This is a genomic window from Xanthobacter sp. NM-59, from assembly GCF_021401125.1.
In the GTDB taxonomy this organism is placed as follows: domain Bacteria; phylum Pseudomonadota; class Alphaproteobacteria; order Rhizobiales; family Xanthobacteraceae; genus Xanthobacter.
The window spans coordinates 341,922-399,262 of sequence record NZ_JACBFQ010000002.1; the positions used below are offsets into that span (position 1 = coordinate 341,922).

General features: G+C 67.0%; 47 protein-coding genes and 2 pseudogenes (1 of these 49 only partly in view). 31 read left to right on the forward strand and 18 right to left on the reverse strand.

Going from position 1 to position 57,341, the window contains the following annotated elements:
- Positions 1–86: the 3' end of an MmcB family DNA repair protein gene (locus L0966_RS06870; protein ID WP_234051111.1), read on the forward strand. 388 nt of this gene lie to the left of the window's left edge; the window shows 86 of its 474 coding nt (coding positions 389–474); the start codon falls outside the window, past its left edge; the stop codon is at positions 84–86.
- A gap of 813 nt (positions 87–899) precedes the next feature.
- Here L0966_RS06870 and L0966_RS06875 read toward each other — a convergent pair.
- Together L0966_RS06875 and L0966_RS06880 are read right to left on the reverse strand one after the other, a co-directional pair.
- Positions 900–1,454: an ActR/PrrA/RegA family redox response regulator transcription factor gene (locus L0966_RS06875; RefSeq protein ID WP_234051112.1), complete on the reverse strand. Its 555-nt coding sequence runs from the start codon at positions 1,452–1,454 to the stop codon at positions 900–902.
- A gap of 93 nt (positions 1,455–1,547) precedes the next feature.
- Positions 1,548–2,915, reverse strand: a complete 1,368-nt coding sequence (locus L0966_RS06880) for an ActS/PrrB/RegB family redox-sensitive histidine kinase (RefSeq protein WP_234051113.1) — start codon at positions 2,913–2,915, stop codon at positions 1,548–1,550.
- A gap of 210 nt (positions 2,916–3,125) precedes the next feature.
- On the opposite strand from L0966_RS06880, the gene L0966_RS06885 reads away from it, so the two are divergent.
- A complete protein-coding gene (locus tag L0966_RS06885; RefSeq protein WP_255684100.1) occupies positions 3,126–4,574 on the forward strand; it encodes a polyhydroxyalkanoate depolymerase in 1,449 nt (482 codons plus the stop codon).
- 73 nt (positions 4,575–4,647) lie between these two features.
- Positions 4,648–5,403, forward strand: a complete 756-nt coding sequence (locus L0966_RS06890) for a M48 family metallopeptidase (protein WP_234051114.1) — start codon at positions 4,648–4,650, stop codon at positions 5,401–5,403.
- Between the two features lie 29 nt (positions 5,404–5,432).
- On the opposite strand, the gene L0966_RS06895 is transcribed toward L0966_RS06890, so the two are convergent.
- Both L0966_RS06895 and L0966_RS06900 read right to left on the reverse strand, forming a co-directional pair.
- Positions 5,433–6,521 carry an AbrB family transcriptional regulator gene (locus L0966_RS06895; RefSeq protein ID WP_234051115.1) on the reverse strand — a complete coding sequence of 363 codons (1,089 nt, stop codon included), beginning with the start codon at positions 6,519–6,521 and terminating at the stop codon, positions 5,433–5,435.
- 9 nt (positions 6,522–6,530) lie between these two features.
- Entirely contained in the window at positions 6,531–7,781 is a 1,251-nt protein-coding gene (locus tag L0966_RS06900) for a pyridoxal phosphate-dependent aminotransferase (protein WP_370640652.1), read from the reverse strand.
- Between the two features lie 225 nt (positions 7,782–8,006).
- On the opposite strand from L0966_RS06900, the gene L0966_RS06905 reads away from it, so the two are divergent.
- Positions 8,007–8,597, forward strand: a complete 591-nt coding sequence (locus L0966_RS06905; protein ID WP_234051117.1) for a malonic semialdehyde reductase — start codon at positions 8,007–8,009, stop codon at positions 8,595–8,597.
- Between the two features lie 68 nt (positions 8,598–8,665).
- On the opposite strand, the gene L0966_RS06910 is transcribed toward L0966_RS06905, so the two are convergent.
- The gene (locus L0966_RS06910; protein WP_234051118.1) at positions 8,666–9,115 is read right to left on the reverse strand and encodes a heme-binding protein; all 450 of its coding nucleotides are present in this window, start codon (positions 9,113–9,115) and stop codon (positions 8,666–8,668) included.
- Between the two features lie 354 nt (positions 9,116–9,469).
- Between L0966_RS06910 and L0966_RS06915 the strand changes: the two genes are divergently transcribed.
- The 5 genes from L0966_RS06915 to ubiB all read left to right on the forward strand — a co-directional run bounded on the left by L0966_RS06915 (position 9,470) and on the right by ubiB (position 16,620).
- On the forward strand, positions 9,470–10,000 hold the full coding sequence (locus L0966_RS06915) for a universal stress protein (protein ID WP_234051119.1): 531 nt from the start codon (positions 9,470–9,472) through the stop codon (positions 9,998–10,000).
- 105 nt (positions 10,001–10,105) lie between these two features.
- Positions 10,106–13,612: a hybrid sensor histidine kinase/response regulator gene (locus L0966_RS06920; RefSeq protein ID WP_234051120.1), complete on the forward strand. Its 3,507-nt coding sequence runs from the start codon at positions 10,106–10,108 to the stop codon at positions 13,610–13,612.
- A 212-nt stretch (positions 13,613–13,824) separates the two neighbouring features.
- Entirely contained in the window at positions 13,825–14,022 is a 198-nt protein-coding gene (locus tag L0966_RS06925; RefSeq protein WP_234051121.1) for a hypothetical protein, read from the forward strand.
- A 170-nt stretch (positions 14,023–14,192) separates the two neighbouring features.
- Positions 14,193–15,023: a bifunctional demethylmenaquinone methyltransferase/2-methoxy-6-polyprenyl-1,4-benzoquinol methylase UbiE gene (gene ubiE, locus L0966_RS06930; protein WP_234051122.1), complete on the forward strand. Its 831-nt coding sequence runs from the start codon at positions 14,193–14,195 to the stop codon at positions 15,021–15,023.
- Positions 15,024–15,051: 28 nt separating this feature from the next.
- A complete protein-coding gene (gene ubiB, locus L0966_RS06935) occupies positions 15,052–16,620 on the forward strand; it encodes a 2-polyprenylphenol 6-hydroxylase (RefSeq protein ID WP_234051123.1) in 1,569 nt (522 codons plus the stop codon).
- Positions 16,621–18,171: 1,551 nt separating this feature from the next.
- On the opposite strand, the gene L0966_RS06940 is transcribed toward ubiB, so the two are convergent.
- Complete coding sequence (locus L0966_RS06940; protein ID WP_234051124.1) at positions 18,172–18,585, reverse strand: MucR family transcriptional regulator; 414 nt, start codon at positions 18,583–18,585, stop codon at positions 18,172–18,174.
- A 321-nt stretch (positions 18,586–18,906) separates the two neighbouring features.
- Here L0966_RS06940 and msrB point away from each other — a divergent pair, with 321 nt between their 5' ends.
- Entirely contained in the window at positions 18,907–19,416 is a 510-nt protein-coding gene (msrB, locus tag L0966_RS06945) for a peptide-methionine (R)-S-oxide reductase MsrB (RefSeq protein ID WP_234051125.1), read from the forward strand.
- A complete protein-coding gene (locus L0966_RS06950; protein ID WP_234051126.1) occupies positions 19,403–21,526 on the forward strand; it encodes a S9 family peptidase in 2,124 nt (707 codons plus the stop codon). Before msrB ends, L0966_RS06950 begins: the two co-directional genes overlap by 14 nt.
- Positions 21,527–21,569: 43 nt before the next feature.
- Here L0966_RS06950 and L0966_RS06955 read toward each other — a convergent pair whose 3' ends face one another.
- Positions 21,570–23,270 (reverse strand): M10 family metallopeptidase, encoded by a 1,701-nt coding sequence (locus L0966_RS06955; protein ID WP_234051127.1) that lies wholly within the window; start codon positions 23,268–23,270, stop codon positions 21,570–21,572.
- A gap of 292 nt (positions 23,271–23,562) precedes the next feature.
- On the opposite strand from L0966_RS06955, the gene L0966_RS06960 reads away from it, so the two are divergent.
- The 7 genes from L0966_RS06960 (at position 23,563) to mraY (ending at position 32,152) form a co-directional block, all read left to right on the forward strand.
- Positions 23,563–24,036: a division/cell wall cluster transcriptional repressor MraZ gene (locus L0966_RS06960; protein ID WP_234051128.1), complete on the forward strand. Its 474-nt coding sequence runs from the start codon at positions 23,563–23,565 to the stop codon at positions 24,034–24,036.
- A complete protein-coding gene (gene rsmH / locus L0966_RS06965; protein ID WP_234051129.1) occupies positions 24,033–25,070 on the forward strand; it encodes a 16S rRNA (cytosine(1402)-N(4))-methyltransferase RsmH in 1,038 nt (345 codons plus the stop codon). Before L0966_RS06960 ends, rsmH begins: the two co-directional genes overlap by 4 nt.
- A gap of 5 nt (positions 25,071–25,075) precedes the next feature.
- Positions 25,076–25,708 (forward strand): hypothetical protein, encoded by a 633-nt coding sequence (locus tag L0966_RS06970; protein ID WP_234051130.1) that lies wholly within the window; start codon positions 25,076–25,078, stop codon positions 25,706–25,708.
- 331 nt (positions 25,709–26,039) lie between these two features.
- Positions 26,040–27,767 (forward strand): peptidoglycan D,D-transpeptidase FtsI family protein, encoded by a 1,728-nt coding sequence (locus tag L0966_RS06975; protein ID WP_370640665.1) that lies wholly within the window; start codon positions 26,040–26,042, stop codon positions 27,765–27,767.
- 174 nt (positions 27,768–27,941) lie between these two features.
- The gene (locus tag L0966_RS06980) at positions 27,942–29,423 is read left to right on the forward strand and encodes a UDP-N-acetylmuramoyl-L-alanyl-D-glutamate--2,6-diaminopimelate ligase (protein WP_234051132.1); all 1,482 of its coding nucleotides are present in this window, start codon (positions 27,942–27,944) and stop codon (positions 29,421–29,423) included.
- The gene (locus L0966_RS06985; protein ID WP_234051133.1) at positions 29,420–30,853 is read left to right on the forward strand and encodes a UDP-N-acetylmuramoylalanyl-D-glutamyl-2,6-diaminopimelate--D-alanyl-D-alanine ligase; all 1,434 of its coding nucleotides are present in this window, start codon (positions 29,420–29,422) and stop codon (positions 30,851–30,853) included. The genes L0966_RS06980 and L0966_RS06985 overlap by 4 nt, the downstream gene beginning before the upstream one ends.
- 213 nt (positions 30,854–31,066) lie before the next feature.
- Entirely contained in the window at positions 31,067–32,152 is a 1,086-nt protein-coding gene (mraY, locus tag L0966_RS06990; RefSeq protein WP_234051134.1) for a phospho-N-acetylmuramoyl-pentapeptide-transferase, read from the forward strand.
- A gap of 73 nt (positions 32,153–32,225) precedes the next feature.
- Here the strand turns inward: mraY and L0966_RS06995 are convergent, their stop codons facing one another.
- Entirely contained in the window at positions 32,226–32,444 is a 219-nt protein-coding gene (locus tag L0966_RS06995) for a DUF2892 domain-containing protein (protein ID WP_234051135.1), read from the reverse strand.
- Between the two features lie 201 nt (positions 32,445–32,645).
- On the opposite strand from L0966_RS06995, the gene murD reads away from it, so the two are divergent.
- A complete protein-coding gene (gene murD, locus L0966_RS07000) occupies positions 32,646–34,217 on the forward strand; it encodes a UDP-N-acetylmuramoyl-L-alanine--D-glutamate ligase (protein WP_234051136.1) in 1,572 nt (523 codons plus the stop codon).
- A gap of 47 nt (positions 34,218–34,264) precedes the next feature.
- On the opposite strand, the gene L0966_RS07005 is transcribed toward murD, so the two are convergent.
- Positions 34,265–34,948, reverse strand: a complete 684-nt coding sequence (locus L0966_RS07005) for a TetR/AcrR family transcriptional regulator (RefSeq protein ID WP_234051137.1) — start codon at positions 34,946–34,948, stop codon at positions 34,265–34,267.
- 341 nt (positions 34,949–35,289) lie between these two features.
- Between L0966_RS07005 and L0966_RS07010 the strand changes: the two genes are divergently transcribed.
- From L0966_RS07010 to L0966_RS07025, 4 genes are all read left to right on the forward strand, one after another.
- Positions 35,290–36,783: an efflux transporter outer membrane subunit gene (locus L0966_RS07010; RefSeq protein WP_234051138.1), complete on the forward strand. Its 1,494-nt coding sequence runs from the start codon at positions 35,290–35,292 to the stop codon at positions 36,781–36,783.
- 90 nt (positions 36,784–36,873) lie between these two features.
- Positions 36,874–38,130 carry an efflux RND transporter periplasmic adaptor subunit gene (locus L0966_RS07015; RefSeq protein WP_234051139.1) on the forward strand — a complete coding sequence of 419 codons (1,257 nt, stop codon included), beginning with the start codon at positions 36,874–36,876 and terminating at the stop codon, positions 38,128–38,130.
- 14 nt (positions 38,131–38,144) lie between these two features.
- Positions 38,145–40,118: a MacB family efflux pump subunit gene (locus L0966_RS07020; RefSeq protein WP_234051140.1), complete on the forward strand. Its 1,974-nt coding sequence runs from the start codon at positions 38,145–38,147 to the stop codon at positions 40,116–40,118.
- 279 nt (positions 40,119–40,397) lie between these two features.
- A complete protein-coding gene (locus tag L0966_RS07025; protein ID WP_234051141.1) occupies positions 40,398–41,228 on the forward strand; it encodes a hypothetical protein in 831 nt (276 codons plus the stop codon).
- Positions 41,229–41,291: 63 nt separating this feature from the next.
- Here L0966_RS07025 and L0966_RS22455 read toward each other — a convergent pair whose 3' ends face one another.
- Positions 41,292–41,960, reverse strand: coding sequence for a hypothetical protein (locus L0966_RS22455; RefSeq protein ID WP_234051142.1), 669 nt, complete (start codon positions 41,958–41,960; stop codon positions 41,292–41,294).
- A gap of 7 nt (positions 41,961–41,967) precedes the next feature.
- Here L0966_RS22455 and L0966_RS07035 point away from each other — a divergent pair.
- Together L0966_RS07035 and L0966_RS07040 are read left to right on the forward strand one after the other, a co-directional pair.
- Positions 41,968–42,252: pseudogene (locus L0966_RS07035) on the forward strand (FtsX-like permease family protein); the annotation flags it as partial.
- A gap of 279 nt (positions 42,253–42,531) precedes the next feature.
- A complete protein-coding gene (locus L0966_RS07040) occupies positions 42,532–43,284 on the forward strand; it encodes a hypothetical protein (RefSeq protein ID WP_234051143.1) in 753 nt (250 codons plus the stop codon).
- Between the two features lie 121 nt (positions 43,285–43,405).
- Here L0966_RS07040 and L0966_RS07045 read toward each other — a convergent pair whose 3' ends face one another.
- The 7 genes and pseudogenes from L0966_RS07045 to glpD all read right to left on the reverse strand — a co-directional run bounded on the left by L0966_RS07045 (position 43,406) and on the right by glpD (position 50,885).
- The gene (locus L0966_RS07045) at positions 43,406–44,467 is read right to left on the reverse strand and encodes a hypothetical protein (RefSeq protein ID WP_234051144.1); all 1,062 of its coding nucleotides are present in this window, start codon (positions 44,465–44,467) and stop codon (positions 43,406–43,408) included.
- 91 nt (positions 44,468–44,558) lie between these two features.
- Positions 44,559–44,732 (reverse strand): annotated as a pseudogene (locus L0966_RS07050) (MGMT family protein); the annotation flags it as partial.
- A gap of 13 nt (positions 44,733–44,745) precedes the next feature.
- Positions 44,746–45,819, reverse strand: coding sequence for a cell division protein ZapB (locus tag L0966_RS07055; protein WP_234051145.1), 1,074 nt, complete (start codon positions 45,817–45,819; stop codon positions 44,746–44,748).
- Between the two features lie 19 nt (positions 45,820–45,838).
- Positions 45,839–46,717, reverse strand: coding sequence for a bifunctional helix-turn-helix domain-containing protein/methylated-DNA--[protein]-cysteine S-methyltransferase (locus L0966_RS07060; protein WP_234051319.1), 879 nt, complete (start codon positions 46,715–46,717; stop codon positions 45,839–45,841).
- Between the two features lie 136 nt (positions 46,718–46,853).
- Positions 46,854–47,531 carry a 5,6-dimethylbenzimidazole synthase gene (bluB, locus tag L0966_RS07065; RefSeq protein ID WP_234051146.1) on the reverse strand — a complete coding sequence of 226 codons (678 nt, stop codon included), beginning with the start codon at positions 47,529–47,531 and terminating at the stop codon, positions 46,854–46,856.
- A gap of 75 nt (positions 47,532–47,606) precedes the next feature.
- The gene (gene glpK, locus L0966_RS07070; protein ID WP_234051147.1) at positions 47,607–49,124 is read right to left on the reverse strand and encodes a glycerol kinase GlpK; all 1,518 of its coding nucleotides are present in this window, start codon (positions 49,122–49,124) and stop codon (positions 47,607–47,609) included.
- 222 nt (positions 49,125–49,346) lie between these two features.
- Positions 49,347–50,885 (reverse strand): glycerol-3-phosphate dehydrogenase, encoded by a 1,539-nt coding sequence (gene glpD, locus L0966_RS07075; protein ID WP_234051148.1) that lies wholly within the window; start codon positions 50,883–50,885, stop codon positions 49,347–49,349.
- Positions 50,886–51,135: 250 nt separating this feature from the next.
- Between glpD and L0966_RS07080 the strand changes: the two genes are divergently transcribed.
- From L0966_RS07080 to pheT, 6 genes are all read left to right on the forward strand, one after another.
- A complete protein-coding gene (locus tag L0966_RS07080; RefSeq protein WP_234051149.1) occupies positions 51,136–52,155 on the forward strand; it encodes a TRAP transporter substrate-binding protein in 1,020 nt (339 codons plus the stop codon).
- Positions 52,156–52,246: 91 nt separating this feature from the next.
- The gene (locus tag L0966_RS07085; RefSeq protein WP_234051150.1) at positions 52,247–52,441 is read left to right on the forward strand and encodes a hypothetical protein; all 195 of its coding nucleotides are present in this window, start codon (positions 52,247–52,249) and stop codon (positions 52,439–52,441) included.
- A 186-nt stretch (positions 52,442–52,627) separates the two neighbouring features.
- Positions 52,628–52,828, forward strand: coding sequence for a 50S ribosomal protein L35 (gene rpmI, locus L0966_RS07090; RefSeq protein ID WP_234051151.1), 201 nt, complete (start codon positions 52,628–52,630; stop codon positions 52,826–52,828).
- A 31-nt stretch (positions 52,829–52,859) separates the two neighbouring features.
- Positions 52,860–53,222 (forward strand): 50S ribosomal protein L20, encoded by a 363-nt coding sequence (gene rplT / locus L0966_RS07095; RefSeq protein WP_234051152.1) that lies wholly within the window; start codon positions 52,860–52,862, stop codon positions 53,220–53,222.
- A gap of 224 nt (positions 53,223–53,446) precedes the next feature.
- Complete coding sequence (gene pheS / locus L0966_RS07100; protein ID WP_234051153.1) at positions 53,447–54,547, forward strand: phenylalanine--tRNA ligase subunit alpha; 1,101 nt, start codon at positions 53,447–53,449, stop codon at positions 54,545–54,547.
- A 16-nt stretch (positions 54,548–54,563) separates the two neighbouring features.
- Positions 54,564–56,978, forward strand: a complete 2,415-nt coding sequence (gene pheT, locus L0966_RS07105) for a phenylalanine--tRNA ligase subunit beta (protein ID WP_234051154.1) — start codon at positions 54,564–54,566, stop codon at positions 56,976–56,978.
- Positions 56,979–57,035: 57 nt separating this feature from the next.
- Here pheT and L0966_RS07110 read toward each other — a convergent pair whose 3' ends face one another.
- Positions 57,036–57,281, reverse strand: a complete 246-nt coding sequence (locus L0966_RS07110) for a hypothetical protein (RefSeq protein WP_234051155.1) — start codon at positions 57,279–57,281, stop codon at positions 57,036–57,038.
- Positions 57,282–57,341 lie beyond the last annotated feature (60 nt).

Genomic DNA, 57,341 nt, shown 5'->3' on the forward strand with positions numbered 1-57,341 from the left:
AGGCGCTGACGCTGCGCCTTGCCCGCACCGCCGCCAACCGCCTCGCCGCCCTCTACGACCCCGACCTGATGCGGCTCGACATCTGAGCCGGGGGCAGAGCCTGAGGGCCGATGGACATTCGGTGCGTGGGGCGCGGCTTATCCCCCACCACCGTGTTCCTCATGGCCTGGCCCCTCTCCCGCTTGCGGGGAAGGGCTGGGGTGGGAGCAAAACGTTGGGAAGGCGGCCCGCGCCGGTGACGCCGGCAAGGGGCAGGGCAACGCCTCGCAAATCTCAAAAGTCTTGAATCTCCGGCCTCTGCGCCCCGACGTTGTCCTAGCCCAGGCGGTCCTGCCCCCTCACCTTCCCCGCAAACGGGGGAGGGAACGAGACCCGCCAGCCCCTGCCTCTTCAATATCGATCGGACCCAGCGCGCGGGGCCTGGTTCACGGGCCCTGGCCCAGCTTGCGCGGCCCGGGAGCAAGCCCACCGTGCTTCGATCGAAGACCAAAGGCAGGAAGGCCAAGCCGGCGGCTTTGGCCCGCCCGCGCCGGCCCGCCATCACCAGAGCGGCCGCGGGGCAGACCCGACCGCCCTCCCGAGGCGAAAGCCCCCGGCATCGCGCGCAAAGCCCAGCGGTCGGCAGAAGCGCGAAAGCGGGCCGAAACGCACGGTGTCGGCCCTTGTGGCCTGCTCATGAGCCGGCCATTCCCCGGCCATTCCCGGTGAGCGGCGGCAAGGCTCCGCCGCGGCACCACGCCGTCGACAGCGGACCGGCAAGCCGTGAGCGGCGGTCCCGAGCTTGACGCGGGACCGCCCTCCATGCGCGAATGCCCCAAGCCCCGCCGCCCCACGAGCCGGTGCATGGCGGCACGGATCCGAGCCCCGATCCGGCCCGGACCGAAGCGCGCCTGCGCTCCTCAGCGGGGCGCGCGCTTGGCCAGGATGCGCTGAAGCGTGCGCCGATGCATGGAAAGGCGACGCGCCGTCTCCGACACATTGCGCCCGCACAATTCATAGACGCGCTGAATATGCTCCCACCGCACCCGGTCCGCCGACATGGGGTTTTCCGGCGGATGGGGCTTGTGGTCGCCGGAGGCGATGAGCGCGGCCACCACGTCGTCCGCATCGGCGGGCTTGGCGAGATAGTCCACCGCGCCCAGCTTCACGGCGGTGACGGCGGTGGCGATGTTGCCGTAGCCGGTGAGCACGATGGCGCGCGCGCCGGGGCGATGCTTCTTCAGTGCGGAGATCACGTCGAGGCCGCTGCCGTCGCCCAGGCGCATGTCCACCACCGCGAAGGCGGGCGCGGACTCCTCCACGCGGGCGAGGCCGTCGGCCACGGTTTCGGCGGTGGCCACCTGGAAGCCGCGCGCCTCCATGGCCCGCGCGAGGCGCTGCAGGAAGGAGCGATCGTCGTCGACGATCAGGACCGAACGGTCTTCTCCCACTTCGAGCGGCGTCGTTTCATTCATCGTTATGTGTCCTCGGCATCCGGGGCGCTGGGGCAATGCGCCGTCACATCTAAACAATGGCGTTCAGGAACGGGTGAAATTCCGCGTCCGCTTTTACGCGCCTTCGGTGGCAGAATAGTCAGCTGCGCGTCCCTTTGTCGCGTCATCATCCATTTCTATGGCCAATGCGCGCCGGGGCCAAGTGATGCGGATGGAAGCGCCGGTGGCCGGCGGCGGGCGGTTCTCGAAGGTGAGGGTGGCGCCGGTGCGCTCCAGCAGCGTCTTGGCGATGAAGAAACCGAGCCCCAGCCCGCTCTCCTCATCCTGGTCGCCGCGATCCTCCAGGCGCTCGCGGGCACGGGAGGTCACATAAGGCTGGCCGATGCGGGCGCTCACCTCGGGCGAGAAGCCTGGGCCATCGTCCTCCACCACCATGACGAGGCTGGTGGGGGTCCATTCCGCGGCGATGTCCACCCGCGAGCGGGCGAAATCGACGGCATTTTCCACCAGATTACCGAGCCCATAGAGCAGGCCCGGATTGCGGCCGATCACCGGATCATCGGGCCGCCCCGGCGCATTGATGACGATGGCGATGCCAAAATTGCGGTGTGGCTCGGCCACTTCCTCCAGCAGCACGCGCACCGGCATGCGATCGAACGGCGCATCTCCCGACCTGAGCGAGGTCAGGGTTTGAAGAATGTCGCGGCAGCGCCCCACCTGGTCGCGCAGCAGCGACACGTCATCGGCATAGGGCGCGCCGGGCGGCATGGCCCGCTGCATCTCCTTCACCACCAGCGCGATGGTGGATAGCGGCGTGCCCAGCTCGTGTGCCGCAGCCGCCGCAAGGCCGTCGATGGCGGACAGATGCTGCTCGCGCGCCAGCACCAGCTCGGTGGCCGCCAGGGCGTCCGCCAGCTCGCGCGCCTCTTCCGCCACCCGCCAGGCATGCAGGCCGATGAAGCCGATGGCCACAGTCAGCGAAACCCATATGCCCGCCAGATAAAGCTCTGGCAGCACGGGCAGCGCTTCCCCCGCCCAGGGCAGCGGGCGCGCCCACAGGCCCACCGCGCCGGCGCAGGCCGCCGCCAGAATACCCAGCACCACCGTCGTGCTCCAGGCGAGCGCGGTCGCCGAGATCATCACCGGCGCAAGATAAAGCAGCGCGAACGGGTTCTTGAGCCCGCCCGTCAGGTAGAGCAGCGCCGTGAGCTGAAGAAGATCATAGGCCAACAGCGGACCCGCCGCAGCGTCACTTAGGCGCCGAGCCACCGGATACTTGATCCGCAACAACACGTTCACCATCGCCGAAAGGGCAACGACCGCGAAGCAGGAGGCCAGCGGCAGGGGAAAGCCCAGCAGCAGATGCACCACCACCAGCGCAGCAACCTGACCCGTCACCGCCAGCCAGCGCAGGCGAATCAACGTGTCCAGCCGCAGGCCGAAGGAGCGCCCGTGAAGCGGCGGAGCGAAAGCGGGATTCATCGTTTAGTCACTTTCAGGCAAGCCTCCGCGCCGAAGCTGTGATGTCGCAATGCGCGACATTGTGACATCTTGGCCATACTTCATCGCGAGGAACGGCGTATATCCTTTGTCGGCATTGACCACATAAGAAAGAGAGCACACGCTCTGCTTCTAAAATAAAGCGTGAAACGCAACATAAAGCGAGGAACGCACAATAAGCGAGGAAATGCCATGGCCATCGGAGACTTCACGGGCTCGACCCAGCGTCCGACTCAGGGCGAGTACGGTGGTGATCTGGGCTACACGACGCCGCTCTACTGGCTCTACGAGATGGGGCATGCTGCCCTCAACCCCTCCCGCGCCATGGCCGACGCCAGCCGACTGTTTCTGAAGAACCCCATCAACCCGGTGTCCCACACCACCATCGGCAAATCGATGGCGGCGGCCTGCGAGCTGTTCGAGCGCACCACGCGCCGCTACGGCAAGCCGGATTGGGGCATCCGGGAAACCCTTGTGGATGGCCAGCGCGTGCCGGTGCACGTCAACACCGTGTGGCGCCGTCCCTTCTGCAATCTCCTGCATTTCGAGCGGGCGTTCGAGCATCCCCCAGCGGCCCGCCAGCCGAAACTGGTGGTGGTGGCGCCGGTGTCCGGCCATTACGCCACCCTGCTGCGCGGCACGGTGGAGGCCATGCTTCCCAGCCACGACGTCTATGTGACCGATTGGGTGGACGCCAAACTGGTGCCCCTGGCCGAGGGGCGGTTCGGCCTTTCCGATTACGTGGACTACCTCATTTCCATCTTCCACCGCCTGGGCGGGGACTGCCATGTGATGGCCGTGTGCCAGCCGGCGGTTCCGGTGATGATGGCCGTGGCCCGCATGGAGGCGGAAGAGGATCCCTATGTGCCCAAGTCCATGACCCTCATGGGCGGGCCCATCGACACGCGTGAGGCGCCCACCGCGGTGAACGCCATGGCGAAGGACCGCGGCATGGACTGGTTCCGCCGCAACGTCATCACCACAGTTCCCTGGCCCCATGCCGGCGCGCTGCGGGAGGTCTATCCCGGCTTCCTCCAGCTCAACGGCTTCATGAGCATGAATCTCGACCGCCACGTCCAGGCCCATTGGGACCTGTTCACCCACCTGGTGAAGGGCGACGGCGATTCGGCCGAGAAGCACCGCGACTTCTATGACGAATACCTGGCGGTGATGGACCTGACCGCCGAATTCTATCTCGAGACGGTCGAGAACGTCTTCATCACCCATGCCCTGCCCAAGGGCGAGATCCTGCATCACGACCAGGTGGTGAAGCCGGAGGCCATCCACCGCGTCGCGCTGATGACGGTGGAGGGCGAGAAGGACGATATCTCCGGCATCGGCCAGACCCGGGCGGCCCACAAACTGTGCCCGCGCCTGCCCGATCACAAGCGGGCCCATTGGGAACAGCCGGGCGTGGGTCACTATGGCGTGTTCAACGGCTCGCGCTTCCGGTCGGAGATCGCGCCGCGCATCGCCGAGTTCATCCTGCGCCAGGAATTTCCTGACGGCATTGTGCAGGGCAACATGAAACCGGCCCCCATGACCACCGGTTCAGAACCCGCGGAAACATGCCACGAGCCTGACATTTTTGCCCTGCCGGCGAACGTCACCTCACTTTATCCACGGAATGCTGCAACTTAGCTCTGGCTGAGGACGCCAATTCTGGAGAAGATGACACCCAATCGTCATTAGGCTCCTCGTGCATGGTGTCCTCATGCCGCTGTTTCGTCGCCCGGACCTGAAGGCGCCACCGAAGCGCTGTGAAGCCATCGAGCTGGAGCTCGATGGCGAGGCCCTTTGCGTCTCCATCCGTCGCCATCCCCAGGCCCGGCGGCTGACCCTGCGCGTGCGCTCCGCCACGCGTGATGTCACGGTCACCGCCCCGCCCCACGTTTCCCTGGCCGCCGCGGGCGATTTCGTGCGCCGTCACCGCGAGTGGATCCGCGTGCGCCTGGGTCGCCTGCCCGAAGTGGTGCGCTTCGAGCACGGCGCGCTCGTGCCGGTGCGCGGCGAGCCGCACCGAATCATCCACCTGCCGGATGCCCGCGGCACCGTGTGGCTCGGCCTCGACGATGAGGGCGGCCCGGCCCTGTTCGTGGCCGGGGAGGCGCCCCATGTGGCGCGCCGCGTCACCGATCACCTCAAGCGCGAGGCGCGGCAGGACATCGCCACCGCCGTGCAGCGCCACGCCGTGGCGGTGGGGGCGAAGATCGGCCGCATCACCCTGCGCGACACGTCGAGCCGCTGGGGCTCATGCTCCGCGAAGGGGGACCTCTCCTTCTCCTGGCGCCTCATCATGGCGCCCACCTTCGTGCTGGACTACCTGGCCGCCCATGAAGTGGCCCACCGGCTGGAGCTGAACCACGGCCCGCGCTTCTGGAAAGTGGTGGAAAGCATCTATCCTGCCCGCCGCGAGGCGGAAGGCTGGCTGCGCCACCACGGCGCCAGCCTTCACCGCTACGGCGCCTGACTGCGGAAAACACGCCCGGCGGGAGCCCGTCAGCGATCGCGGTTTTCGGCCTGACCGTCCTTAGCGCCCTTTTCCAGGGTGAACAGCAGGTGCGCCGCCACCGGCAGCGCCACCGAGAGCCCGGCGAAGCGGAACAGGTGATGGGCGCTCATGAAGGCGGGATCATAGCCCATGGCGAAACCGAGCGCCGTCATGGCCTCCAGCGCGCCGGGCGAGAACGCCGTCAGCAGCTTGCCGAAATCGTCCCCGGTCAGGACCGCGGCCAAGGTCGCGAACACCGTGGCGACTGCGATCGCCACCAGAAACGCGCCGAGCGACACCCAGAAATAGGAGCGGATGGCCGAAAGGCTGGTGCCGATGAAGCGCGCGCCCACCCCCGCCCCCAGCCCCACGAAGGCGGGCACCAGCAGCGCGCGCGGCATCACCGCATCAGACCATCCGCCCATATGCAGCGCCGCGCTGCCGGCCAGCGCGCCGAGAATGAGGCCGCCGGGCACCCTGAGGGCCGCGGCGCCGAGGCCGCACGCGGCGGACACCGCGAACAGGATCACCACATCCAGCAGCGGTGAGACATGGGGTTGCGGCTGCAGGCCACCGCCGGCCAGGCCCATGGCCCCCAGCACATTGGGCAGCGCCGCCACCAGCAGGAACAGGCGCAGCGTCTGGGCAAAGGCCACCCGCCTCAGGTCCACGTCGCGCTCATCGGCCATGGCGAGCACGGCGGAAAAGGCGCCGGGTGCCGAGGCATAAAACGCGGTTTCCAGGGACCATCCGCCGACGCGGGTGAGGAACAAGGCGCCGCCCGCCATGGTGCCCACCACGCTCGCGGCAAGACAGGCCATGCTGATGGGCCAGGAGCCGGCATGGGCCAGCATATCGGGCGTCAGCACCGTGCCCATGGAGGCGCCCAGCACGGTGTAGGACAAAAACCGCACCCATTCGGGTACCGCCACCGGAGCCCCGCCCACCGCCAGAACGATGGTGAAGACCAGCGCGCCCGAGATCCAGCCCGCCGGCAGGCCCAGCGCGGCGAACAGCGCTCCGCCCACGCTCCCCGCCACAAGGGTGGCCAGCGCGCCGAGCGCGGTCCGGATGGCCGCCGTGGAAGGCCCCCTCATGCTCCGCCCTCAGGTCCGGGGCGTGGACGCGCGCGCGCCACCGGCATTGGCCTCGATCCAGGCCGCGAGGCGCCGGGCGGCCTCCGCAAGCTGGGCCTCGCCGCGGGCGAAGCACAGGCGCATGAAGCCCTCTCCGCCGGCGCCGAAGGCGGTGCCAGGCGCGATGCCCACATTGGCTTCGTCCACCAGGGTCAGGCCCAACCGGCGCACATCCGCAAAGCCCTCAATGCCGAAGAACAGGTAGAAGGCGCCCTTCGGCTTCACCAGGTCCACCTTGCCGGTGGCCAGCAGCGCGTCGGCCACGATGTCCCGCCCCCGCCGGGCGCGGGCGATCTGCTCGGCCACGAAGGGCTCACCCTGTTCCAGCGCCGCGATGGCGCCCCGCTGCATGAAGGCGGCGACCCCGGAGGTGGAATACTGGATGAGGTTCTCGATGATCTGCCCCAGCCGCGGATCGGCCTCGATCCAGCCGATGCGCCAGCCGGTCATGGCCCAGTTCTTCGAGAAGGTCTGGATGAAGAGGATGTGGTCATCCGGGCTCATCACATCATGGAAGGAGGGCGCGCGCTCCCCCTCGCCATAATAGAAGCGGCCATAGATCTCGTCGGCGATGATCCACAGCTTGTGGCGGCGGGCGAATTCGAGAACCGCCTGCAATTCCTCGTGGGTGGCCACATAGCCGCTGGGATTGGAGGGGGTATTGAGGAAGATGGCCCGCGTGCGCGCCGTCACCGCCGCTTCCAGCCGGCCGATATCAAGGGAGAAGCCCTCCGCGCCATAGGCCAGCGGCACATGCACCGGCACCGCCCCCAGCTTCTGCGCCCCGGCCGCCGCATTGGGCCAGATGGGCGAGGGCAAGAGAATCTCGTCGCCCGCGCCGAGGGCGATGGAGAAGGCCACGAGGATGGCCTGCATGCCTGAGCCGGTGACAAAATAGCGTTCCGGATCCTCCGCGACGCCGTAAAGGCGCGCCATATAGCGGGCGATGGCCTCGCGCAGCTCGGGCAGGCCCCGCTGCCAGGTGTAGAAGGTCTCGCCGCCATGGAGCGCGGCCGCCGCGGCGTCGCAGATGAAGCCGGGCGTGGGCACGTCGCCCTCCCCCGCCCACAGGGGAATCATGCCCGGACGCGAGCGACCATAATTCATCACCTCGACGATGCCGCTTTCCGGCAGCGCCACGATGTGCTGGCGCACCTGCGCAAGATAGGGATCCTCGAACAGGAGCGGAGCCGAAGGCGAGGCGGGAGAAGAAGAGGACATGGAACTCATCTCGAAGGGGCTGCGGCATGAACCGCGCGGACCATAGCGACGGGAAGGGACCCTGGCCCATCAATTCGCGTGACACCGGCATCAAGCGTCCTGATCGGTTTGCACCGATGCAAGGCAATCTTGCAAGCGCGGCCGTTGTTCATCGGCCAAGGGGCTCCTAGATCGCCAGTGCGATCCTTGTTCATTCCATTCCTGTTCTTCCCTTTGGAACCCATCATGAAGCAGAAGATCAACGATGCTGCCCTGGAGCAGCTTTTCCTCGGCGCCCGCTCCCACAATGGCTGGACCGACCAGCCGGTGACCGACGCGGAGCTTCACGCGCTCTACGACCTGGTGAAGCTCGGCCCCACCGCCATGAACACCCAGCCCGCGCGTTTCGTCTTCGTGCGCTCGGAAGAGGCCAAGGCGCGGCTGAAGCCGGGCCTCGCCCAGGGCAACTACAAGGCGCTGGCCGCGCCGGTGATCGTGCTGATCGCCTATGACCTGAAGTTCTACGACAAGATTCCCGAGCTCTTCCCCCACAATCCGGGCGCGCGGGACATGTTCGTGAACGCCCCGGCCATGGTGGAGCCCCACGCCTTCCGCAATTCGTCGCTGGAAGGGGCCTATCTCATCATCGCCGCGCGGGCGCTGGGGCTCGATGTCGGCCCCATGTCCGGCTTCGATGCCGCCAAGGTCGATGCGGAATTCTTCCCTGACGGCACGGTGAAGACCAACTTCATCGCCGCCCTCGGCCATGGCGACCACACCAAGCTATATGATCGCCTGCCGCGGCTGGCCTTCGCGGACGCGGCTCAGATCCTCTGAGATCACCGGTTTCGTGCGTTTTTGCGCGCGAACCTCGGGCCGTTTGCGCCGGTTGGGTCCGGGCGGGTTCAGTCCGTGCCCGGATCGGCCACGAAACCAGCGGAGGCGATGCCGGCGAGCGCCGCCGCCTCGTCATTGTCCGAAGTGTCGCCCGAAATGCCGACGGCGCCGATCACCCGCCCCTCGCCATCGCGCACCAGCACGCCACCGGGCACCGGAATGAGCGAGCCGCCGATGGCGGCCGTGGCGGCGCTGATGAAGAAGGGCTGATCCTGCGCGCGCCGGAACAGAGAGCGCGAGCCCATGCCCAGGGACAAGGCGCCATTGGCCTTGCCCATGGCGATATCGCCGCGCTTGAGACTGGTGCCGTCCTCCGCCGAAAAGGCCTTCAGGGCGCCGCGCGCGTCGAGCACGCACACCGCGAGCGGGTTCATCTCCTGCGTGCGCGCATGGACGAGGGCGGCGGTGATGATCACCTGCGCGGTTTCCAGGGTGAGGTTTGCGGCGCTGGCGGGCAAGGCGCGTCTCCGTGATGTTGCGGCCGGCGCGGCTTCGCCGTCCGGGCAAGTGGCGATGGTCCGTCTGTAGAGCAATTCGCCCCGCCATTGAAAGGCTTCGCCGGCGGCTGCGGGTGTCCAAGGCCGCGCGAGGCCCCCGTCGGATGGCCCGGAGCCCCGCCCGGGCCCCACTTTTTTCACCGGCGCCCGCTCCGCCATGGCAGCATGGAGCGCCCCATTGAATCGCGCTGCGCGGGGCGTCCGCCTCTCCGGCCGTCACGGGCCCTGGGGTCACGGGCCCTGGGTCCCGTGACCCCAGGGTTCCCTGAGGACCCGGCTTGGCGGGCGCTCGCGCAGCGACCGGCCGAGGCTGCCATGACCGATCCCCGTTCGCCTGCCCCCAACCCGCCGGCCGCGCCCCGGCGCAGCCGGGAGCCCGGCCATCGTCGCAAGTTCCTGGTGGTGGTGGACGACACGCCCGAATGCGACCGCGCCGTCTATTATGCGAGCCGCCGGGCCGCCGGCACCGGCGGCGCCCTGCTGCTGCTGGGCGTGCTGGAGCTGGAGGGTGTCAACCAGCAGTGGCTCGGCATCGGCGACCTCATGCGCGTCGAAGCCACCGACGACATGAGCGCGCGCCTTCAGAAGTTCGTCGCCCGCGCCCGCCAGGTGGCCGGGGTGGACGCCGAGACGGTGATCCGCGAGGGCACCAAGGCGGAAGCCGTGCTCGCCTCCATCGCGGAGGACGAGGACGTGGCCATCCTGGTGCTGGCCGCCGGGGTGGGGCGGGAGGGGCCGGGCCCCCTGGTGAGCGCGCTGGTATCCTTCCATTCCGGCCATTTCCCGGTGCCCATCACCATCGTCCCCGGCGCGCTCACAGACGCGGAGATCGACGCCCTCGCCTGAGGCGCCACGGGAGTGTCCCGACTGGACAAGACCCGTCGCGGATGGTGAGTTGCAGGGAATGAGAAGAACGGGCGGCGGTGCGGGTTCCGCCGCCGGACGGGGGACATGCTTCAGGCTTCGGTCGTCATCTTCGCCGCGCTGGCCTATATCGGCTTCCTGTTCGCCATCGCGAGCTTCGGCGACCGGCTGCGCCCCTCCGAGAAGCGCCGCTCCGCGCGGCCTATCATCTATTCGTTGTCGCTGGCGGTCTACTGCACGTCCTGGACCTTCTTCGGATCGGTGGGCCTTGCCACCACCCAGGGCTTTGACTTCCTCACCATCTATCTCGGCCCCATCATCCTGATGACGGTGGCCGGCCCGGCCTTCCTGCGGGTGGTGCGGCTGGCCAAGGCCAACAACATCACCTCCATCGCCGACTTCATCGCCGCCCGCTATGGCAAGCACCAGGGCATCGCGGCGCTGGTGGCCCTGGTCGCGCTGGCCGGCTCCATCCCCTATATCTCGCTGCAGCTGAAGGCGGTGTCGGCCTCGCTGCTGGCGGTGCTGGGCTATTTCGCTGGGCAGGCCACCCAGGGCACGCCGGCCGGCGACCTCGCTCTGTTCGTGGCCTGCGCCATGGCCGCCTTCGCGGTGCTGTTCGGCACCCGCCACACCGACGCCACCGAGCACCAGAACGGCCTGATGCTCGCCATCGCCACCGAGAGCATCGTGAAGCTCGCGGCATTCCTGGCGGTGGGCATCCTCGTCACCTTCTTCCTCTTCTCCGGCCCCGCCGACCTGTGGCGCACGGCCGCCGCCGCCGGCGTGACGGCCCCCTTCACGCGCGGCCTGTCGCTGGAGAACTGGATCACCATGACGATCCTCTCCGGCGGCGCCTTCATGCTGCTGCCGCGCCAGTTCCACGTGGCGGTGGTGGAGAACAAGGGCGAGGAGGAGATCCGCCGCGCCCGCTGGCTGTTTCCTCTCTATCTCGTGCTCATCAACCTCTTCGTGGTGCCGCTGGCGCTGGCGGGCATGACGCTGTTCCCCCGCGAGGTGGTGGACAGCGACATGTACGTGCTGGCCGTGCCGCTGGCCGCGGGGGCGGAGGGGCTCGCCCTGCTCGCCTTCGTGGGCGGGCTTTCGGCGGCCACCGCCATGGTGATCGTGGAGAGCGTGGCGCTGGCCATCATGATCTCCAACGATTTCGTGATGCCCCTGCTGCTGCGCCGGCGCGCCAAGGACGCCGGCGCGCCCGAGCCCAACGACATGGTGGGCGCCCTGCTGCTGGTGCGCCGGGTCGCCATCCTCGTCATCCTGCTGCTGGCCTATCTTTATTACCGCATCATCGGCGAGGTGCAGCTGGCGCAGATCGGCCTGCTCTCCTTCGCCGCCGTGGCGCAGGTGGGCCCGGCCTTCGCCGCCGGCCTCACCTGGCGGCGCGCCACCGCCAAGGGCGCCGTCGCCGGCATCCTCGCCGGCACCCTCATCTGGGCCTACACCTTGATGCTGCCGAGCCTGGTGGAAGCCGGCCTCGTCGCCCAGAGCGTGCTCGACGCCGGCCCCTTCGGCATCGGCCTGTTGAAGCCCACCGCGCTCCTGGGCCTCACCGCCGGGCCGCTGGCCCATGGGGTGGCCTGGAGCCTCGCCGTCAACACGCTGGTCCTGGTGATCGTCTCCTTCCTCACCCGCCCGAGCCAGATCGAGGAGGTGCAGGCCGAACTGTTCATGGCGCGGAGCCCGGAGCAGCCCCCGCACCGCCCCTCATTCCTGCGCTGGCGTTCCGCGGTCACGGTGGGCGAGCTGATCTCCACCGTGGGGCGCTATCTGGGGCGCGATAGGGCCCAGGCCGCCTTCTCCGCCTATGCGCGCATCCACGATGTGGACATCGACCCCCACCGCGAGGCGGACGCCACCACCGTGCGCCATGCCGAGCACCTGCTGGCGGCGGCGGTGGGCGCGGCCTCCTCCCGCCTTGCTCTGTCGCTGCTGCTGCGCAAGCGGGCGGTCTCCACCAAGGCGGCGTTGAAGTTGCTGGACGATGCCTCCGCCGCCATCCAGTACAATCGCGAGCTGCTGCAGAGCGCCATCGACCATGTCCACCAGGGCATCGCCGTGTTCGACCGCGAGCTGAACCTGGTGTGCTGGAACCGCAGCTTCGGCGAGATGCTGGAGCTGCCGGCGGACTGCTACACCGTCGGCGCCCCGCTCAGCGCCATTCTCGCCAGCGCCCCGCGCCCGGAGGGCTGCCGCGAGGGGCTGGTGACGCGGGTGGAGCGCTATGCCCTTCCCGCCCCGGGCTTCTCCGAACGGCTGGACCAGAACGGTCAGGTGATCGAGACCCGCTCCGACCCCATGCCCGATGGCGGCATCGCCGTCACCTTCACCGACATCACGCCCTCGGTGGAGGCCGCCCAGGCCCTGGAAAAGGCCAATGAGAGCCTGGAACGGCGCGTGCGCGAGCGCACCGACGAGCTCGTCTGCCTCAACAAGGCGCTGGAGCGCGCCAAGGCCGAGGCGGAGGAGGCCAATATCTCCAAGACCCGCTTCCTCGCCGCCGCCAGCCACGACATTCTTCAGCCCCTCAATGCCGCCCGCCTTTATGTGACGAGCCTGGTCGAGCGCGCGAAAGGGGCGGAGGAACAGCGCCTGGCGGGCCATGTGGACGCCTCCCTGGAGGCGGTGGAGGAAATCCTCGGCGCGCTGCTCGACTTGTCGCGCCTCGACAGCGGTGTGCAGAAACCCGAGATCGCGCCCCTGCGCATCGGCGAGGTGCTGAAGCAACTGGAGATCGAGTTCGCGCCGCTGGCACGGAACAAATCCCTCGACCTCACGGTGGTGCCGAGCTCCCTCACCGTGCGCTCGGACCGGCGCATGCTGCGCCGTCTGTTGCAGAACCTCATTTCCAACGCCATCAAATACACCCCCCAAGGCCGCATCCTGGTGGGATGCCGCCATCTGGCGGGGCACGTGCGCGTGGAGGTGTGGGACACCGGCATCGGCATCGCACGGACGCAACAGAAGATCGTGTTCCAGGAGTTCCAGCGCCTGGACCAGGGGGCGCGGGTGGCGCGCGGGCTTGGGCTCGGCCTCTCCATCGTGGAGCGCATCGCCCGGGTGCTCGAACATCCCATCGCCCTGCGCTCTCGGCCCGGCATCGGCTCCGTCTTCACCCTGGAGCTGCCGCTGGCGAGCGCCATCCCCGCCGCGGAAACCTCTCCCCAGCGCCCCAGCGGACCGGGCGCCCCCCTGAACGGGCTCACCATCCTGGTCATCGACAATGAGCCGGCCATCATCGAGGGCATGAAGCTCCTGCTCACCGGCTGGGGCTGCACCGTGATCACCGCGGGCGATGCCGAAGCGGCCCTGAAGGCGGTGCAGCAGGCCGGGATCACGCCCGATATCGCCCTCGTCGATTACCACCTCGACGGCGGCCTGGGCATCGACGCGGTGATGACCCTGCGGTGGAAATTGGGGAAGCTCCCGGCGGCCCTGATTACCGCCGACCGCAGCCAAAACGTGCGCGATGCCGCCCACGCAGCCGAAATGGTGATCTTGAACAAGCCTTTAAAGCCGGCGGCCCTGCGCGCCATGCTGGCCCAGTGGCGGCTCTCCCGCACCGCCGCCGTTTAGGTTTGGTTAACCACCCGGCCAAGCTCCGCAAACACGTTCTCGATTACGCCGCGCTTCATCCCCATGAAGGTCAAATAAACGCCCCGATCGGACGGCGTACTGGACGCGTGCCAGAGAAGCACGCCCTCGCGGCAAGGAATTGTTACCGAATTGTTAACACCGGTCTCTTTTCTTTGCCGACTTGTACCAACGAATACAATTGGAGAGCGGCTATGACGATCACGATCAACGTTCCCCTCTTCCCCATGCGGAAAGAGATCGCGGCGCGCAAGGAGCGGCGCGGATTGAAGATTGGCACGCTGATGTTCCACAACGTGTTCGGCTCCAAGAAGGCGGCCCGGCGCTACAGCCGCGAGGGCCTGGAGTTCGACGTTTCGGACTTCGCCAAGCCGAACGGCTCCGGACGCTGATTCCTCGCCGGAGGGAGCCCCTTGCCGGGGCTTCCGCCGAAGAGCAAGGCGAGCCAACTCACAAGAGACGTTCGGGCGCACCGCCCCTTCCGCGCCCCGCATGGCATCGCGGCCCGTCATCCGCTAAGGTCGCGCACCATCTCGAACAGCGCGCGTGGTGCTTCCCCGTCATGACGGACCCCAATTTTCAGCCGACCCCGTCACCCGAAGATCCCCATGGGGCTCAAGGGCCCGCTGGGCTCCGCGACGGGAAGGCGGACACCCATTTCGGCTACCGCACCGTGCCGCTGCAGGAAAAGCAGGCCCTGGTGGACGACGTGTTCCACAAGGTGGCCCGGCGCTACGACATCATGAACGACTTCATGTCCGCCGGCCTGCACCGGGTCTGGAAGGACGCGCTGGTATCCAAGCTGCGCCCGCCCACGGGCGAGCGCCCGTTCCGCCTGCTGGACCTTGCCGGCGGCACCGGCGACGTGGCCTTCCGCGTAGCGGAGGCCGGCGGCAGTGGCACGCATATTACCGTCGCCGACATCAATACCGAGATGCTCGCGGTGGGCCGCGAGCGCGCGGAGAAGCGCGGACTTTCCGGCAAGGTGGACTTCCAGGAAGCCAATGCCGAGGAGCTGCCCTTCCCCGATCGCTCGTTCGACGCGGTGACCATCGCCTTCGGCATCCGCAACGTGCCGCGCATTCCCATGGCGCTCAAGGAGATGCGGCGCGTGCTGAAGCCCGGCGGGCGGGCTTTCGTGCTCGAATTCTCCAAGGTGGACGTGCCCGGGCTCGACAAGATCTACGAGACCTATTCCTTCAAGGTCATCCCCGCGATCGGCAAGCGGGTCGCGGGGGATGCGGAGCCCTACCAGTATCTGGTGGAATCCATCCGCCGTTTCCCCCACGCGGAAGCCTTCGCGCAGATGATGCGCGATGCCGGCTTCAAGCGCGTGGACTTCATGCGCATGACCGGCGGCGTGGTGGCGCTGCACTGGGGTTTCCGCATCTGATGGCCGCTGCGGCTGAAAGGCGCTCGACGTGATTTTCCTTCTCGCCGATGCGGCGCGGCTCGTCCGCGCCGGCTACGTGCTCGCGCGCGAAGGCGTGCTTTCGCTGGTGTCGCCGGCGGCCGCGCCGCCGCTCGCCCGGCCGGCCCTGCGCATCGCCCGGCTCATCGCCCGGCGCGATGCGGGCAGCCGCTCGGCCCGCTTTTCCGCCGCCTTGTCGCGGCTCGGCCCTTCTTATGTGAAGCTGGGCCAGTTCCTCGCCACCCGGCCGGACGTGGTGGGCCCCACCGTCGCCCGCGACCTGGAGGTGCTGCAGGACCGCATGCCGGCCTTTGGCCAGGAGGCAGCCGAACGGATCGTCACCGACGCCTTCGAGCGACCGGTGAACGAGGTGTTCCCCGTGTTCGGCCCACCGGTGGCGGCCGCCTCCATCGCCGAGGTGCACAAGGCCGAGGTGGTGGACCCCGACGGCACCCGCCGCGATGTGGCGGTGAAGGTGCTGCGCCCGGGCATCAGCCGGCGCTTTTCCGCCGACATGGCCAGCTTCCGCCGGCTCGCGGAATTCGGCGAGAACACCTTTGCCGAGGCCCGGCGGCTGCGGCTGACCAGCGTGGTGGACACCATGGCCCGCTCGGTGGCCATGGAAATGGACCTGCGCCTGGAGGCCGCCGCCTATGCCGAGCTGGCCGAGAACACCCGCGAGGATCACGACCTGCGCGTGCCCGAGGTGGATTGGGACCGCTCCACCCGCGACGTCCTGACCACGGAATGGATCGACGGCATCAAGCTCTCCGACAAGGAGGCGCTCATCGCCGCCGGCCATGACCTTAAGGACATTGCGCGCATCGTGATGCAATCCTTCCTGCGCCAGGCGATGCGCGACGGCTTCTTCCACGCCGACATGCACCCCGGCAACCTGTTCGTGGACGCGCAGGGCCGCCTGGTGGTGGTGGATTGCGGCATCATGGGCCGCCTGGGCCTCAAGGAGCGCCGCTTCCTGGCGGAGATCCTCTACGGCTTCATCACCCGCAACTGGCGCCGCACGGCGGAGGTGCATTTCGAGGCGGGCTACGTGCCCTTCCACCATTCCGTGGACGATTTCGCCCTCGCCATCCGCGCCATCGGCGAGCCCATCCACTCCCGCCGCGCCGACCAGATCTCCATGGCGCGCCTCCTCGCCCTGCTGCTGGAGGTGACCGCCCTGTTCGACATGCAGACGCGGCCCGAGCTGCTGCTGCTGCAGAAAACCATGGTGGTGGTGGAAGGCGTCGCCCGCTCCCTCGACCCGCAGCTGGACATGTGGAGCACCGCCGCGCCCGTGGTGGAGGACTGGATCACCCGCAATCTCGGCCCGGTGGGACAGCTCCAGCGCGCCGGCCTCAGCTTGGGCGAGGTGGGCCATTTCGCCACCGAGGTTCCCGCGCTGCTGACCCGCACCGCCCGGGTGGTGGAGCAGCTGGACGAGGCCACGCGCGATGGCATCCACCTGTCGCCGGCCTCGCTGGACGGCATCGGCCGCGCGGAAGCCCGCCGCGCCTTCTGGGGCAACGCCGCCCTGTGGGTGATCGCCCTCGCCTTGCTGGGGCTTTGGCTGAGCTGAAGCGTTCCCGAGCGAGATAGCCGCTCGGGAGAGGCTGCCACATTCGAGGAAGGCAGGACATCAAGGCAGGAGACTCGAGCGCCATTCGATGGGCTGCAGCCGGGTGGCGGCGGTCGGGGCGCGTGGCTGCCTTGACGTGCCCTCAGCGCAACCCACCTGCATGGCCCCTCCCCGCGGCGGGGCGCACGGAAAGCGCTGCAGTGCAGAATGAAAGGCTCGTCATGATGCGAGCCCGCGCATCTTGATCGCCTCTGCCGAGCCGAACCCATCGGCGGTCTCTGGAGCATGTTCCGGGCAGTGACGGTGCCTCCCCCAGGCCCGCGCGGATCGCCCCCTCCCCCGCCGCGGGGCGCATGGAAAGTGGTGAATGGTGGAATGAAGGCCCCTCTCTATCGAGAGAGGCCAGGCCTCCCGCCATCTTGGTCGCCTCAGGCGCACGGGGCCCATCAGCCGTCTCCAGAGCGCGCTCCGTTAGCAGTGACGGCGTCCTCCTCCTCCGGGCCCGCGTATCGCCCCCTCCCCTGCCGCGGGGCGCATGGAAAGCGGGCGGGGCGGAATGAAAGGCCGGTCCGGGAGAGAGCCCGCGCCATCTTGGGCGCCTCTGTCGGGCCGGGCCCATCGGCCGTCTCCGGATCACGTTCCGTTGGCAGTAACGGTGGCTTTCTCCGGGCCCCCGTGGATTACCGCCGCGCCACGAGGCGCATGGAAAGCGGTGCAGGGCAGGATGAAAGGCTCGTGATGATGCGAGCCCGCGCATCTTGGTCGCCTCAGGCGGGCGGGCCCCATCGGCCGTCTCCAGACCACGTCCGGTACCAGCGACAGGCGGCACGCCTTCCACCACCAGCGATAACGCCCCCTCGCGGCATGGTGAGCGCAAGAGTTTCAAACAGCGCCGCGATGCCCTGCCGGAGTGCGCGCGCTATGGCGCCGAACGCTCAGGGGCCTGAGCAGGAGCCGGCGCGCATGAATAAGGGTCACCGGCCATGATCCTGTCACCGAGGATCCGGTTCGCGGTGATGCCGCAGCGCCGGCCTGCCTCGTCCGCCCTGCGCGGAGCAACTCAAGGCGGCGGCGAGGCACCGTTCGCCAAGCTTGGCGCAGCCAAGTTCGCGGATGAGGCCGCGGCGGCTTCCCATTCGCCACACCCGCCGACGGGAAATGCGGACTGGAGCGCGGCCCGAGGCTCGGCAGCCAGCGGAACTCTCCGGCGCGGGACAAAGGCGGTAAGGCTGAAAGAGTTCCGCTCGTCGAAGTGCCCTGGCACTCGGGGGAACATAAGATGCGCTCGACGCGGCGCGCAGCGCGCGGGCGGAGGTGTTGGATACCGACACTCTTGGCACGCCAACGCAGCGTGAAACTCAGGCGCCACAGTCTTCGAAGAGCAGTGGGGCAAGTCTCTGAAGGGTGCAGGGGGAGCGCATGTCATGCGGTCCGAAACATAGAGGCGCATATGCGTCGCCTGCCCGCTCCGCCGGGCCTCTACGGCGACGCACCACATCCGCCCCGGCGGCTGGCGCGGCCGGGGCGGTAGGAGCGATGGCGGACCGCGCCTCAGCCGCCGCGGCGCTGCTGGCCGAGGCCCATCTGCTTGGCGAGCTCGGAGCGCGCCGCCGCATAGTTCGGCGCCACCATGGGGTAGTCCGCCGGCAGGCCCCACTTCTCCCGGTATTGCTCAGGCGTCATGTTGTACTGCGTGCGCAAGTGACGCTTGAGCGACTTGAACTTCTTTCCGTCCTCGAGGCACACGATGTAATCGGGCGCCACGGACTTCTTCACCGGGACCGCCGGCTTGAGCTGCTCCACCACGGCCTCGGTCTCGCCCGTGGAGATGCGCTGCAGCGCAGCGTAAACATCGTTGATGAGCACCGGCAGTTCCGCCGCCGCGACGGAATTGTTGCTCACGTAGGCGGAGACGATGTCCGCCGCCAGGGCGACAAAGGAATTTTCTTCCATTTCTTCGGTCATGGCACTTTCTTTTTGCCTGTGACGAGAACCACACCCAAGCTGCGGAACGCAGGCCGGGGACCTGCGGCAGCCGGTCTTTCCCACCCCGAAACGGGCGGCCCGCTTCGATTCGGTGGCATACAGCAATGTATAGGTGTTAAGTTCGTACGCACGCAAATGCAAGTAGAAATTCAGAAACCGTCATGTACTTTCAAGTTGGACTTGGTCCCTTCCTTCTCTGCATTTGCCAGACCTCGTCCCCGCCCCGCCGGTAGAGCGGCGCGCATGCCTTGCCAGTGCGGGAGGGGATGCCTACCTGAAGGCAAACACAGCGGGGTTTTCATGCCCAACACCCTTCCCGACCCAAGCTCCAAGCCGCAGGTGCCCCAGGACGACGCCCAGGATGCACCGAAGGACACCCCCACGGGCACCGGCCCGGCCAAGGTCACCAAGAGCGAAACGGAATGGCGCTCCTGCCTGACGCCCGAGCAATTCCGCATTGCCCGCGAGCACGGCACAGAGCGCGCCTTCACCGGCCCTTATTGGGACGAGAAGCGCACCGGCCTTTATCGCTGCGTGGCCTGCGGCGCGGCCCTGTTCCGCTCCGAGGCCAAATATGATTCCGGCACCGGCTGGCCCAGCTTCTTCTCCCCCGTTTCCGCCGAGGCGGTGGTGACGCACGAGGATACCTCCCACGGCATGCGCCGTATAGAGGTTCGCTGCGCCCGGTGCGACAGCCATTTGGGCCATGTTTTTCCCGATGGGCCGCAACCCACGGGCCTGCGCTTCTGCATGAACGGAACCGCCCTTTCCCTGGAAACCGATGAAGGACAGCCCCATGACGGCGCCTGAGGCCCCGCGCGCCGCGCACCACCCCTCCTCCCGCACCATTCATGGCGTGGCCCTTACCGACGATTACGCCTGGCTGCGCGCCGACAATTGGCGTGAGGTGATGCGCGACCCCGCCGTGCTCTCAAGCGAGATCCGCACCTATCTCGAGGCGGAAAATGCCTACGCGGATGCCTATTTCTCCCCGCTCGCGGACCTGCGCCGCGCCCTGGTGGCGGAGATGCGGGCCCGCATCAAGGAGGATGATTCCACCGTCCCCGCGCCCGATGGCGCCTTCGCCTATTTCAGCCGGCATCGGGAAGGCGGCCAGCACCCCCTCGCCTGCCGCAAGGCGATGCCAGACGGGGCCGAGCAGATCATCCTCGACGGCGACCTGGAGGCCAAGGACAAGGCCTATTTCCATCTCGGCCACTGGCGCCACACGGCGGACCATCGGCGCTTCGCCTTCGCCGCCGACGAGCAGGGCTCCGAGCTCTACGGCATCCGCATCCGTGATCTCTCCACAGGCGCCGACCTGCCGGATGTGATCGCGGAAACCACCGGCGACCTGCTGTGGAGCGCCGACGGCAACGCGCTCTATTACATCCGCCGCGACGCGGAGCATCGCCCCTCCAAGGTCTACCGCCATGTGCTGGGCACGGCACCGGAGGCCGACGCGCTGATCTATGAGGAGCCCGACAAGGGCTTCTTCGTCTCGCTGGCGGAGACGCAATCGCGCGCCTTCGGCCTCATTTCCTGCGGCGACCACCAGACATCCGAGGTCCATCTTCTCGACCTCTCGACCCCGGATGCGCGCCCGCGCCTGGTGGCGGAGCGCAGCTCGGGCGTGCGCTATGAGGTGGAGCATCACCCGGCCCTGAGGGGTGAGGACACGCTCGTCATCCTCACCAATGCGGACCAGGCGGAAGACTTCAAGATCGTCACCGCCCCCACAGCCGCGCCCGAGCGGCGGAACTGGCGTGATTTCGTGCCCCATGCGCCGGGCCGCATGATCCTCAGCCACACCGTGTTCGCACGCTTCATGACACGGCTGGAGCGGGAGGGCGGCCTGCCGCGCATCATCGTGCGCGACCTGGAAAGCGGCGCCGAGCATGCGGTGGCGTTCGATGAGGAAGCCTATGCGCTGGGGCTGTTCCCCGGCTTCCCGTTCGACACCCGCGAGGTGCGCTTTACCTACGCCTCCATGACCACGCCGTCGGAGGTGTGGTCCTATGACATGGCCAGCCGGGAACGGGCGCTCTTGAAGCGCCAGGAGGTTCCCTCGGGCCATGATCCGGCCGACTACGTCACCCGGCGTATCTTCGCCCCGGCGCCCGATGGCGAGATGGTTCCGGTGTCCCTGCTCTACCGCAAGGGCACGCCGCTGGACGGCACGGCGCCGCTGCTGCTGTATGGATATGGAGCCTACGGCATCACCATACCGGCAAGCTTCTCCACCAGCCGGCTTTCGCTGGTGGACCGCGGCTTCATCTATGCCATTGCCCATATCCGCGGCGGCACGGACAAGGGCTGGCGCTGGTATTCGGATGGCAAGCTCACCCGCAAGACCAACACGTTCACCGATTTCATCGCGGTGGCCGACCATCTGGTGCGGGAGAAGTTCACGACGCCGGCGCGCATCGTCGCCCATGGCGGGTCGGCGGGCGGCATGCTGATGGGTGCGGTGGCGAACATGCGGCCGGAACTGTTTGCCGGCATCATCGCGGAAGTGCCGTTCGTGGACGTCCTCACCACCATGCTGGACGACACATTACCCCTCACGCCACCGGAATGGCCGGAATGGGGAAATCCCATTTCCGACCCCGATGCCTTCACCCGGATCCGGCGCTATTCACCGGTGGATAATGTGCATGCGGCGGCCTATCCGGCCATCTTCGCCCTCGCCGGGCTCACCGACCCGCGGGTGACCTATTGGGAGCCGGCCAAATGGGTGGCGCGGCTGCGCGCGTTCAACACCTCGCATGCCCCCATCCTGCTGCGCACCAACATGGATGCCGGCCATGGCGGCGCCTCCGGCCGCTTCGACCGGCTGGATGAGGTGGCCCTGGTCTACGCCTTCGCCCTGAAGACCGTGGGCGCGCTCACGCCGGCGCGGGCGCCAGAGCCCGCCTGAGCAAGCGGAAGTGGAGAAGGGCCCAACACCCTTCTCCACGACTTCACACGATGAGACTGCTGGATGTGTAGGTGAAGCCGCTGCCCACCGCGATCACAAGATCCGCCCGGGAGTCGCCGTTCACATCGCCCTGCAGCAATCCATTGGCCAGCCGCAGCTCCCCGGCGGTACCCGAGAAGGCCGACGAGCCCACATAAACGAAGGCGTCGTTGACGCCGCTGTTGGTTGTGTTGGCGTCGATGGCCGAGAGGTTCAGCCGGTCGCCTGCGGCGGTGGAAAAATCCGTCAGGGTGTCATAAGTGCTGCGGTTTGAATCCGACACGGTGGTGTAGACGAAGGTGTCTCGTCCGCTGCCCCCCGTCAGGGTATCGGCGCCCACCCCGCCGGTGAGAGTGTCATTGCCGCCCCCGCCCCAAAGCCGATCACTGCCGCGACCGCCGGTGATGGTGTTGCTGAAGTTGTTGCCGACCCCGGTGAAGGACGACGAGCCGGTATAGATCAGGCGCTCCACGCTGGTGCCGAGCGTATAGCGCGAGAGGGTCGTACGGACCGTATCGAAGCCCTCGCCCGCCACTTCGACCACGACATCACCAATGGAGTCCACGTAATAGGTGTCGTCGCCGGCACCACCGGTCATGCTGTCGTTGCCGGTGCCTCCCTCAAGAAGGTCGTTGCCAACGCCACCGACGAGCCGGTCGTTGCCCTCTTGGCCATAGAGCCTGTCGTTGCCGGCACCGCCATCGAAAATGTCATTGCCAGTGCCACCAAGCAGACGATCGTCGCCGCCGTAGCCATAGAAGGTGTCATCGCCGGCATTGCCATAGATGACATTGACATAACTGTTGCCGATGAGGCGGTCATCGCCGGATCCACCATTCGCGTTCTCGATGATGACACCGAGAGCGATGCCGATATTGCCGGTGAGGCCGCCAATATTGGAGAATCGGCCCGCACGCAGATCAATGAGCTGGTTCACCGCATAGCCGGAGGCATTGAGCGTGTCGGTGCCGGCATCGTCCACGATCGTGTAGCTCGGCGCCTCGCTGTAATTGGCGAAGTCGTAGAGCGCGGCGGTGGCGCCGAGGACGGTGGAATTGAACCCATAGACGGTATTGCCGGCATGGGTGGTGCCGCGCCCGTACATGGCGCGGACGGCATAGATGTCCGCCATCATGGGCGTCATCACAAAGCGGTCACTGCCCTGCCCCGCCTCTCCCTGGCTGAAGTAGGACATGACCGTCATCTGCCAGGAATCGTTGGCATAGATGGCGTCAGTCGCATAGGTCCCGCTGCCGTCATAGGGCCCGGAATGGCCGAGCCCGAGGGCGTGGCCGATTTCATGGATAAAGGTCTGGAAGGTGTAGCCGTCGACGCTGCTGTCGCCGCCCTGCCAATTGGCCGCCACGTTGACCGTCGCCGCGGTGATCGATGAGCCGGAGCTCCACCACTGGCAGAAGGCCCCGCTCTGGTTCTGCGTGAATGAGATGGTCGCCGAACCCGTGGTCTCCGTGAAGCTGATGTCGCAAATATCCGACCAGGTGGCCAGAGCCAGCCGCGCGAGCCCGGCCCGCTGGGCGCTGAGGCCGGTCAGGTTCACGGTGATGGGCGTATCGGTACCGGCGATCGTCAACCCGCCATTGGTCCCGAAGCGCAGATAATCGGAGATCTGCTGCACTGAATAGGTGGGCAGGCTGGCCGCCGCACTCATGGAACTTGCCGTCGCCTGAGCCTCACTGATGGACATGCTTCCCTCGCCGCCACGTACATCTTCGAAGCGCGAACCTAGCAGATCCTCTCCCCCGACGTTCAGCAACCACGCACCTGCCCTCCACTTTGAGCCGGCCGCCCGCCGGTCGGTGAAACCACGCGCCATCTTCCCGCCAATGCCCATCCAGCTCCATTGACGCCCCATGATTTCCCATGTTAACCCATCATTACCCAAAACATGATGGGCGGCCTTCTGGCCGTCGCCGGGCGCGTCCTCCTTCGGGAGAGGCCCGGAAATGGGGAGGCACCCCGGCGCCGAGGAGCGTTCCATGGACCGCTTCGTGTCCACCTACACGATGCGTCTTGACGCCAAGGGGCGGGTTTCCATCCCTGCGCCGTATCGCGCGGTGCTGGTGAAGGACGGCGCGGAGGGCCTCTACTGCCATCCGAGCCTCGCCGAGCCCGCGCTGGATGCGGGCGGCAACCGGCTGATTGGCGAGATCGACGCGCTGATCGACCGCTACCCGCCCTATTCCGAGGAGCGGGAAGAGCTGGCCGCCGCCCTCTACGGCACCAGCGAGACCTTACGCATCGACCCGGAAGGCCGGGTGGTGCTGACCGAAACGCTCAAGGCCCACGCCGGCATCACCGATCAGGTCGCCTTCGTGGGGCTCGGGCATAAATTCAGGATCTGGGAACCGGAGCGGCTGAAGGTGCATCTCGCGGAGGCCACCCAAAGGGTGCGCGAGCTGCGCCGGGCCATCGGCTCCCGCGCCTCGAACCCAGGGAGCAGCACGGTATGACGACGGGCCACGGGGTCGGCCCCACCGACGCCGTAGGCGGACCGGCCCGTCATCTTCCCGTAATGCTGAAAGAGGTTCTGGCGCACCTCGCGCCGAAGGATGCCGGCACCTATGTGGACGGCACCTTCGGCGCCGGCGGCTACACCTCCGCCATCCTCGCCGCCGCCGACTGCCGCGTGCTCGCCATCGACCGCGACCCCACCGCCATTGCCGGCGGACAGGCCCTGGTCGCCGCATCGGGCGGGCGCCTGACCCTGGTGCAAGGCCGCTTTTCCGAGCTCGACAGCCTCAGCGCCGAGGCGGGATTCGTCCCGCTCGACGGGGTGGTGCTGGATATCGGCGTCTCCTCCATGCAGATCGACGAGGCCGAGCGCGGCTTCTCCTTCCGGCGCGACGGGCCGCTGGACATGCGCATGGGCGGCGATGGGCTGTCCGCCGCCGACGTGGTCGCCACGATGGACGAAGTGCGCCTCGCCCACATTATCTGGGCCTTCGGGGAGGAGCGCCAGTCGCGCGCCATCGCCCGCGCCATCGTCAAGGCGCGGGAGGAGACCCCCATTACCCGCACCGCGCAACTGGCGGAAATCGTGTCGCGGGTGGTGCGCTCCAAGCCGGGCGAGATCCACCCCGCCACCCGCACCTTCCAGGCCCTGCGCATCGCCGTGAACGAGGAGCTGAACGAGCTGGTGGAAGCCCTGGCGGCGGCCGAGCGGGTGCTGAAGCCCGGCGGCCGGCTTGTGGTCGTCACATTCCACTCGCTCGAAGACAGGATCGTTAAGACTTTTCTGGCAAACAGGGTAAAGGCACCGTCCGCGTCGCGTCATCTGCCGCTCGGAGAGGGGCCGGAGCCCGCCTTCCGCCTGGTGGCGAAGGGCGCGGTGGAACCCGGTCCCGACGAAGTGGCAGAGAACCCGCGCGCAAGGTCCGCGAAGCTTCGCGCGGCCGAACGCACGCTCGCTCCGGCGCATCCGGGCGGTGACCTGATGGGGCTGCTACCGGCCCCCTCACCGCAACGGCATGGGCGGAGACGCTAAAGAGAATGTTTCGAGTCGCCAACATCTTGATGGTCGGCGCACTCCTGGTGACCGCCGCGGTGGTGTACCAGCTCAAATATGCCTCCACCGCCGAGGCCGAGCGGCTCGCCACCCTGCGCAGCCAGATCCGCAAGGAGCGCGACGCCATCGCCGTCATGCGCGCCGAATGGGCGCGCCGTACGTCACCCTTCTACATTCAGGGGCTGGTGGAACGTCACCTGGACCTGAAGCGGCTGGACGTGGAGTCCATCTCCGAGTTCGACGACCTGCCCCCCAAGCCCGCCAATGGCGGCGACGGGATCGGCGGCATCATCGAGGCGCTGGAGGATGCTCCGCTCGTCACTTCCTCCACCGGCAAGGCTTCGACGCCCATGCCCAATGGAGGGGCCCCCGCGGCCGCCGGAAATACGGGCGCCGCCAGCATTCCGGCCACCTCGGCCATACGCCCCAAACCCGCGCCCAAGCCGCAGGCCACACCGGTGGCTTCGGCGGGCGCGCCCCTCACCACCGGCAGCATCGCTCCGCGTCAGCCGGCGGCCCCTCGCCCCGCACCCGCAGCACCACCGCCAGCGGCCGAAAGCGGAGGCGAGGATTCCCCGGTCGCCACCTTCTTCAAAGGTTTCCTGAGCGTGCGCTGACGAGGTCGCCATGTCCGAGAACATGTCCGAGAACAACACCGACGCCACGCTTGGCCCCGATTCCGCCCGCGCCGAGCAGGTGCACGGCGACGCCCACGCGCCGCTGCCGCCCGAGCCTAAGGTCTCGCTGGGCGACGCCCTCAACGGCGCCGCGATCCTCGCCGGCCGCGCCCTCGCGGGCGGTGGCGCGAAGGCCGGCGGGCGCCTGGGTGGCGCGGCGCTTTGGGTGGCGCGGGCCCTGGAGCGCGGCATCGAGGCCGTGGGCGCGCTCGCCGTGCGCCTGGTCACCGGCATCGGCAAGCTCAGCTTCCGCAGCGTGGCCGGGCTTGGGATGCTGGCCTATCTTGGCGCGCGCAAGTTCGCGCGCGGCCTGCTGGGCCTCGACCGCGGCAGCCCGGACATGGTCGCGCGGGGCCGCATCAAGCTGCTGATGGCAGGCTTCTGCCTGGTGTTCGTGGCCATTGCCGCGCAGCTCACCCACCTTGCCCTCACCTCCGACCCCGGCGCCACGCGCGGGCGCGGATCGGACGCGGTGGCCTCGGCACGGCCGGACATTATCGACCGCAACGGCGACATCATCGCCATCGACGTGAAGTCGCCCTCCTTGTTCGCCGAACCGCGCCGGCTGCTCGACCCCGACGAGGCGCTGGAAGGCCTGATCAAGATCCTGCCCGACCTCGATGTGGAAGAGACGCGCAAGCGCCTGAATTCCGGCAAGGGCTTCGCCTGGCTGAAGCGCGAGATCACCCCGGCGCAGCGCCGCGCGATCCATCGGCTGGGCCTGCCCGGCATCGGCTTCCTCAGCGAGAATCGCCGCATTTATCCGGATGGGCCCATCCTGTCCCACGTCATCGGCGGCGTGAACGTGGACAACCAGGGCATTGCCGGCCTTGAAAAGTGGATCGACGGGCGCGGCCTCTCCGACCTGCACCTGGCGGGCTTCGCCACCGACCGCCAGCAGGAGCCGGTGCAGCTCTCCATCGACATGCGCGTGCAGCACGCGGTGCGCGACGAGCTGATTCGCGCCAAGGACAAATTCTCCGCCCTCCACGCCATGGCGGTGGTGACGGACGTGAATACGGGCGAGATCATCTCCATGGTCTCGCTGCCCGACTTCGACCCCAACGTGCCCGGCAATCCGGCCAGCGACGCCTACCTCAACCGCCTCACCACCGGCGTCTACGAGATGGGCTCCACCTTCAAGGCCATGTCGTTCGCCATGGCGCTCGATTCCGGCAAGATCGGCCTCAACTCCACCTTCGACGCCCGCGCGCCGCTGCATTTCGGCCGCTTCAAGATCTCCGACTACCATGCGGAAAACCGGGTGCTGTCGGTGCCCGAAATCTTCCTGGCCTCGTCCAATATCGGCACCGCCAAGATGGTGCTGTCGCTGGGCGTGGAAGCCCACAAGGTGTTCCTGAGGAAGATGGGCCAGCTCACCCGCCTGCGCACGGAACTGCCGGAAAGCTCCCTGCCCATCGTGCCCAGGCACTGGGGCGAGGTGAACTCGGCCACCATCGCCTTCGGCCACGGCCTGTCGGTCGCCCCGCTCCAGGCGGTGATGGCGGTGAACTCCATGGTCAATGGCGGCTATCTCATCCCACCCACCTTCATCAAGCGCGACCAGCAGGAAGCGCAGAAGGTGGCGACCAAGGTGCTGAAGACCGACACCTCCGACAAGATGCGCTACATCATGCGCCTCAATGCGGAGAAGGGCACCGCCAAGAAAGCCGACATTCCCGGCTACATGGTGGGCGGCAAGACCGGCACCGCCGAGAAGGTGGTGAACGGCCACTATGCCAAGCATAAGCTGCTCACCTCCTTCACCGCCATCTTCCCCATGGACAAGCCGCAATATCTGGTGCTGGTGATGCTGGACGAGCCGCAGCCCGCTCCTGGCACCTATGGCTTCGCCACCTCGGGCTGGAACGCGGCGCCCACCGCCGGCGCCATCGTGGAGCGCATCGCGCCCATGCTGAACGTGGCGCCCCGCCAGAACCTGCCCACGGCCGAGCAGATGCTGCGCACCCTGGCGCCCAAGGTCGCGGACCGGCAGTGAGCGCTCTTCCGGCCGATACCGGGCCGCGAACGGCGACCGGGCCTTTCGCCTTGCGGGAAGGCCCGCCGGCCCGGTTCGGCGCGCCCCGGCAGGAGTGCCCGCGGTCTCATTCCCATTCCCTGGGGTGACAGCCCGTCACCTCAATGCCATGAACAGCAGCAAGAGGAGGCTCCGATGACAGACCACACCCTCGGATCGCTCCTCGGCGGTCACGCCCGTATCCTGGCCCCCCACGCCTGCGCCCTCCGCATCGAGGGCGTGACGGCGGACAGCCGCAAGGTGAAGCCCGGCTTCCTGTTCGTGGCGGTGCCCGGCACCCATGCGGATGGCGCCCGCTTCATCGCCGACGCGGTGGCGCGCGGGGCTACCGCCGTGCTCATGGAGCCGGTGGCGCCCCTTCCCACCCAGGCCGGGGGGAGCGCCTATCCCCACGTCTCGTTCGCCTTCTCGCTCGATGTGCGCCGCTCGCTGGCGCTGGCGGCGGCGCGCTTCTATCCGCGCCAGCCCCAGGTCATCGCCGCCGTCACCGGCACCGCCGGCAAGACCTCGGTCGCCTATTTCCTGCGCCAGATCTGGGAGCGGCTGGGCCACAAGGCCGCCTATCTCGGCACCATCGGCCTCGTGACGCCGGACGGCGCCACCTATGGCAGCCTCACCACGCCCGATCCGGTGGAGCTGCACGCCATTCTCGACGACCTCGCCGGCAAGGGCGTGACGCATATGGCGCTGGAAGCCTCCTCCCACGGGCTCGACCAGCGCCGGCTCGACGGGGTGCGGCTTTCCGCCGGCGCCTTCACCAATCTGGGCCGCGACCATCTCGACTACCACCCCACGGTGGAAGCCTATTTCAAGGCCAAGCTGCGCTTGTTCACCGAGCTTCTGCCCGTGGAAGCCACCGCCGTCGGCGTGCTGGACGCGCCCTATGCCGCCACCGCTTTGGCCTGGGCGGAGACGCGCGGGCTCAAGACCCTGTCCTTCGGCGACGATTTCGCCGGCGCCACCATTGAGGTGCTGGACGTGAAGCCGGCCGGCGCCAGCCAGATCATCCGCTTCGGCGACGGCACGGAAATCGCCCTGCCGCTGGCGGGGCGGTTCCAGGCCGACAACGCTCTGGTGGCCGCCGGCCTCGCCATCGCCTGCGGGGCCGAACGCAAGGACGCGATGGCCGCCCTCTCCCACCTGAAGGGCGTGCCGGGACGGCTGGAGCGCATCGGCCACGACCCCGCCCACCCCGTCTTCGTGGACTATGCCCACAAGCCCGAGGCCCTCGCGGCCGTGCTCGACACCCTGCGCGGCGCGGTGAAGGGGCGGCTCATGGTGGTGTTCGGCTGCGGCGGCGACCGCGATCGGGGAAAACGCCCCATCATGGGCGCAATCGCAGCGGAAAAGGCCGACCTCGTCATCGTCACGGACGACAATCCGCGCAGCGAGGACCCCGCCGCCATCCGGGCCGAGATCCTCACCGCCGCCCCCGGCGCGCGGGAGATCGGCGACCGGCGCGAGGCCATCCGCGCCGCCGTGGCGATGATGCAGCCGGGCGACGCGCTCGTGGTGGCGGGCAAGGGCCACGAGACGGGCCAGATCACGGGTGGACAGACACTGCCGTTCTCGGATGCGGCGGAGGTTCTCGCCGCCCTCGCGGAGGTTGGAGCATGAGTACCGGCGCGCGCCGCCTTTATCGCCTCGACGAGATCACCCAAGCCATGTCCGCCACGCCGCGCGGACCGGTGGGCGACGTTTCCGGCATCTCCATCGACAGCCGGACGCTGAAGCCCGGCGACGCCTTCTTCGCCATCATGGGCGAGAATTCCGACGGCCACGATTATGTGGAACGGGCCATCGCCGCCGGCGCCGCCCTCGCCGTGGTGGCCCGCGACAAGGCGGACCGCTTCGGCCCTGATGCCCCGCTGCTGCTGGTGGACGACGTGCTGGGCGGCCTCACCGCCCTAGCCTGTGCCGCGCGGGCGCGCTCCAGGGCCGGCATCGTGGCGGTGACGGGCTCGGTGGGCAAGACCACCACCAAGGAAGCGCTGCGCCTGGCGCTGGGCGCGGATGGCGAGACCCACGCCTCCGCCGCCTCCTACAATAATCACTGGGGCGTGCCCCTCTCCCTCGCCCGGCTGCCGGAAGAGGCGCGCTACGGCGTGTTCGAGATTGGCATGAACCATCCCGGCGAGATCACGCCGCTGGTGAAGCTGGTGCGGCCGCAGGTGGCCATCATCACCACCGTGGAGCCGGTGCACATCGCCCAGTTCTCCGGAATCGAGGAAATCGCCGACGCCAAGGCCGAGATCTTCGACGGGCTGGAGGCCGGCGGCGCCGCCGTGCTCAATCTCGACAATCCCCTGTTCGCCCGCCTGAAGGCATCCGCGCAGGCCAAGGGCGTCGCCCGCATCGTCACCTTCGGCGAGAGCGAAGGCGCGAACGTGCGGCTGGAAACCGTCTCGCTGCAGCCGGCCTGCTCGGTGATGGTGGTGGACGTGATGGGCACGCGCATCACCCTCAAGGTGCCCATGCCCGGCCGCCATGTGGTGCAGAACATGCTCGCCGTGCTGGCGGCGGCGAAGCTGCTGGGCGCGGACCTGGCGCTGGCCGCCATCGGCATTTCGCGCCTTACTCCGCCGCCCGGGCGCGGCGTACCGATCCAGCTGGCGGTGAAGGGCGGCGCGGCCACCCTCATCGACGAGAGCTACAACGCCAACCCCGCCTCCATGCGCGCCGCCATCGACGTGCTCAGCCGCACCCCGGTGGGGCCGCGCGGCCGGCGCATCGCCGTGCTCGGCGACATGCTGGAGCTGGGCGACGGAGCCGCCGCCATGCATGCGGGGCTGGCCCAGGCCCTCAAGGAGGGCCGCATCGACATCGTCTTCTGCTGCGGGCCGCTGATGCACGCGCTGTGGCAGGCCCTGCCGCCCGAGCGCCGCGGCGGCTATGCCCAGCACGCCACCCATCTCGAACCCATGGTGGCCGCGGTGGTGCGCGCCGGGGACACGCTGATGGTGAAGGGCTCCAATGGCAGCCGCATGGGGCCGCTGGTGAAGCGCCTCTCCGAGCGTTTCCCCGCCAGCGAGGATGCGCTGCTCTAGACTTTTTCCCCGTTTCACAGAATCGGGGAAATGCTCTAGCTTGTTGAGTTAACGCGTTTTCTTCACGCGAACCCGCATCCACCTCGCGCGAAAACGCTCAAGTACCACCCGTCTCATTGCCGGGCTTTGCGTTCCGTCCAGGCTTTTTGATCTCACGCATTTTCTTCACGCGAACCGGTGTCCACTTCGCAGGAAATGCTTCGAGGATGACCCATGCTTCAGTGGCTCGCCGAACTCCATCAGTCGCTTCCCGCCGTCAACGTGTTCCGCTACATCACCTTCCGCACCGGCGGCTCGGTGGTGACGGCGCTCCTGTTCGTGTTCCTGTTCGGACCGTCCATGATTTCCACCCTGCGGCTGAAGCAGGGCAAGGGCCAGCCCATCCGCACGGACGGACCCCAGTCCCACCTGCTCACCAAGAAGGGCACGCCGACCATGGGCGGGCTCATGATCCTGTCAGGCATCGTGGTGGCGACACTGCTGTGGTCCAACCTCGCCAACCCCTATGTGTGGGTGGTGCTGCTGGTGACGCTCGGCTTCGGCATGATCGGGTTCTATGACGACTACCTGAAGGTGACGAAGCAGACCCACAATGGTCTTTCCGGAAAGACGCGCCTCGCCATCGAAGCGGTCATTGCGGGTGTTGCGGTCATTCTCATCATGAATGTCGGCAAAGCGGGGCTTTCGACTTCAGTCTCTTTCCCCTTCTTCAAGGACCTGCTGCTGGACCTTGGCGTGTTCTTCGTGTTTTTCGGGGCTTTCGTCATCGTGGCCGCTGGCAACGCGGTGAACCTCACGGACGGGCTGGACGGGCTCGCCATCGTGCCGGTGATGATCGCCTCGGGCACGTTCGGTTTCATTGCCTATCTCTCGGGCAACGTGGTGTTCGCAGACTATCTGCAGATCCACTATGTGGCCGGCGTCGGCGAGCTGGCGGTCATCTGCGGCGCGGTGATGGGCGCGGGCCTGGGCTTCCTGTGGTTCAACGCGCCGCCGGCCCAGGTATTCATGGGCGATACCGGCTCGCTGGCCCTGGGCGGCCTGCTCGGCACCGTGGCGGTGGCCACCAAGCATGAAATCGTGCTCGCCGTGGTGGGCGGGCTGTTCGTGCTGGAAGCGGTTTCGGTGATCGTGCAGGTGGCGTCCTTTAAGCTCACCGGCAAGCGCGTGTTCAAGATGGCGCCCATCCACCACCATTTCGAGCAGCTCGGCTGGACCGAGCCGCAGGTGGTGATCCGCTTCTGGATCATCGCCGTAGTGCTGGCCCTCATCGGCCTCGCCACCCTGAAGCTGCGCTGAACGCGCCCTTCCCGAAAACGAAAAAGGCCCGGTGGAGCGATCCACCGGGCCTTTGTCTTGATGGGGCCGCGACCTACTTGTCGCAGGTCTTGATGCCGACCAGCACATAAGCCGGGCAGAAGCGGAAGACAGCCGTGAGCAGCATCACGAGGCCCACCGCCCCAATCAGCCACGCCCAGCCGCCCAGCCCCGCGAGGGCCGGAACGGAACCGCCCACGAACGGCACCAGCAGCAAAACGATACCCACGACAAACCGCAGCACGCGGTCAATCCCACCCACATTCGGCGTCATCTCAGCCTCCTGATCTCAATTCTACATTCAATGTTTTTAATGTAGCTCGCTGTCAATGCCTCTTTTCCCGAAGGTCACTTCGTCGCGGCGGCCGGCTTCCCGCACAACGAACAGCGCTTCCCTCGCGGCGCCGCCGGGATTAGACGAGAGCACGACCGGCCAGCCGGCTCCTGATTGCGCCAGATCGAGAATTTGCCAGCCATGACTCCCGTCACCGTCTTCAAGGATCAGACCGTCGCCCTTTTCGGGCTCGGCGGCTCCGGGCTCGCCACCGCACAAGCGCTCCAGGCGGGGGGCGCCCATGTGGTCGCCTATGATGACGCGGAGCCCCAGCGCCGCAAGGCCGGCGAAGCAGGCATCACGGTCCAGGACCTGCACGACATCGACTGGACGGTGGTCCAGGCCCTCGTCCTTTCGCCGGGCGTGCCGCTCACCCACCCCCAGCCCCATTGGTCGGTGGACCTGGCGCGGGCAGCCGGGGCCGAGGTGATCGGCGACATCGAGCTGTTCTGCCGCGAGCGGCAGGCGACCGCCCGGCGATCGCCCTTCATCGCCATCACCGGCACCAATGGAAAGTCCACCACCACCGCCCTCATCACCCACATCCTGAGGGTGGCCGGGCGCGACGTGCAGATGGGCGGCAATATCGGCACCGCCATCCTCTCCCTCGCCCCGCCCAAGAGCGGGCGGGTGCATGTGGTGGAGTGCTCTTCCTACCAGATCGACCTTGCCCCCTCCATCGACCCCTCGGTGGCGGTGATGCTGAACATCACTCCTGATCATCTTGATCGCCATGGCAGCATCGAGAATTACGCGGCGGTGAAGGAGCGCCTCATCACCGGGGTCGAGGGTGGCGGCGCCGCCATCATCGGTGTCGACGACGACTTTTCCGCCGCCATGGCAGACCGCGCCGAGCGCGCGGGCAAGTATGTGGTGCGCCTATCCATGCGCCGGCCCTTGGCCGACGGCATCTGGCGCGAGGGTGAGACACTGGTGGTGTCCGAGGGCGGGGCCGAGCGGTTCCGCCTGAATCTCGGCGGCATCGGCTCCCTGCGCGGCGTTCACAATGCGCAGAATGCGGCCGCCGCCTATGCGGCCGCCCGCGCCGTGGGCGTGGCGCCGGAAATCATCGCCGTGGCCATGAAGCGCTTTCCCGGCCTCGCCCATCGCATGGAGCAGGTGGGCACGAAGGGAAACGTGCTGTTCGTCAATGACAGCAAGGCCACCAATGCCGATGCCACCGAGCGGGCGCTGGTGAGCTTCCAGGATATTTTCTGGATCGCCGGCGGCAAGCCCAAGACCGGCGGCATCACGCCCCTCGCCCCCCATTTCGGGCGCGTCGCCAAGGCCTACCTCATCGGCGAGGCGGCGGAAGCGTTCGGCGAGACCCTCGGGCCGGCGGTGGCGCATGAGATCGTCGGCACCCTCGACAAGGCGGTGGCCGCCGCCACGCGGGACGCGGAAGCCTCCGGGCTGGAACATCCGGTGGTGCTGCTTTCGCCGGCCTGCGCGAGCTTCGACCAGTTTCCCAATTTCGAGGTGCGGGGCGATGCCTTCTGCGATCTCGTGAAGGATATTTCCGGGGTGGAGCTGCTTCCGCGTGCCACCCCACCCGTCGCCCAGCAGGAGCCTCCCCGCTCCGGCCATCCGGGAATGCCGCCCCACGGCATGCCGAAAGGCATTGGGCATCCGGGAATGGGGCATCCGGGTGGTCACCCCGGTGCAGGCCATCCCGGCGGCACGCCTCACAAGGGCCCCGCCGGCACCCCCTGATCCGTCAGGAAACCCGCCGCCAAGAGGCCGCTCTCAAGGGCCGCCGATCAGCGCGGCAAGGTCCCGTTCAGGAACAGCCGCACGCAGCGCCGGATACGGGTTCGGCGCGCGGCGGCGTCCGGCTTCTGGGGCTCACCATCGGCCTTGGGCAAATCGGCGCCGAACATCATGTCCATGAGGATGCGGGCGGTAGCCGTGGCGTCCTCCACCACCAGGCGCCCGGCTGCGGCCTGCGCCGCAAGCCAGGCGGCCAGCTCCGCCCGCGAGGGATCGGCGCCCGCATGCTCCAGAATCTGGTGCAGCTCGGGGAAAAGCGGCCCCTCCACCAGCACCAGCCGCAGCAGCGCGCGGCGCGCGTGGTCCTCCTGCTCGGTGAGATCCACGCGGAAGATGGCTTCCAGCGCCGCGTCGAGGGGCAGGTGCGCGTAGTCACCCGGCAGCGCCAGCATGCTTTGCCGGTGCGCGTCCACCACCGCGGCGAACAGGTCTGCCTTGCCGGGAAAGAAACGGTAGAGGGTGCGCTTCGACATGCGGCATTCCGCCGCCACCGCGTCCATGGTGGTTCCGCCATAGCCCGTGTGCAGAAACAGGCGGTAGGCGCCGGCCACAAGGGCGGCACGCTGCGCGGCATCGCTCGCCGCCTTCGGCCGCCCGGGTCCCCGCCGCCCGGCGGGCGAGCTGGAAACGTTCTGAACGGCACCAGGCACCTTGACAGGCTTGGCCGGACGCATTCACCTCCCCCCGAGATTGACAGCGGCACGTGCCGACAATATGGGTAATTTAAAGTTTCCTAAATCGAGTCTCCAGTGATTTGTCCTTGCCTCCTTGGTCACGGCCTGAGGGCGGAGGTTTTGGTCGAAGGTTACCCGCACTGTCAGCGCACGCTTCGGATGCCACCGGCCTCCGGCGGAGACCGTAATGTCGTGCCTGCCCCGAGGGTGAGAGCCGCGTGACTCAGTTTACCCCCATTGCTTCCGGTGCTCGCCGTACCGCCCGACGCCCCCCGCTCGCGTCCGCGCCGCGGTGCGACGGCGAGCCTGAACGGCTTTGCGCACGGGGAACACCACCGCGCGTGACGCGCGCGCGTCCGCTCCATGCGCTCGCCCGCGGCACACTCCTGTGCCTGCTTCTGGCCGGCTGCTCGGTGGGGCCGGACTATGCCACGCCCTCCTTCGACCTGCCCGCGCGCTGGCAGGACCAGAGCGGCATGAAGAAGGAGCCTGCCGCGCCCCAGCTCGCCCATTGGTGGGAGCGGATGAAGGACCCGACCCTCAACGCCCTGATCGACACCGCGGTCGCCGGCAACCTGGACGTGGCCACCGCGAAGGCGAAGATCCGCGAGGCGCGCGCCACCTATCGCCAGCAGGTGGGCGGCCTGTTCCCCCAGGTGGACTTTTCCGCCTCCGCCACGCGGGGGCAGAACGGCTCGCGCGTGGGCAGCGGCGGCGACATCACCGTGGGCGGCCTCTATACGGACTATCAGGCTGGCTTCGACGCCTCCTGGGAGCTGGACCTGTTCGGCGCCAACCGGCGCGGCGTGGAAGCCGCGGGCTTTGCCGCCCAGTCGGCGGAGGACGACCTGCGTGGCACGCTGCTGACCTTGGTGGGCGACATCTCCTCCAATTATGTGGCCGTGCGGGGCTATCAGGCCCGCATCGCGCTGGCGCAGCGCACCGCCGCCTCCCAGCGCGAGACGGCCGCGCTCACCCGCACCAAGCTTGAGGCGGGCGCGGTTTCCGCCGTGGACCTGTCCAACGCCACCGGCCTTGCCGCCTCCACCGAGGCCAATATTCCCGAGCTGAAATCGCAGCTGGCCCAGAGCATTCATCGCCTGAGCGTGCTCACCGGGCAGCCGCCGTCCGCCCTGGCGGCGCAGCTCAATCGTGGCGGCCCCATTCCCAGCCCGCGCAACCGGGTGTCGAAGGGCGTGCCCGCAGACGTGCTGCGCAACCGGCCGGACGTGCGCCAGGCTGAACGCACCCTGGCCCAGTCCACCGCCCTCATCGGCCAGGCAGAAGCGGCGCGCTATCCGGCCATCAGCCTGACCGGCAACATCAATACCGACGGCACCAAGGTGGGCGATCTGGTGCGGGGCTCGGCCATCAGCTGGTCCTATGGACCCACCTTGAGCATTCCCGTCTTCACCGGCGGCCAGCTCAAGGCCGCCGTGGAGGTGGCCGAGGCGCAGCGCGACCAGAACTTCCTGGCCTACCACGCCGCCATTCTCACCGCGCTTGAGGATGTGGAGAATGCCAGCGTCGCCCTGAACCAGGAGCGGGTGAAGGCCGGCAAGCTCTCCGAGTCCGCCTCCTCCTACCGGGAGGCGGCGCGGCTCGCCCGCTCGCTCTACCAGAACGGCTCCACCAGCTTCCTGGAGGTGCTGGACGCCGAGCGCTCGCTCTATTCGGCGGAGGATTCCCTGCTGGTGAGCCGGGTGGCCATCGCCACCGACTATGTCGCCCTCAACAAAGCCCTGGGTGGCGGCTGGGATGGCACCATGGACGTGACCACCCCCGCCGTGGTGGACACCAATACCGGCCCGCATTTCTCCCAGATTCAACAATGAGACGCCCGTGCCTTCCTCTCTGATGCCGCGCGCGGCCGCACCCTCCAGGCCCCTCCCCTCGCCCCTCCCCTCCTGCCCCGGGAGGCGCCCATGAGCCCCGCGCAGCTCAACGGGGCCCGTTCCGGGCGGCGGCGGATCATCGTCATCGGCGCGCTGGTCATAGCCGCGATCATCGGCTTACTGCTCATCAAGGATTCCCTGTTCGCGCCCGAGCCGGTGAAGATGATGACGGCCCGTGTCACCCGCGGCACGGTCGAGGAAACCGTGCTCGCCACCGGCACCCTGAAGCCGGCGAAGCTGGTGGCGGTGGGCGCGCAGGTTTCCGGCCGCATCACAGCCATCAAGGTGACGCTGGGCGAAACCATCCGCCAGGGTGACCTGGTGGCCGAAATCGACTCGGTCACCCAGCAGAACGCCCTGCGCACGGCGGAAGCCTCCCTGGCCGCCGTGCACGCCCAGAAGGCCGAAAAGGAGGCGAGCCTCGTGCTTGCCCAGCAGACCCTGGCGCGCCAGAAGAAGCTGGTGGCGCAGACCGCCGTTTCCCAGGCCGATTTCGAGAGCGCCGAGGCGGAGGTGGCCACCACCCGGGCCCAGATCGCGGCGCTTGAGGCCCAGATTGCAGAGGCCGAGGTGGCGGTGGACAATGCCCGCGTCAATCTGGGCTACACCCGCATCACCGCCCCCATGGACGGCACCGTGCTCTACATCGTCAGCCAGGAAGGCCAGACGGTGAACGCCGCCCAGACCGCGCCCACCATCATCATCCTGGGCGACCTCCAGACCATGATGGTGCGCGCCGAGATTTCCGAGGCCGACGTGGTGAATGTGAAGGCCGGGCAGAAGCTTTATTTCAACATTATCGGCGAGCCCGACCGGCGCTATGAGGCGACGCTCGAATTCATCGAGCCGGCGCCGGAATCCATCACCAGCGACAGCGCGGTTTCGACATCCTCCACATCCAGCACCAGCAAGTCCTCATCATCATCCAGCTCGTCATCCACCGCCATCTACTATAACGGCATCTTCTACGTGCCGAACCCGGAGGGGCGGCTGCGCACCTACATGACGGCGGAGGTGCACATCATCCTTGGCCGTGCAGCCGACGTTCTTACCGTCCCGTCCATCGCCCTCGGCCCGCGCCAGCGCGATGGCAGCCACACGGTGCAGGTGCTGGAAGCCGACGGCCAGGTGACCAGCCGCGCCGTCGAGGTGGGGCTGAACAACAAGACCCGGGCAGAGATCAAGAGCGGCCTCAAGGAGGGCGAGACCGTGGTCACCGGCCAGCTCTCCGGCACCGGCGCCCCCAATGCCACGCGGCGGATGCCCCCGCCCCCCATGGGCCTGTGACGGGGGGTGCGCGCATGGGCACACCGCTGATCGAACTCAACAAGCTGCGGCGGGAATATCCCGCCGGCGAGGGCGTGCTCACCGTCCTCAAGGACATCGACCTCACCATCGAGGAAGGGGAGATGGTGGCCATTGTCGGCGCCTCCGGGTCCGGCAAGTCCACCCTCATGAACATCCTGGGCTGCCTCTCGCGCGCCACCTCCGGCAGCTACCGCATCGCCGGGCGCGAGACCGCGGACCTTGATCCCGACGAGCTGGCGGCCCTGCGGCGCGAGCATTTCGGGTTCATCTTCCAGCGCTATCACCTGCTGGGCGAACTGACGGCGCTGGGCAATGTGGAGATCCCCGCCATCTATGCCGGCTGGGCGCCCGGGGCGCGGCGCGCGCGGGCGCTGGAGCTGCTGGGCCGCCTGGGCATGGGCGAGCGTACCGGCCACCGGCCCGGCCAGCTTTCCGGCGGCCAGCAGCAGCGCGTGTCCATCGCCCGCGCACTCATGAACGGCGCCAAGCTGATCCTGGCGGACGAGCCCACCGGCGCCCTCGACAAGGCCTCCGGCGAGGAGGTGCTGCGCATCCTCGACGAGTTGCACGCCGAGGGGAAGACCATCGTCATCGTCACCCACGACATGAACGTGGCGGAGCGGGCGGAGCGCATCATCGAGTTTTCCGACGGCGCCATCATCTCCGACCGGCGCACCGGCAAGCGGACCCAGCCCGCCGCCGCCCCGCCCGACCCCACCGAGGGCGCGGCCTTGGACGCCGCCGCCACCCGCTCCTGGCAGGCGCTGGCGATGCGCTTCCAGGAGGCGTTCCGCATGGCCCTGCTGGCCATGAACGCGCACCGCCTGCGCACATTTCTCACCATGCTGGGCATCATCATCGGCATCGCCTCGGTGGTGTGCGTGGTGGCGCTGGGCGAAGGATCGCGGCGCAAGGTTCTGGCCAATATTTCCTCGCTGGGCACGAATACGCTGGAGATTTTCCCCGGCAAAACCTTCGGCGACGTCAGATCCGGCAAGATCACGACATTGGTGGTGGGCGACGCCCGCGCGCTTGCTGAGCAGCCCTATGTGGCGGCGGTGACACCCACCGTCTCCACGTCAAAGACGGTGCGGTTCGGCCCTACGGAAGCAACCGCCCTGGTGAACGGCGTCGGCGCCCAGTATTTCGAGGCGCGCGGAACCAAGCTGGCCCAGGGCCGCTTCTTCGACGCCGCCGCCGTGCGCAGCTACGCGCAGGATGCGGTGATCGACGAGAACACGCGCAAGACCCTGTTTGCCGATTATTCCGGCGATCCCATCGGCGAGGTGATTTTGGTAGGGGACGTGCCCTGCCGCGTCATTGGCATCACCGAGCAGCAGCAGGGCGGCTTCGGCTCCAGCCAGAACCTGTCCATCTATTTGCCCTACACCACGGTGCAGGCCCGCATTCTCGGCACCACGGCGCTGCGCTCCATCACCGTGCGGGTGAATGACGATACCGACACCGCCTTGGCCGAAACGGCGGTGACCGATTTCCTCACCAAACGCCATGGCAAGCAGGATTTCTTCATCCTCAACACCGACGACATCCGCAAGACCATCACTTCCACCACAGAGACGCTGACCCTGCTCATCGCCGCCATCGCCCTCATCTCGCTGCTGGTGGGCGGCATTGGGGTGATGAACATCATGCTGGTGTCCGTGTCCGAGCGGGTGGCCGAGATCGGCGTGCGCATGGCGGTGGGCGCGCGGCAATCCGACATTCTCCAGCAATTCCTCATCGAAGCGGTGCTGGTCTGCCTCATCGGCGGCGTCGCGGGCATCGGGTTGGCGCTGGGCTTCGGCGTGCTGTTCGCCTATGCGGGCTCGAACTTCACGCTGGTCTATTCGCCGGCATCCATCGTGGTGGCGTTCGTGTCGTCGAGCCTCATCGGCGGCATTTTCGGCTTCCTGCCCGCCCGCAGTGCCTCCATGCTCGACCCGGTGGAAGCCCTGTCGCGGGATTGAGTGGCAGTCGGCGCCCTTCGCCCGCCGCCGGCGTTACAGCGGGGGCGGGAGGTGGCACTCCGGGAAAAGCGGGCCTCGCAGCGACCGTGACATCACGGGCGTACAGCCCGGGCACACTTTTTCCGAGCACAACCCATGGTCACACAGCAGGCACCATGGTAATCTTCCTCTCGGTCAGCACGAGCCGGCCGCCGCCCTGCGTCGACATGAGGTCGCCGCCTCTTCCCGGGCCTGCGCGCACATGAGGTGCCCGCGGCTCCCGCCTCGCAGGAGGGGCACATGGTCACCGGCGTCAGCAACAATTCCGCCAACATTCTCACCCTGTTCCAGACCGGCAAGGAAGCCGGCACCGCGAACAATGAGGAAACCCTCGCCAAGATCCAGGAGCTGGCCAAGGAAGCCGAGCAGATGAAGGCCGGCACCAGCCCCGCCCAGACCCAGGGCGCAAGCGTGGCGACCAATGCGTGGATCGCGGCGAGTGCCCCACCGGCGTTGAGCAGCGCGGAGGTCGAAAAGATACACTCGGCAGCTCAACGTGCGATCGAGATGTACGAGAATCCTCAACCGTCTGATCAAACCGTCCGAGGCCTCACCCAGAGCCTCGCCGACGCAAAATTCTCGCTCACAATTACCGATCTCAACACGCTGGTCGGAGAGATCTCGAAATACAACGCAGCTGTCCACCATTTAAATGGCTTCAAGCAAGCGGTAAATGTTTATGTCGATTGGTTTGATCGACTTAATAGCAATGCGACGTCTTCGCATATGGGTGGCGCAATCGATGACCTGAGGGACGCAACAGGAGCCATCATAAAAAATCTGCAATCCGACCTTTTTCTGACAAGGGGACGAGTCAACACATCTCCGAGCGCAATTGACAATGGGATCGAATACCTTAATTCACACTTTATTGTCGACGGCGCGATCGCGACGAGGGGCGAAGATGGACTGTATCGCCTGGGCACCTTTACATTAAGTTATTCAAGTGACTATATGTTATATAAATCTGACGGATCCGGGACACTATTCGCAAACACAACGACCGTACGTGGCCATGATGTATGGACTGAAATATATTCGGGTGACGAGTGGATCTGGGATCGCAGCTAGATAGCATACGAGCTGATTGATCACTCAGGCGCCGCCCATTCATGATGGGCGGCGCCTGCCTTTTCAGTAAACTTGGCTCGTTTCTGTAAACACGAAATCTGAATTTGTGAGCGATAAGGATGCTCCGTTCAAGATTTTAAATTCCAGAGATCCCATATTTACAACAAGCGTGGACGGCACCTCGCCATCTAGATGGGTGATCATACTTGAGGGGTCATACAATCCAGTCATGTGGATATAAATAAGGTCCTCACCCTGCGTGAAGTCCTCTATCGTGTCCGTGCCCTCATTCGGGAAAAAGTGGAACTCGTCACTGCCCGCCCCGCCGATGAGGGCATCATCGCCCCCAAACCCATAGAGCTGGTCGTTCCCGGCGCCACCATCCAGCCAATCCGCATTGGCACGGCCGCGCAGGGCGTCATTTCCACCGAGCCCTTCTACTGTCATGATAATTGGCGTCCCATTGACGTCATTCTTATGTGAAAGCCCCGATCTCAGCAGGTTATCACCATTATTACCTTTGACACCAATGATATCGACCAACTCAATGTTGTCCAAATTCAAGCCGTTACCCACGAGATAAGCGCGCTTAACGGGGTCCGTGTTCTCGATCCTTTCAATTCCAGACAGAGAGGCGATGTTGACATCATACTGACTGTAAGTTGAATTGGCGCGAATGCTGAGCGTGTCGAAATCTGCGCCACCGTCGTAGAACACGGCGTGATAGCTCACGGTCGCAATCGGCGTGCGCATGGCTGTGGGCGCGCGGCAATCCGACATTCTCCAGCAATTCCTCATCGAAGCGGTGCTGGTCTGCCTCATCGGCGGCGTCGCGGGCATCGGCCTGGCGCTGGGTTTCGGCGTGCTGTTCGCCTATGCGGGCTCGAACTTCACGCTGGTCTATTCGCCGGCATCCATCGTGGTGGCGTTCGTGTCGTCGAGCCTCATCGGCGGCATTTTCGGCTTCCTGCCCGCCCGCAGTGCCTCCATGCTCGACCCGGTGGAAGCCCTGTCGCGGGATTGAGTGGCAGTCGGCGCCCTTCGCCCGCCGCCGGCGTTACAGCGGGGGCGGGAGGTGGCACTCCGGGAAAAGCGGGCCTCGCAGCGACCGTGACATCACGGGCGTACAGCCCGGGCACACTTTTTCCGAGCACAACCCATGGTCACACAGCAGGCACCATGGTAATCTTCCTCTCGGTCAGCAAGAGCCGGCCGCCGCCCTGCGTCGACATGAGGTCGCCGCCTCTTCCCGGGCCTGCGCGCACATGAGGTGCCCGCGGCTCCCGCCTCGCAGGAGGGGCACATGGTCACCGGCGTCAGCAACAATTCCGCCAACATTCTCACCCTGTTCCAGACCGGCAAGGAAGCCGGCACCGCGAACAATGAGGAAACCCTCGCCAAGATCCAGGAGCTGGCCAAGGAAGCCGAGCAGATGAAGGCCGGCACCAGCCCCGCCCAGACCCAGGGCGCAAGCGTGGCGACCAATGCGTGGATCGACGCGACGGAAACGGCGCAACAGCCCACGTCGACGACTACGGAGACGCCGTCATCCACTGAAGGGTCCAAGCCGAAAGTGTACGCGATCCAGGACCCAAGGGAACTTGCTGAGGCAATTAAGCAATATAACGGGGCTCTCCTCGGTATAGATGCTGCGCGGGCTAAGCTAGAAGAAAATAAGGCGCTTCTCGCAGCAGCCACCGATGGACATGACATCGATCGCCTCACGAGTGTCGTTGAATTAAATCTTTACATCGTATCCAGGGCGGAAAACCTCCTTACGGATTCTCCAACTCGTATTGAGCGCGCTGCGGACGAAATGTATGAAAAATGGAATGTTGGTGGCAGCATCCTCACAAAGAATGATGACGGCACGTATGGGATGGGACAATTTGATATAAACTTAAAGGATAATGGAATTCGCACCTATTACTCTGATGACAACGGCGCGATTTGGGAAAACAAAAGGCACTCTGTAAGCGAGTCTGACTCTTGGGGCCAGATTGCCCAAAGTGATAAAGATGGGACTCGAGTCATTCGGACATCCCCGAATAGCTGAGACCAAAATTCGTAAACGCAGTTTCGGCCTTATCGGCTACTCCACAAATTTAAGGAAAGAAATTTAGGCACTCCAACCATTTTCCGCACCCACCGTAAGGTGGGTGCGGAAGTTGTGGTACTCAGTAGACCGGGGTTGCCTCTGTAAGGACGACGTCAGAACTCGTAAGCGTCATGGAAGCCCCATTTTCAATTTTCAGCCTTACAGATCCGATATTCACTATTAAATCGTTGGCGTCGACTTCTGTCGTCATCGTGGAGATGTTGTACAATCCCGTCATGTGGATATAAATAAGGTCCTCACCCTGCGTGAAGTCCTTTATCGTGTCCGTGCCCTCATTCGGGAAAAAGTGGAACTCGTCACTGCCCGCCCCGCCGATGAGGGTATCATCCCCTCCAAACCCATAGAGCTGGTCGTTCCCGGCGCCACCATCCAGCCAATCCGCATTGGCACGGCCGCGCAGGGCGTCATTTCCGCCGAGCCCCTCTACCGTCATGATAATTGGCGTCCCATTGACGTCATTCTTATGTGAAAGCCCAGATCTCAGCAGGTTATCACCATTATTACCTTTAACACCGATGATATCGACCAACTCAATGTTGTCCAAATTCAAGCCGTTACCCACGAGATACGCGCGCTTAACGGGGTCCGTGTTCTCGATCCTTTCAACTCCAGATAGAGAAGCGATGTTGACATCGTACTGACTGTAAATTGAGTTCGGGCGAATGCTGAGCGTGTCGAAATCCGCGCCACCGTCGTAGAACACGGCGTGATAGCTCACGGTCGCAACCAGAATGTCGTTCCCACCATCTCCATAAAGATGGTCTGCCCCCATATAGCCATAGATTTCATCGTTATCGGCGCCGCCATAGATATATTCGGCGTCGTTGGAGCCGATAATGAAATCGTTTCCGGCATCGCCATAGATGGATCGAGATCCACTCGATGTCGCGCCGCTGAGCCGGATCGTATCGTCGCCGGCACCCCCGTGGATGCTCACGTTCTGCGCCATGGGCACGTAAATGGAGTCATTTCCCGCACCACCATCGATGATGACGCTGGAGATGGACAAATTGGAAATCGTGATCGTGTCGTTCCCGCCGTATCCATAAACGCTCCAGGTGGCGGCCCACGTGGACACGTTCAGCTCATCGTTTCCCTCGGTTCCGGACTTCGTCGCCATGGCCTGCATCTCCTCGCAGAATGGGTGCCTACGGGAGAATGTTACCACAAATTGCACATTTGGTTGTTACACGACGATATCACAACCCACATTATCCGCCATGCCGCGGCGCGCGCTCAGCCGCTCCGGTGCCAGCGCGCCCGGGCTCTCGGCCCAATATGGCGCGCTTGCGGGTGAGGCTCCAGTGATAGCCGGTGAGGTCGCCGCTTTTGCCCCGCACGCGATGGCAGGGCACCACGAAGGAAATGGGGTTCTTGCCCACCGCCTCGCTAAAGCCCTTATCGCCGGCCCTTGCGCATGCCGCGCACCAGACGACGCAGCGGATTGCGCATCCGCCGCTCTTCCCGCAATTGCTGATCCTTCTCGGCCATCTGCTGCAGCAGGGTGCGCATCTCACGCTTGAGAGCCACGTTCTGCTCACGCAGCACGGCCATATTGGTCTCGACCGCATCCTCGACCCGAACCTTCGACGGGTCCGCCGTCCGGGCGAAGGCTTCGCGGGCGGCCTGCTGATCAATGCCCGGCAAGAGGGGCTTCAGCGTTTCATAAAGGTAGTCGCCATCCTGCGCGAACCGCGGAAAATGCAGAAAGGTGAAAGGAATGCCCGCGCGGCTGAGGCGCTCCACCAGATGGTAGAAACCAACGGCCAGGACGCGCTCGACATCCTTTTCGTCCAGCGAATAGATCATGCCGCCCGGCACGGTGCCCCAGACATCCCACGGCTCTTTCAGCTCGGCGAGCCAAGGCGCCCTTTCCAGCATCGCCTGCTGTTCCACGACCGCGCGGCTGCGGGCCGCCTGGCTGAGATCGCGAATGGGGATGATGACCCCGTCGGTCTCAAACCGCCCGCTCTCTATGAGCTCGTCGATGACGAGATAGAGCCAGGGATTCTTGATGACATAAGGGGTGGTCTCATCGTCCAGCAGATGCAGCGGCACCTCAAGCCCGGCATTGGCATTTTCATCCACGGGCGAGTCGGGGTTGCGCGTCAGCGTGGTATCGAGCCCCAACGCCGTGAGATAATGCACGAGGAAAGTCGTGCCGGCCCGCCCGGTCCCCGCGATATGCAAGTGACGTCCCAAAGCACTACCCCTCGATAAATTCACGGCCACGGCCAGAGATGGACCCGCGCACCCTATCGCGGAGGCCCATTTTTTGATTGCGGGAGTCATTAGACCCCGGATGCGCCCGTTCTCTAGCCGCAGCGCGAGCTGCGGTCCAGAGCGCGCGCGGATCTCTTGCTCTTTTGGAAACGGACAAGGCTCGTATGCGCACAGAGGTGAAAGAAGCGGCGGGATCGCCCCTTCGGCGCGCCCCCGCTCTGTTCCCTCGCCCCGCGTGGCTTTCGTCATCGACATCCGTGTGGTCGCGTCAAGGCCGCGCCATGTCAGCGCGCCCGGCCTCCCAGCCCAATATGGCGCGCTTGCGGGTGAGGCCCCAGTGATAGCCGGTGAGGTCGCCGCTCTTGCCCAGCACGCGGTGGCAGGGCACCACGAAGGAAATGGGGTTTTTGCCCACCGCTGCGCCCACCGCCCGGGCCGCCTTTGGCCGCCCCACATGCGAGGCGATGTTGGAATAGGTGGTGGCCCGCCCCATGGGAATGTGCAGCAGCGTCTCCCACACCCGGATCTCGAAATCCGTGCCGATGAAGATGATGCGCAGGGGCTGGTCCTCGCGCCAGGCGCCGGGATCGAAAATGTGGGCCACCATGGGCGCGGTGGCGGCGGGGTCCTCCACATAGGTGGCGTTGGGCCAGCGGGCGCACATGTCGGCGAGCGCGGCCGCCTCCTCGCCCGCATCGGCGAAGGCAAGGCCGCACAGCCCCCGCGCGGTGGACATGGCCAGGGCCCGCCCGAACGGCGAGGGATGAAAGCCATAGCGAATGACGAGCCCCGCCCCGCCCGCCTTCCACTCCCCCGGCGACATGGCCTCGTGCACCACGAACAGATCGTGCAGCCGCCCCGGCCCCGACAGGCCCAGTTCCAGGGCGGCGTCGAGCACATTGGCGCTCTCCGCGACGATGCGCCGGGCGCGATCCAGCGTCAGGGCCTGAAGGAAGGCCTTGGGGGTCAAGCCGCACCAGCGGCGAAACAGATCCGTGAGCGCACGGGAGGAGACGCCCGCGGCAGCCGCCATCTCCTCCACCTCCGGCTGGCACCGCACATGTTGGGAGATATAGGCCACGGCGCGGTGCACCACCTCATAGTCGCGGGCGGCGATCTCAAGGGGCGTGGCGGGGCTCGCGGTCATCGATCCCAGAAGGCCGGACGGCAGCGGGCAGGCGGCGGCTTCAAGCACCGAAGTGTCTCCATTTCATCGAGCGTCGCCCATTTCAGCAGGCTCGCCAAGCGGCGGCCACCCGATTTCGCCGCGCCGAACGGGCCCCTCAGCTCGCCACCTTGTCCGCCAGGGCGCCGAAACGCTCGGAGAAAACCAGATCCTCCAGCGCCAGCCGCTTGCGCCAGCCGGCTCGCTCCAGATCCGGCGTGGTCTCGAAATGGTCCACATAGCCCACGCACAACAGCGCGATGGGAATGATGGGCTCGGGAATGCCGAGAATGTCGCGCAGGTCCTGAAGCGACAGGATGGACACCCAGCCCATGCCGAGATTTTCCGCCCGCGCCGCCAGCCAGATATTCTGCACCGCGCAGACGGTGGAATAGATGTCCATGTCGCTCTGGTGCGTGCGCCCGAGCACCACCGGCCCGGCGCGGTCGCGCTCGCAGGTGACGCACAGCAGCAGCGGCGCCTCCAGCAGCCCTTCCAGCTTCAGTGTGCGATAGAGCGCCGCCCGCTCCGGCTCAAACATGGCGGCGGCTTCCGCATTGGCGCGGGTGAACGCCGCATGCAGCCCCGATTTCGTCGCCTGGTCACGGATGACGATGAAGTTCCAGGGCTGCAGAAAGCCCACCGATGGCGCCGCGTGGCCCGCCGCCAGCACCCGGCCCAGCACCTCGTCCGGCACCGGATCGGGCAGGAAATTGCGGCGCACGTCGCGCCGCTGCGTGATGCAGCGATAGATGGCGGCCCGCTCGTCGCGGGTGAAGCTGTCGTCCGGCGTCATGCCGCATCCTCCCGGCTGGGATTTTCGTCCATTCGGCGGCAATTCGCCGCACCGGTCAAGCCGGCAATCCGCGCCTCACCCATTGTTGCCCAGGGCCGGCAGCGGGCCCAGCAGGCACCCGAGCGCCTCGCGCCACAACCCGATGCGCCGCCGCCTCTCCTCCTCCCCCATGCGGGGCTCGAACCGCCGTTCCCGCCGCCAGCTGCCGGCGAACACATCGGGCGGGGGAAAGAAGCCGCATACGAGGCCGGCCAGATAGGCCGCGCCAAGCACTGTCGCCTCGCGCAGGACCGGGCGATCCACCGGCGCGCCGATGATGTCCGCCAGCCTCTGCATGGTGAAGTCGGACGCCGCCATGCCGCCATCCACGCGCAATACCGTCTCCCGCCCGCCGGGGCCGCTCCAGTCCGCATGCATGGCCTGCAAAAGGTCCAGGGTCTGGAAGCACACGCTCTCCAGCGCCGCGCGCGCAAGCTCGGCGGCACCGGTGGCGCGGGTGAGGCCGAACAGGGCGCCGCGCACCTCCGGCCGCCAATAGGGCGCGCCGAGGCCGACGAAGGCGGGCACCAGGATCACGTCCTGCGCGTCATCCGCCCGAGCGGCCAGGGGCCCGCTCTCGGCCGCCTCGCCGATCAGCTTCAGCCCGTCGCGCAGCCATTGCACCGCCGCGCCGGCGACGAAAATGGCTCCTTCCAGCGCATAGGTACGCCGCCCGTCGAGCTGATAGGCAATGGTGGTCAGCAGCCGGTGGCGCGAGGTCACCGGCACCTCGCCGGTATTGAGCAGCGCGAAGCAGCCGGTGCCATAAGTGGATTTCATCATGCCCGGCGCGAAGCAGGCCTGGCCCACCATGGCCGCCTGCTGGTCGCCCGCCACCCCGCGAATGGGAATGGGCGCTCCGAACAATGCGGGGTCCGTGAGCCCGAAATCCGCGGCACTGTCCCTCACCTCCGGCAGCATGGCCGCGGGCACCCGGAACAGGGCCAACATGTCCGCATCCCAGGCCCCCTTGCGGATGTCGAACAGCAGCGTGCGCGAGACGTTGGTGGCATCGGTGGCATGCACCCGCCCGCCGGTGAGGCGGAACAGCAGGAAGCTGTCCACGGTGCCGAAGGCGAGCTCGCCCCGCTCTGCCCGCGCCCGGGCGCCGGGCACCGCATCGAGGATGTGGGCGATCTTGGTGGCGGAGAAATAAGGGTCGATCACCAGGCCCGTGGTGGCGCTCACCCTGGGCTCGTGCCCGGCGGCCACCAGGCGGGCGCATTCGCCGGCCGTGCGACGGTCCTGCCACACGATGGCGCGGTGGATGACGCGGCCCGTGTCGCGCTCCCACACCAGCGTGGTTTCCCGCTGGTTGGTGATGCCGATGGCCGCCACGTCGGCCGCGCCCGCCCCCGCCGCCCGCAGCGCCGCGCGGGCGCAGGACAGGGTGGTGGACCAGATGTCCTCCGCCTCCTGCTCCACCAGCCCCGGCGCCGGGAAATGCTGGGGCAGCTCCTGGCGCGTCTCGGCCGCCACGGACGTATCGGGCCGCACCAGGAGCGCGCGCGAGGAGGTGGTGCCCTGGTCGAGGGCGAGAACGTAGCGGGTCATCCAGCCTCCCCTGCGGGTTTTCGAGCGGATTGGTCACCGGTTCGCGTCAAGAAAACGCGATAAGACAATATCTTAGCGCGCGTTTCGTGAGCCGGCGCGAACGCAAAACGCTCCATGGAGTTTTCGCGCGAAGCGGGGACCGGCTCGCGTGAGGAAAACGCGTCGACTCGGCGGGCCGGAGCCCGTCCCGATTCCGCGAAATGGGCACCGCCACGGGCGCGTTCATTTGCGGCGCGCCACCCTGAAGGCCATGTAGGTGGCGAGCATGGCCGCCGCCTCAACATCGAGCCTCAGCCCGATCTTGGTGCGCCGCCACAGCACGTCGTCGGCGCTGTGGGCCCATTCAGTGTCCATCAGAAAGTCCACCTCGCGCTGGTAGAGGCCGCCACCGAACCCATCGCCCAGATCGTCCATGCTCCGCACGCCATCCAGCAACTGCCGGGTCCGCGTGCCATGGGTCCGCGCCAGCCGGCGCAGCAAAGCGGGATCCAGGGCGGGAAAGTCCCGCCGCAGCTCGTCCACCAGCGTCTCGAAACCCTGGCGCGGAAAATCGCCGCCGGGCAAATTGGTGCCGGCGGTCCAAGGGCCGGTGATCCCGGCGCCACCCGCCATGGACAGATGCGGGGCAAGCTTTTCGAGGGCCGCCTCCGCCAGCCGGCGATAGGTGGTGATCTTGCCGCCATAGACGGTGAGCAGCGGGGCGGCGCCCTCCTGCGCATCGAGGGCGAGCACGTAATCACGCGTGGCGTCCTGGGCCTTGCTGGCGCCGTCGTCATAGAGCGGGCGCACGCCCGAATAGGTCCACACCACATCCGCCGGCAGAACCGGCGTCGCGAAATAGCTGCTGGCGGCGGCGCACAGATAGGCGACCTCGTCCGCCGTCGCCGCCACGTCCTCGGGACGGCCGTGATAATCCTGGTCGGTGGTGCCGATGAGGGTGAAGTCCCCCTCGTACGGAATGGCGAACACGATGCGCCTGTCCGCATTCTGGAAGATGTAGCAGTGGTCATGGCGGAACAGCCGCCGCACCACGATGTGGCTGCCCTGCACCAGCCGCACCTTCGCCCCGGCCACCCCCACGCTCTCGCGCACCGCGCCCGCCCAGGGGCCGGCTGCGTCCACCAGCGCCCGCGCCCGGATCTCGCGCGGCTGCCCGCCCTGGAGGATGGAGACCACCCATTCCGCGCCGTCCCGCCGCGCGCCCGTCACCGGCGTGCGCGGAAGGATGCAGGCGCCGCGGGCGGCAGCATCCAGGGCATTGAGCACCACCAGGCGGGCATCATCCACCCAGCAGTCCGAATATTCGAAACCATGCCGGAAGCCGGGCTTCAGCGGCGTGCCCACGGGATCACGCCTCAGGTTCACCGCGCGGGTAGCGGGCAGCCGCTGCCGGCCGCCGAGATGGTCGTACACCCACAGGCCCAGGCGCAGCATCCAGGCCGGGCGCAGCCCGGGCAGATGGGGCAGCACGAAGCGCAGCGGCCAGATGATGTGCGGGGCCATGCCCCACAGCACCTCGCGCTCCTCCAGCGCCTCGCGCACCAGCCGGAACTCGCCGTGCTCCAGATAGCGCAGGCCGCCATGGATGAGCTTGGTGGAGGCGGAAGAGGTGCCGCTGGCAAGGTCGCGCTGCTCCAGCAGCACCACCGAGAGCCCGCGCCCGGCGGCATCGCGGGCGATTCCGCAACCATTGACGCCGCCACCGACGATGGCGAGGTCGAAGATCCGGGCCTCGTCATGGATCTGCGGCGCTGCGACCATCCCAACTGCTCCCACCCGGCTGCGCGGCCCAGAATCGGCGCGGGTCAGACCATGGCGGCTCGCCGGGCCACGTCAACCTCAATCTCCGCCGTGGGCACCCGCGGCGCCGGCCGCAGCCGGCAATGGAATGAGGACGCCTTGCGCAAGCGCGGCCGGCAGGCCAGCATGGCGGCAACGAGAAGCCCGCGCGAAGCGGGCTCCGGGAGAGGAAACGGTCCGTTGCGGACCCATGCCGAGGAGCCGACACACAATGAGTCTGACCCGTCGCACTCTGTTGCAGGCGAGCGCCGCCGCCGTGTTCACCGGAGGCGTGTGCGCCCCCTTCGTGGCGCGCGCCCAAGGGGCCGAATTCTCCTACAAGTACGCCAACAACCTGCCCGTCACCCACCCCATGAACGTGCGCGCCGGCGAGATGGCCCAGGCCATCAAGGCTGAGACCGGCGGGCGGGTGGAAATCAACATCTTCCCCTCCAACCAGCTCGGTGGCGACACCGACATGCTGAGCCAGCTGCGCTCCGGCGGCATCGAGTTCTTCACCCTCTCCCCGCTCATCCTGTCCACCCTGGTGCCCAACGCCTCGGTGAGCGGCATCGGCTTCGCCTTCCCGGACTATGCGAGCGTCTGGAAGGCCATGGACGGCAAGCTCGGCGAATATGTGCGCGGCCAGATCGCCAAGGCCGGCATCGTCGCCATGGACAAGATCTGGGACAACGGCTTCCGCCAGATCACCACCTCCACCAAGCCCATCGAGACGGCGGCGGACCTGAAGGGGCTCAAGATCCGGGTGCCGGTCTCGCCCTTGTGGACGTCGATGTTCAAGGCCTTCGGCTCCTCGCCCGCCAGCCTCAATTTCGCGGAGGTCTACACCGCCCTTCAGACCGGCACGGTGGACGCGCAGGAAAACCCGCTCGCCATCATTTCCACGGCGAAGCTGTACGAAGTGCAGAAATACTGCTCGCTCACCAATCACATGTGGGACGGCTTCTGGTTCCTCGCCAACCGCCGCGCCTTCCAGGCGCTGCCGGACGACCTGCGGGCCATCGTCGTGAAGAACATCAATGCCGCCGGCATGAAGGAGCGCGAGGACGTGGCGGCCATGAACGCCGCCTTGCAGAAGGACCTCGCTGCCAAGGGCCTCGCCTTCAACCCGACCACGCCCGACAGCTTCCGCGCCGAGCTCGCCAAGGCCGGCTTCTATGCGGAGTGGAAGGCCAAGTATGGCGACGAGGCCTGGTCGATCCTGGAAAGCTACACCGGCAAGCTGGGCTGAGTTGCCGCCCATTCAGGGAGCCCTCGAGCAAAGCGGCTTCGCTCGAGGGCTCCCCGTTGCGGGCCGTGCCGGCAAGGCGTACCAAGGCACAATGGATCAGGTCCTTCGCCTGCTGATGCGTATGGCCTATTGGGTGCGCCGGCCGCCCTCGCGTGCCCGCATCATCGTCATGGCCGCCGTGGTGGCCATCGCGCTGGCCTGCGTGCTGGTCGAGGCGGTGTGGGGCTGGCCGTCCTGGCTGACGGTGGGCCGCACGCCGCGAAACCTCGGGTTCCACCCGCTTTAGGGGTGCTGTCCACGGCCCGGCGGCGTCCGCCCCTTGCCTTTCGCGTCGCACTCCTGTAACGAACGCGCCTTCGGACCGGCCGGCGAAAAAGGGCTGCCGCGACGGTTCAGACCGCTCAACAGCAACAAGAGGCTGAGCGTCCATCGCCCCGCAAGGGTGTGATCGGTCGCGGCCACGGAGAGCCAAATGCCCAAGATGAAGACCAAGTCGGGAGCCAAGAAGCGCTTCCGCCTCACGGGTACGGGTAAGGTCATCGCCGGTCAGGCTGGCAAGCGCCACGGCATGATCAAGCGCACCAACAACCAGATCCGCAACCTGCGCGGCACCACCATCCTGAGCGAGAGTGACGGGCGGGTTATCCGCAAGCACTTCCTGCCCAACGGCTGACGCCAGTCACGATCTGTAAGGAGCTAAACCCATGGCCCGCGTGAAACGTGGCGTTACCGCCCACGCCAAGCACAAGAAGGTCTATAAGGCCGCCAAAGGCTTTTACGGCCGTCGCAAGAATACCATCCGCGCTGCGAAGTCCGCCGTTGAGCGGTCGATGCAGTATGCGTATCGCGATCGCAAGGTGAAGAAGCGGAACTTCCGCGCTTTGTGGATCCAGCGCATCAATGCCGGCGTGCGCGCCCTTGATCTCGACCTGACCTATTCGCGCTTCATCGACGGCCTCACCAAGGCCGGCATCGAAGTGGACCGCAAGGTGCTCTCGGATATCGCCATCCACGAGCCCGACGCGTTCAAGGTCCTGGTGGAGCAGGCCAAGGCCGCTCTGGCTTGATCGCCGCTTTGGCGTGATTGCCGATCTGGCCTGACATTTCCGTCTTTCCAAGACCTGCGAAAGCCCCGACGGACCTCCGTGCGGGGCTTTTGCACATGGCGTTCCCCATTTCGGGGCCTCCCCTTTCGGAGCCTCCCCCACTATAAGCGGCGCGACCCATCCCGCCTTGATGGCCGCGGGCCATCGGGCCCATCCGCGACGACTGGCATTTGAAGGACCGCTCAATGTCCGACCCCGTCAACTCGACCCTCGACACCCTGGAGCAGGAGCTCTCCGCCGCCATCAATGGCGCTGCGGATGAAGCCGCTCTGGAGCAGGTGCGCATCTCCGCCCTCGGCAAGAAGGGGCAGGTGTCCGAGCTGCTGAAGTCCCTCGGCGGCATGAGCCCCGAGGAACGCAAGGTGCAAGGCCCCGCCATCAACGGCCTGCGCGACCGGGTGCAGACCCTCCTCGCCACCCGCAAGGACGCCTTGAAAAGCGCCGCCCTGGAAGCGCGCCTCGCCACCGAGCGGGTGGACGTCACCCTGCCCATGCGCGAGACGCCGGCCGAGACCGGCCGCGTGCACCCCATCGCCCAGGTGACCGAGGAGCTGGTGGCCATCTTCGCCGACATGGGCTTCTCGGTGGCGGAAGGTCCGGACATCGAGGACGACTTCCACAATTTCACGGCACTCAACTTCCCGCCCGGCCATCCGGCCCGTGAGATGCACGACACCTTCTTTTTGCCGCCGGACGAGACCGGCGGCCGCAAGGTGCTGCGGACCCACACCTCGCCGGTGCAGGTGCGCACCATGCTGTCGAAGAAGCCGCCCATCCGCGTCATCTGCCCGGGCCGCACCTATCGCTGCGATTCGGACCAGACCCACACCCCCATGTTCCACCAGGTCGAGGGGCTGGTGATCGACAAGGGCGCCCATCTCGGCCACCTGAAGTGGATCCTCGAAGAATTCTGCAAGGCTTTCTTCGAGGTGGAAGGCGTGAAGATGCGCTTCCGCCCCTCCTTCTTCCCCTTCACCGAGCCGTCCATGGAAGTGGACATCCAGTGCGACCGCTCCCGCCCCGGCGAGATCCGCTTCGGCGAGGGCAATGACTGGCTGGAAATCCTGGGCTGCGGCATGGTCCATCCCAATGTTCTGAGGAATTGCGGGCTGGACCCGGACGAATACCAGGGCTTTGCCTGGGGCATGGGCATCGACCGCATCGCCATGCTGAAATACGGCATGAGCGACCTGCGCGCCTTCTTCGAAGCCGACGTGCGCTGGCTCTCCCATTACGGCTTCCGCCCGCTCGATTTCCCCACCCTCGCCGGTGGCCTGAGCGCGTGAGAAGGAGGCAGGACCAATGAAATTCAGCTATTCCTGGCTCAAGGAGCACCTGGAGCCCAACGCCTCCTTCGAGGAGATCGTCGAGCGTCTCTCCCTCATCGGCCTGGAGGTCGAAGGGGTGGAGGACAAGGCCAAGGCTCTTTCCGCCTTCGTGGTGGGCGAGATCCTCACCGCCTCCAAGCACCCCAATGCGGACAAGCTGCAGGTGTGCTCGGTCTCCATCGGCGCGGGCGAGCCCATCCAGGTGGTGTGCGGCGCGCCCAATGCCCGCGCGGGGCTGAAAACCGTGTTCGCGGCGCCGGGCACCGTCATTCCCACCAATGGCATGCAGCTCAAGATCGGCAAGATCCGCGACGTGGAAAGCCGGGGCATGCTCTGCTCCGCCCGCGAACTCGGCCTGTCCGAAGAGCATGACGGCATCATGGAGCTGCCGGTCGACGCCCCCGCGGGCGCGCCCTTCGCGGAAGTGATCGGCCTCGACGACCCGGTGGTGGAAATCGCCGTCACCCCCAATCGCGCCGATTGCCTGGGCGTGTCCGGCGTCGCGCGCGACCTTGCCGCCGCGGGCCTCGGCGAGCTGATGAATCCGCGCATCAAGCCGGTGGAAGGGGCGTTCCCCTCCCCGGTTTCCGTGCGGCTCGATTTCGGCGACACGCCGTCGCTGTGCCCGGCCTTCGCCCTGCGCGTCATTCGCGGCGTGAAGAACGGCCCCTCGCCCCAGTGGATGCAGGACAAGCTGCGCGCCATCGGCCTGCGCCCCATCAACGCGCTGGTGGACATCACCAATTTCATGACGTTCGACCGCAACCGCCCGCTCCACGTCTTCGACGCGAAGAAGGTGACGGGCGAGCTGGTGGTGCGCCGGGCCAAGGCCGGCGAGACCCTGCTCGCGCTCGACGGCAAGACCTACACCCTTGATGACACCATGTGCGTCATCGCCGACGACAAGGGCGTGGAGAGCCTTGCCGGCGTGATGGGCGGCGAGGAATCCGGCTGCGACGACGCCACCGTGGACGTGGTGGTGGAATCGGCCCTGTGGGAGCCCATCAATATCGCCCAGACGGGGCGCAAGCTGGGCCTCAATTCCGATGCCCGCTTCCGCTTCGAGCGCGGCATCGACCCGGCCTTCACGCTGCCGGGCCTGGATCTCGCCACCCACCTCATCCTCGACATCTGCGGCGGCGAGCCCTCCGAGGTGGTACTGGCGGGCGCCATTCCCGACACCACCCGCACCATCGCCTTCCCCCTTTCGGAAGTGAAGCGCCTCACCGGGCTCGACGCGTCCGAGCAGGAAATCCGCGACGTGCTCACTGCCCTGGGCTTCGGCCTGTCGGGCGCGGCGCCCGTGCTCGAAGTGGTGCCGCCCTCCTGGCGCGGCGACATCGAGGGCAAGGCGGACCTCGTGGAAGAAGTGGTGCGCATCCTGGGCCTGGAGCGCGTCCCGGCCACCGAGCTGCCGCGCGGCGAGGATGCGCGCAAACCCATCCTCACCCCCCTCCAGCGCCGCAGCCGCAAGGCCCGGCGGGGGCTCGCCGCGCGCGGGCTCGTGGAGGCGGTGACCTGGTCGTTCGTCTCCCACAAGGAGGCCGAGCTGTTCGGCGGCGGGGCGCCGGCCATCGCGCTGTCGAACCCCATCGCCGCCGAGCTGTCGGACATGCGGCCGAGCCTGCTGCCGGGCCTCATCCGCGCCGCCCAGGCCAATGCGGACCGGGGCTTTGCCGACACCGCTCTGTTCGAGGTGGGCCAGACCTTCGCCGGGGACAAGCCGACGGACCAGAGCCAGTGTGCCTCCGGCATCCGGCGCGGCACGGCCAAGCCCTTCGGAGCCGGCCGCCACTGGTCGGGCACCGCCGGGGCGGTGGACGTGTTCGACGCCAAGGCCGATGCGCTGGCGGCCCTTGCCGCCTGCAACGCGCCGGTGGCGAACCTCCAGGTCACGGCCGATGCACCCTCCTGGTATCACCCCGGCCGCTCGGGCTCCCTGCGGCTCGGCTCCAATGCCATGGCCCATTTCGGCGAGATCCATCCGGCCGTGCTGGAGGCGCTCGATGTGAAGGGGCCGGTGGTGGGCTTCGAGATCGTGCTCGACAAGATCCCAGAGCCCAAGGCCAAGCCCACCAAGGTGAAGCCGCAGATCGACCTCTCCGCCTTCCAGCCTGTGACCCGCGACTTCGCCTTCCTGGTGGAGCGCACGGTGTCGGCGGCGGACATCCTCAAGGTCGCCCAGGGGGTGGACAAGAAGCTCATCACCTCCGTCGGCGTGTTCGACCTCTATGAGGGCAAGGGCATCGACGAGGCGAAGAAGTCGGTGGCGGTGGAAGTGACCCTTCAGCCGCGCGAGCGCACGCTCACCGATAAGGAGATCGAGGACGTGGCGGCGAAGATCGTCGCCGAGGTCACCAAGAAGACGGGCGCAACCCTGCGCGCCTGACCGGTTGCGGCCTCGCCCCAGGAGGGACGAGGCCGCCACTCAAGTCCCCACGGGGCGTCAATTGCTCCCCAGCGTCTTCGCCTTGATCTTCTCGAAGTCCGTGTCGGAAATGGCGCCGGAGCGGTGCAGCTCCGCCGCCGTATGCAAATCCTGAAGGGAGCCCCCCGGCGCACCACCGCTGCGATAGGAGCGGTAGGCAAAAAACCAGCACAGGGGCAAAGAGATCGGCCAGAAGGGGATGAGCAGCCCGGCGATCATCCACAGCACCGTGGAGAACTTGAAACTGTTCGCTGTCGTCGACATGGAGACTCCTTGCATCCGCGCGCAATGGTTGCATAGGCAACAACAGCACGTTTAGGGTGC

What these genes read in the sequence shown, in the direction of transcription:
- L0966_RS07055 (WP_234051145.1), bottom strand. Translation starts at nt 45,819, where the DNA reads ATGACGAAAGCCACGCGGGGCGAGGGAACAGAGCGGGGGCGCGCCGAA.
- pheT (WP_234051154.1), top strand. Translation starts at nt 54,564, where the DNA reads ATGAAATTCAGCTATTCCTGGCTCAAGGAGCACCTGGAGCCCAACGCC.
- L0966_RS06915 (WP_234051119.1), top strand. Translation starts at nt 9,470, where the DNA reads ATGACCGATCCCCGTTCGCCTGCCCCCAACCCGCCGGCCGCGCCCCGG.
- glpD (WP_234051148.1), bottom strand. Translation starts at nt 50,885, where the DNA reads ATGGTCGCAGCGCCGCAGATCCATGACGAGGCCCGGATCTTCGACCTC.
- L0966_RS06875 (WP_234051112.1), bottom strand. Translation starts at nt 1,454, where the DNA reads ATGAATGAAACGACGCCGCTCGAAGTGGGAGAAGACCGTTCGGTCCTG.
- L0966_RS07005 (WP_234051137.1), bottom strand. Translation starts at nt 34,948, where the DNA reads ATGCGTCCGGCCAAGCCTGTCAAGGTGCCTGGTGCCGTTCAGAACGTT.
- L0966_RS06970 (WP_234051130.1), top strand. Translation starts at nt 25,076, where the DNA reads ATGTTTCGAGTCGCCAACATCTTGATGGTCGGCGCACTCCTGGTGACC.
- L0966_RS06890 (WP_234051114.1), top strand. Translation starts at nt 4,648, where the DNA reads ATGCCGCTGTTTCGTCGCCCGGACCTGAAGGCGCCACCGAAGCGCTGT.
- L0966_RS06940 (WP_234051124.1), bottom strand. Translation starts at nt 18,585, where the DNA reads ATGACCGAAGAAATGGAAGAAAATTCCTTTGTCGCCCTGGCGGCGGAC.
- L0966_RS06885 (WP_255684100.1), top strand. Translation starts at nt 3,126, where the DNA reads ATGGCCATCGGAGACTTCACGGGCTCGACCCAGCGTCCGACTCAGGGC.
- L0966_RS07085 (WP_234051150.1), top strand. Translation starts at nt 52,247, where the DNA reads ATGGATCAGGTCCTTCGCCTGCTGATGCGTATGGCCTATTGGGTGCGC.
- L0966_RS06980 (WP_234051132.1), top strand. Translation starts at nt 27,942, where the DNA reads ATGACAGACCACACCCTCGGATCGCTCCTCGGCGGTCACGCCCGTATC.
- L0966_RS06995 (WP_234051135.1), bottom strand. Translation starts at nt 32,444, where the DNA reads ATGACGCCGAATGTGGGTGGGATTGACCGCGTGCTGCGGTTTGTCGTG.
- L0966_RS07110 (WP_234051155.1), bottom strand. Translation starts at nt 57,281, where the DNA reads ATGTCGACGACAGCGAACAGTTTCAAGTTCTCCACGGTGCTGTGGATG.
- L0966_RS06895 (WP_234051115.1), bottom strand. Translation starts at nt 6,521, where the DNA reads ATGAGGGGGCCTTCCACGGCGGCCATCCGGACCGCGCTCGGCGCGCTG.
- L0966_RS07015 (WP_234051139.1), top strand. Translation starts at nt 36,874, where the DNA reads ATGAGCCCCGCGCAGCTCAACGGGGCCCGTTCCGGGCGGCGGCGGATC.
- L0966_RS06985 (WP_234051133.1), top strand. Translation starts at nt 29,420, where the DNA reads ATGAGTACCGGCGCGCGCCGCCTTTATCGCCTCGACGAGATCACCCAA.
- murD (WP_234051136.1), top strand. Translation starts at nt 32,646, where the DNA reads ATGACTCCCGTCACCGTCTTCAAGGATCAGACCGTCGCCCTTTTCGGG.
- msrB (WP_234051125.1), top strand. Translation starts at nt 18,907, where the DNA reads ATGCCCAACACCCTTCCCGACCCAAGCTCCAAGCCGCAGGTGCCCCAG.
- L0966_RS06920 (WP_234051120.1), top strand. Translation starts at nt 10,106, where the DNA reads ATGCTTCAGGCTTCGGTCGTCATCTTCGCCGCGCTGGCCTATATCGGC.
- rpmI (WP_234051151.1), top strand. Translation starts at nt 52,628, where the DNA reads ATGCCCAAGATGAAGACCAAGTCGGGAGCCAAGAAGCGCTTCCGCCTC.
- L0966_RS07025 (WP_234051141.1), top strand. Translation starts at nt 40,398, where the DNA reads ATGGTCACCGGCGTCAGCAACAATTCCGCCAACATTCTCACCCTGTTC.
- L0966_RS07060 (WP_234051319.1), bottom strand. Translation starts at nt 46,717, where the DNA reads ATGACCGCGAGCCCCGCCACGCCCCTTGAGATCGCCGCCCGCGACTAT.
- glpK (WP_234051147.1), bottom strand. Translation starts at nt 49,124, where the DNA reads ATGACCCGCTACGTTCTCGCCCTCGACCAGGGCACCACCTCCTCGCGC.
- pheS (WP_234051153.1), top strand. Translation starts at nt 53,447, where the DNA reads ATGTCCGACCCCGTCAACTCGACCCTCGACACCCTGGAGCAGGAGCTC.
- L0966_RS06950 (WP_234051126.1), top strand. Translation starts at nt 19,403, where the DNA reads ATGACGGCGCCTGAGGCCCCGCGCGCCGCGCACCACCCCTCCTCCCGC.
- rplT (WP_234051152.1), top strand. Translation starts at nt 52,860, where the DNA reads ATGGCCCGCGTGAAACGTGGCGTTACCGCCCACGCCAAGCACAAGAAG.
- L0966_RS07020 (WP_234051140.1), top strand. Translation starts at nt 38,145, where the DNA reads ATGGGCACACCGCTGATCGAACTCAACAAGCTGCGGCGGGAATATCCC.
- L0966_RS07045 (WP_234051144.1), bottom strand. Translation starts at nt 44,467, where the DNA reads ATGGCGACGAAGTCCGGAACCGAGGGAAACGATGAGCTGAACGTGTCC.
- ubiE (WP_234051122.1), top strand. Translation starts at nt 14,193, where the DNA reads ATGACGGACCCCAATTTTCAGCCGACCCCGTCACCCGAAGATCCCCAT.
- L0966_RS07040 (WP_234051143.1), top strand. Translation starts at nt 42,532, where the DNA reads ATGGTCACCGGCGTCAGCAACAATTCCGCCAACATTCTCACCCTGTTC.
- L0966_RS06955 (WP_234051127.1), bottom strand. Translation starts at nt 23,270, where the DNA reads ATGTCCATCAGTGAGGCTCAGGCGACGGCAAGTTCCATGAGTGCGGCG.
- L0966_RS06905 (WP_234051117.1), top strand. Translation starts at nt 8,007, where the DNA reads ATGAAGCAGAAGATCAACGATGCTGCCCTGGAGCAGCTTTTCCTCGGC.
- L0966_RS06975 (WP_370640665.1), top strand. Translation starts at nt 26,040, where the DNA reads ATGCTGGCCTATCTTGGCGCGCGCAAGTTCGCGCGCGGCCTGCTGGGC.
- L0966_RS06880 (WP_234051113.1), bottom strand. Translation starts at nt 2,915, where the DNA reads ATGAATCCCGCTTTCGCTCCGCCGCTTCACGGGCGCTCCTTCGGCCTG.
- L0966_RS06925 (WP_234051121.1), top strand. Translation starts at nt 13,825, where the DNA reads ATGACGATCACGATCAACGTTCCCCTCTTCCCCATGCGGAAAGAGATC.
- L0966_RS06960 (WP_234051128.1), top strand. Translation starts at nt 23,563, where the DNA reads ATGGACCGCTTCGTGTCCACCTACACGATGCGTCTTGACGCCAAGGGG.
- bluB (WP_234051146.1), bottom strand. Translation starts at nt 47,531, where the DNA reads ATGACGCCGGACGACAGCTTCACCCGCGACGAGCGGGCCGCCATCTAT.
- L0966_RS07080 (WP_234051149.1), top strand. Translation starts at nt 51,136, where the DNA reads ATGAGTCTGACCCGTCGCACTCTGTTGCAGGCGAGCGCCGCCGCCGTG.
- rsmH (WP_234051129.1), top strand. Translation starts at nt 24,033, where the DNA reads ATGACGACGGGCCACGGGGTCGGCCCCACCGACGCCGTAGGCGGACCG.
- mraY (WP_234051134.1), top strand. Translation starts at nt 31,067, where the DNA reads ATGCTTCAGTGGCTCGCCGAACTCCATCAGTCGCTTCCCGCCGTCAAC.
- L0966_RS06900 (WP_370640652.1), bottom strand. Translation starts at nt 7,781, where the DNA reads ATGTCCTCTTCTTCTCCCGCCTCGCCTTCGGCTCCGCTCCTGTTCGAG.